Annotated in this window: 60 protein-coding genes and 1 tRNA gene (2 of these 61 only partly in view); 30 read left to right on the top strand and 31 right to left on the bottom strand. The window is 41.8% G+C overall.

The features are described 5' to 3' along the window. Nucleotides 1-487: the 3' portion of a LacI family DNA-binding transcriptional regulator gene (locus PR799_RS13605; protein WP_154604492.1), read on the top strand. Its footprint begins 518 nt before the window's first position; only the last 487 of its 1,005 coding nucleotides appear in the window; the start codon falls outside the window, past its left edge; it ends in the stop codon at nt 485-487. A 58-nt stretch (nt 488-545) separates the two neighbouring features. Here PR799_RS13605 and PR799_RS13610 read toward each other — a convergent pair whose 3' ends face one another. The 4 genes from PR799_RS13610 to PR799_RS13625 form a co-directional block, all read right to left on the bottom strand. Continuing rightward, on the bottom strand, nt 546-1,517 hold the full coding sequence (locus tag PR799_RS13610; protein ID WP_036954045.1) for an ABC transporter permease: 972 nt from the start codon (nt 1,515-1,517) through the stop codon (nt 546-548). Nucleotides 1,518-1,527: 10 nt separating this feature from the next. Then, complete coding sequence (locus tag PR799_RS13615) at nt 1,528-3,012, bottom strand: sugar ABC transporter ATP-binding protein (protein ID WP_272522428.1); 1,485 nt, start codon at nt 3,010-3,012, stop codon at nt 1,528-1,530. A 175-nt stretch (nt 3,013-3,187) separates the two neighbouring features. Beyond that, entirely contained in the window at nt 3,188-4,048 is an 861-nt protein-coding gene (locus PR799_RS13620) for an ABC transporter substrate-binding protein (RefSeq protein ID WP_414153954.1), read from the bottom strand. Nucleotides 4,049-4,233: 185 nt separating this feature from the next. Next, nucleotides 4,234-5,307: an erythritol/L-threitol dehydrogenase gene (locus PR799_RS13625; RefSeq protein ID WP_006657336.1), complete on the bottom strand. Its 1,074-nt coding sequence runs from the start codon at nt 5,305-5,307 to the stop codon at nt 4,234-4,236. Between the two features lie 554 nt (nt 5,308-5,861). Here PR799_RS13625 and PR799_RS13630 point away from each other — a divergent pair. The 10 genes from PR799_RS13630 to PR799_RS13675 all read left to right on the top strand — a co-directional run bounded on the left by PR799_RS13630 (nt 5,862) and on the right by PR799_RS13675 (nt 14,866). After that, entirely contained in the window at nt 5,862-6,422 is a 561-nt protein-coding gene (locus PR799_RS13630) for a LemA family protein (protein WP_154628253.1), read from the top strand. A 21-nt stretch (nt 6,423-6,443) separates the two neighbouring features. Continuing rightward, complete coding sequence (locus tag PR799_RS13635; RefSeq protein WP_230088657.1) at nt 6,444-7,487, top strand: hypothetical protein; 1,044 nt, start codon at nt 6,444-6,446, stop codon at nt 7,485-7,487. 1 nt (nt 7,488) lies between these two features. After that, nucleotides 7,489-8,031 carry a LemA family protein gene (locus tag PR799_RS13640; RefSeq protein ID WP_154628252.1) on the top strand — a complete coding sequence of 181 codons (543 nt, stop codon included), beginning with the start codon at nt 7,489-7,491 and terminating at the stop codon, nt 8,029-8,031. After that, nucleotides 8,028-8,420: a hypothetical protein gene (locus PR799_RS13645; RefSeq protein WP_272522430.1), complete on the top strand. Its 393-nt coding sequence runs from the start codon at nt 8,028-8,030 to the stop codon at nt 8,418-8,420. The genes PR799_RS13640 and PR799_RS13645 overlap by 4 nt, the downstream gene beginning before the upstream one ends. 825 nt (nt 8,421-9,245) lie before the next feature. After that, complete coding sequence (locus PR799_RS13650; protein ID WP_154628250.1) at nt 9,246-9,872, top strand: fimbrial protein; 627 nt, start codon at nt 9,246-9,248, stop codon at nt 9,870-9,872. Nucleotides 9,873-9,930: 58 nt separating this feature from the next. Further along, a complete protein-coding gene (locus PR799_RS13655) occupies nt 9,931-10,590 on the top strand; it encodes a fimbrial protein (protein ID WP_154628249.1) in 660 nt (219 codons plus the stop codon). 35 nt (nt 10,591-10,625) lie between these two features. Beyond that, nucleotides 10,626-11,276: a hypothetical protein gene (locus tag PR799_RS13660; protein ID WP_272522432.1), complete on the top strand. Its 651-nt coding sequence runs from the start codon at nt 10,626-10,628 to the stop codon at nt 11,274-11,276. Between the two features lie 40 nt (nt 11,277-11,316). Continuing rightward, nucleotides 11,317-13,731 (top strand): fimbria/pilus outer membrane usher protein, encoded by a 2,415-nt coding sequence (locus PR799_RS13665; RefSeq protein ID WP_272522434.1) that lies wholly within the window; start codon nt 11,317-11,319, stop codon nt 13,729-13,731. A 35-nt stretch (nt 13,732-13,766) separates the two neighbouring features. Further along, complete coding sequence (locus PR799_RS13670; RefSeq protein WP_154628246.1) at nt 13,767-14,453, top strand: fimbria/pilus chaperone family protein; 687 nt, start codon at nt 13,767-13,769, stop codon at nt 14,451-14,453. A gap of 71 nt (nt 14,454-14,524) precedes the next feature. After that, nucleotides 14,525-14,866 carry a helix-turn-helix domain-containing protein gene (locus PR799_RS13675; protein WP_108479464.1) on the top strand — a complete coding sequence of 114 codons (342 nt, stop codon included), beginning with the start codon at nt 14,525-14,527 and terminating at the stop codon, nt 14,864-14,866. Nucleotides 14,867-14,991: 125 nt separating this feature from the next. On the opposite strand, the gene PR799_RS13680 is transcribed toward PR799_RS13675, so the two are convergent. From PR799_RS13680 to PR799_RS13710, 7 genes are all read right to left on the bottom strand, one after another. After that, nucleotides 14,992-15,807, bottom strand: coding sequence for a hypothetical protein (locus PR799_RS13680; protein ID WP_272522437.1), 816 nt, complete (start codon nt 15,805-15,807; stop codon nt 14,992-14,994). Nucleotides 15,808-15,837: 30 nt separating this feature from the next. Beyond that, a complete protein-coding gene (locus tag PR799_RS13685; protein WP_154628243.1) occupies nt 15,838-16,359 on the bottom strand; it encodes a fimbrial protein in 522 nt (173 codons plus the stop codon). 54 nt (nt 16,360-16,413) lie between these two features. Further along, nucleotides 16,414-19,041, bottom strand: coding sequence for a fimbria/pilus outer membrane usher protein (locus PR799_RS13690; RefSeq protein ID WP_272522438.1), 2,628 nt, complete (start codon nt 19,039-19,041; stop codon nt 16,414-16,416). A gap of 40 nt (nt 19,042-19,081) precedes the next feature. Beyond that, nucleotides 19,082-19,792 carry a fimbria/pilus periplasmic chaperone gene (locus PR799_RS13695; RefSeq protein WP_154628241.1) on the bottom strand — a complete coding sequence of 237 codons (711 nt, stop codon included), beginning with the start codon at nt 19,790-19,792 and terminating at the stop codon, nt 19,082-19,084. A 59-nt stretch (nt 19,793-19,851) separates the two neighbouring features. Beyond that, nucleotides 19,852-20,430 (bottom strand): fimbrial protein, encoded by a 579-nt coding sequence (locus PR799_RS13700; protein ID WP_272522439.1) that lies wholly within the window; start codon nt 20,428-20,430, stop codon nt 19,852-19,854. Nucleotides 20,431-20,522: 92 nt separating this feature from the next. Continuing rightward, a complete protein-coding gene (locus PR799_RS13705) occupies nt 20,523-20,822 on the bottom strand; it encodes a helix-turn-helix domain-containing protein (protein ID WP_272522441.1) in 300 nt (99 codons plus the stop codon). A gap of 521 nt (nt 20,823-21,343) precedes the next feature. Continuing rightward, nucleotides 21,344-21,943 carry an FMN-dependent NADH-azoreductase gene (locus tag PR799_RS13710; protein ID WP_154628238.1) on the bottom strand — a complete coding sequence of 200 codons (600 nt, stop codon included), beginning with the start codon at nt 21,941-21,943 and terminating at the stop codon, nt 21,344-21,346. 103 nt (nt 21,944-22,046) lie between these two features. Here PR799_RS13710 and PR799_RS13715 point away from each other — a divergent pair, with 103 nt between their 5' ends. From PR799_RS13715 to PR799_RS13745, 7 genes are all read left to right on the top strand, one after another. Then, the gene (locus PR799_RS13715) at nt 22,047-22,958 is read left to right on the top strand and encodes a LysR family transcriptional regulator (RefSeq protein WP_272522443.1); all 912 of its coding nucleotides are present in this window, start codon (nt 22,047-22,049) and stop codon (nt 22,956-22,958) included. 192 nt (nt 22,959-23,150) lie between these two features. After that, complete coding sequence (locus PR799_RS13720; protein WP_272522444.1) at nt 23,151-23,843, top strand: carbohydrate-binding family 9-like protein; 693 nt, start codon at nt 23,151-23,153, stop codon at nt 23,841-23,843. A 187-nt stretch (nt 23,844-24,030) separates the two neighbouring features. Then, nucleotides 24,031-24,951 (top strand): N-acetylmuramic acid 6-phosphate etherase, encoded by a 921-nt coding sequence (gene murQ, locus PR799_RS13725; RefSeq protein WP_154628235.1) that lies wholly within the window; start codon nt 24,031-24,033, stop codon nt 24,949-24,951. Nucleotides 24,952-25,004: 53 nt separating this feature from the next. Then, nucleotides 25,005-26,369: a PTS transporter subunit EIIC gene (locus PR799_RS13730; protein WP_272522445.1), complete on the top strand. Its 1,365-nt coding sequence runs from the start codon at nt 25,005-25,007 to the stop codon at nt 26,367-26,369. 15 nt (nt 26,370-26,384) lie between these two features. Continuing rightward, a complete protein-coding gene (locus tag PR799_RS13735) occupies nt 26,385-27,227 on the top strand; it encodes a MurR/RpiR family transcriptional regulator (RefSeq protein WP_154604514.1) in 843 nt (280 codons plus the stop codon). Between the two features lie 6 nt (nt 27,228-27,233). Then, the gene (locus PR799_RS13740) at nt 27,234-28,016 is read left to right on the top strand and encodes a sulfite exporter TauE/SafE family protein (protein ID WP_154628234.1); all 783 of its coding nucleotides are present in this window, start codon (nt 27,234-27,236) and stop codon (nt 28,014-28,016) included. Between the two features lie 453 nt (nt 28,017-28,469). Next, nucleotides 28,470-29,051, top strand: a complete 582-nt coding sequence (locus tag PR799_RS13745) for a hypothetical protein (RefSeq protein WP_272522446.1) — start codon at nt 28,470-28,472, stop codon at nt 29,049-29,051. Nucleotides 29,052-29,083: 32 nt separating this feature from the next. Here PR799_RS13745 and PR799_RS13750 read toward each other — a convergent pair whose 3' ends face one another. The 5 genes from PR799_RS13750 to fixA form a co-directional block, all read right to left on the bottom strand. Further along, nucleotides 29,084-30,406 carry an MFS transporter gene (locus PR799_RS13750; protein ID WP_272522447.1) on the bottom strand — a complete coding sequence of 441 codons (1,323 nt, stop codon included), beginning with the start codon at nt 30,404-30,406 and terminating at the stop codon, nt 29,084-29,086. Between the two features lie 96 nt (nt 30,407-30,502). Further along, complete coding sequence (gene fixX, locus PR799_RS13755; protein WP_036954107.1) at nt 30,503-30,790, bottom strand: ferredoxin-like protein FixX; 288 nt, start codon at nt 30,788-30,790, stop codon at nt 30,503-30,505. After that, on the bottom strand, nt 30,787-32,073 hold the full coding sequence (gene fixC, locus PR799_RS13760) for an FAD-dependent oxidoreductase FixC (RefSeq protein WP_272522448.1): 1,287 nt from the start codon (nt 32,071-32,073) through the stop codon (nt 30,787-30,789). Before fixC ends, fixX begins: the two co-directional genes overlap by 4 nt. Before the next feature lie 54 nt (nt 32,074-32,127). Continuing rightward, nucleotides 32,128-33,069, bottom strand: coding sequence for an FAD-binding protein (locus PR799_RS13765; protein WP_272522449.1), 942 nt, complete (start codon nt 33,067-33,069; stop codon nt 32,128-32,130). A gap of 11 nt (nt 33,070-33,080) precedes the next feature. Continuing rightward, nucleotides 33,081-33,854, bottom strand: coding sequence for a putative electron transfer flavoprotein FixA (gene fixA / locus PR799_RS13770; protein ID WP_272522450.1), 774 nt, complete (start codon nt 33,852-33,854; stop codon nt 33,081-33,083). A 527-nt stretch (nt 33,855-34,381) separates the two neighbouring features. Between fixA and caiT the strand changes: the two genes are divergently transcribed. From caiT to caiE, 6 genes are all read left to right on the top strand, one after another. After that, nucleotides 34,382-35,899, top strand: a complete 1,518-nt coding sequence (gene caiT / locus PR799_RS13775; RefSeq protein ID WP_036954118.1) for an L-carnitine/gamma-butyrobetaine antiporter — start codon at nt 34,382-34,384, stop codon at nt 35,897-35,899. A gap of 65 nt (nt 35,900-35,964) precedes the next feature. Then, the gene (gene caiA / locus PR799_RS13780) at nt 35,965-37,107 is read left to right on the top strand and encodes a crotonobetainyl-CoA dehydrogenase (protein ID WP_036954121.1); all 1,143 of its coding nucleotides are present in this window, start codon (nt 35,965-35,967) and stop codon (nt 37,105-37,107) included. A gap of 66 nt (nt 37,108-37,173) precedes the next feature. Beyond that, entirely contained in the window at nt 37,174-38,394 is a 1,221-nt protein-coding gene (caiB, locus tag PR799_RS13785) for an L-carnitine CoA-transferase (protein WP_272522451.1), read from the top strand. A gap of 72 nt (nt 38,395-38,466) precedes the next feature. Further along, complete coding sequence (gene caiC, locus PR799_RS13790; protein WP_272522452.1) at nt 38,467-40,026, top strand: crotonobetaine/carnitine-CoA ligase; 1,560 nt, start codon at nt 38,467-38,469, stop codon at nt 40,024-40,026. 27 nt (nt 40,027-40,053) lie between these two features. Then, nucleotides 40,054-40,839, top strand: coding sequence for a crotonobetainyl-CoA hydratase (caiD, locus tag PR799_RS13795; RefSeq protein WP_272522453.1), 786 nt, complete (start codon nt 40,054-40,056; stop codon nt 40,837-40,839). Nucleotides 40,840-40,872: 33 nt separating this feature from the next. Further along, nucleotides 40,873-41,466: a carnitine operon protein CaiE gene (caiE, locus tag PR799_RS13800; protein ID WP_272522454.1), complete on the top strand. Its 594-nt coding sequence runs from the start codon at nt 40,873-40,875 to the stop codon at nt 41,464-41,466. A gap of 96 nt (nt 41,467-41,562) precedes the next feature. Here caiE and caiF read toward each other — a convergent pair whose 3' ends face one another. The 5 genes from caiF to mutY all read right to left on the bottom strand — a co-directional run bounded on the left by caiF (nt 41,563) and on the right by mutY (nt 45,126). Continuing rightward, a complete protein-coding gene (gene caiF, locus PR799_RS13805; protein WP_272522455.1) occupies nt 41,563-41,955 on the bottom strand; it encodes a carnitine metabolism transcriptional regulator CaiF in 393 nt (130 codons plus the stop codon). A gap of 374 nt (nt 41,956-42,329) precedes the next feature. Next, nucleotides 42,330-42,405: transfer RNA gene (locus PR799_RS13810), tRNA-Phe, on the bottom strand. Between the two features lie 190 nt (nt 42,406-42,595). After that, nucleotides 42,596-43,669, bottom strand: coding sequence for a membrane-bound lytic murein transglycosylase MltC (mltC, locus tag PR799_RS13815; protein ID WP_154604525.1), 1,074 nt, complete (start codon nt 43,667-43,669; stop codon nt 42,596-42,598). 123 nt (nt 43,670-43,792) lie between these two features. Further along, complete coding sequence (locus tag PR799_RS13820; protein WP_006657365.1) at nt 43,793-44,062, bottom strand: oxidative damage protection protein; 270 nt, start codon at nt 44,060-44,062, stop codon at nt 43,793-43,795. Beyond that, nucleotides 44,059-45,126, bottom strand: a complete 1,068-nt coding sequence (gene mutY, locus PR799_RS13825) for an A/G-specific adenine glycosylase (protein WP_272522456.1) — start codon at nt 45,124-45,126, stop codon at nt 44,059-44,061. The genes PR799_RS13820 and mutY overlap by 4 nt, the downstream gene beginning before the upstream one ends. Nucleotides 45,127-45,363: 237 nt before the next feature. Between mutY and trmB the strand changes: the two genes are divergently transcribed. From trmB to PR799_RS13850, 5 genes are all read left to right on the top strand, one after another. After that, a complete protein-coding gene (gene trmB, locus PR799_RS13830) occupies nt 45,364-46,080 on the top strand; it encodes a tRNA (guanosine(46)-N7)-methyltransferase TrmB (RefSeq protein WP_154604527.1) in 717 nt (238 codons plus the stop codon). A gap of 2 nt (nt 46,081-46,082) precedes the next feature. Continuing rightward, the gene (locus tag PR799_RS13835; RefSeq protein WP_036954142.1) at nt 46,083-46,412 is read left to right on the top strand and encodes a YggL family protein; all 330 of its coding nucleotides are present in this window, start codon (nt 46,083-46,085) and stop codon (nt 46,410-46,412) included. 36 nt (nt 46,413-46,448) lie between these two features. Continuing rightward, nucleotides 46,449-47,417: a glutaminase B gene (glsB, locus tag PR799_RS13840; protein WP_410431244.1), complete on the top strand. Its 969-nt coding sequence runs from the start codon at nt 46,449-46,451 to the stop codon at nt 47,415-47,417. 42 nt (nt 47,418-47,459) lie between these two features. Continuing rightward, the gene (locus PR799_RS13845) at nt 47,460-48,191 is read left to right on the top strand and encodes a DUF2884 domain-containing protein (RefSeq protein WP_272522457.1); all 732 of its coding nucleotides are present in this window, start codon (nt 47,460-47,462) and stop codon (nt 48,189-48,191) included. Between the two features lie 237 nt (nt 48,192-48,428). After that, complete coding sequence (locus PR799_RS13850) at nt 48,429-49,379, top strand: siderophore ABC transporter substrate-binding protein (protein ID WP_272522458.1); 951 nt, start codon at nt 48,429-48,431, stop codon at nt 49,377-49,379. 95 nt (nt 49,380-49,474) lie between these two features. On the opposite strand, the gene hemW is transcribed toward PR799_RS13850, so the two are convergent. The 9 genes from hemW to rsmE form a co-directional block, all read right to left on the bottom strand. After that, nucleotides 49,475-50,614 carry a radical SAM family heme chaperone HemW gene (gene hemW / locus PR799_RS13855; RefSeq protein WP_272522459.1) on the bottom strand — a complete coding sequence of 380 codons (1,140 nt, stop codon included), beginning with the start codon at nt 50,612-50,614 and terminating at the stop codon, nt 49,475-49,477. Beyond that, a complete protein-coding gene (locus tag PR799_RS13860; protein ID WP_272522460.1) occupies nt 50,607-51,200 on the bottom strand; it encodes an XTP/dITP diphosphatase in 594 nt (197 codons plus the stop codon). The genes hemW and PR799_RS13860 overlap by 8 nt, the downstream gene beginning before the upstream one ends. Before the next feature lie 15 nt (nt 51,201-51,215). Next, a complete protein-coding gene (locus tag PR799_RS13865) occupies nt 51,216-51,800 on the bottom strand; it encodes a YggT family protein (protein WP_272522461.1) in 585 nt (194 codons plus the stop codon). Between the two features lie 21 nt (nt 51,801-51,821). Further along, nucleotides 51,822-52,643 carry a pyrroline-5-carboxylate reductase gene (gene proC, locus PR799_RS13870; protein ID WP_272522462.1) on the bottom strand — a complete coding sequence of 274 codons (822 nt, stop codon included), beginning with the start codon at nt 52,641-52,643 and terminating at the stop codon, nt 51,822-51,824. A 16-nt stretch (nt 52,644-52,659) separates the two neighbouring features. Then, nucleotides 52,660-53,352, bottom strand: coding sequence for a YggS family pyridoxal phosphate-dependent enzyme (locus PR799_RS13875; RefSeq protein WP_272522463.1), 693 nt, complete (start codon nt 53,350-53,352; stop codon nt 52,660-52,662). A 128-nt stretch (nt 53,353-53,480) separates the two neighbouring features. Continuing rightward, nucleotides 53,481-53,900 (bottom strand): Holliday junction resolvase RuvX, encoded by a 420-nt coding sequence (gene ruvX / locus PR799_RS13880; protein ID WP_154628224.1) that lies wholly within the window; start codon nt 53,898-53,900, stop codon nt 53,481-53,483. Beyond that, on the bottom strand, nt 53,900-54,463 hold the full coding sequence (locus tag PR799_RS13885) for a YqgE/AlgH family protein (RefSeq protein WP_108479443.1): 564 nt from the start codon (nt 54,461-54,463) through the stop codon (nt 53,900-53,902). The genes ruvX and PR799_RS13885 overlap by 1 nt, the downstream gene beginning before the upstream one ends. Nucleotides 54,464-54,653: 190 nt before the next feature. Beyond that, a complete protein-coding gene (gene gshB, locus PR799_RS13890; RefSeq protein ID WP_272522465.1) occupies nt 54,654-55,601 on the bottom strand; it encodes a glutathione synthase in 948 nt (315 codons plus the stop codon). Nucleotides 55,602-55,610: 9 nt separating this feature from the next. Beyond that, complete coding sequence (gene rsmE / locus PR799_RS13895) at nt 55,611-56,342, bottom strand: 16S rRNA (uracil(1498)-N(3))-methyltransferase (RefSeq protein ID WP_154604537.1); 732 nt, start codon at nt 56,340-56,342, stop codon at nt 55,611-55,613. 258 nt (nt 56,343-56,600) lie between these two features. Between rsmE and PR799_RS13900 the strand changes: the two genes are divergently transcribed. Further along, on the top strand, nt 56,601-57,278 hold the full coding sequence (locus tag PR799_RS13900; protein ID WP_272522467.1) for a prepilin peptidase: 678 nt from the start codon (nt 56,601-56,603) through the stop codon (nt 57,276-57,278). On the opposite strand, the gene PR799_RS13905 is transcribed toward PR799_RS13900, so the two are convergent. After that, nucleotides 57,271-57,415, bottom strand: partial view of a DsbA family protein gene (locus PR799_RS13905; RefSeq protein ID WP_272522468.1) — the end only. The gene runs 500 nt beyond the window's last position; 145 of the gene's 645 nt are visible here — the last part of the coding sequence; its start codon lies off the right edge, out of view — the gene reads right to left on this strand; the stop codon is at nt 57,271-57,273. The genes PR799_RS13900 and PR799_RS13905 overlap by 8 nt on opposite strands.

Genomic DNA, 57,415 nt, shown 5'->3' on the forward strand with positions numbered 1-57,415 from the left:
CGGGGCATTAACTGGTAAATATCTCAATCAGCAACGCAGCGAAAATACCTTAATTGTCTCAGGGCCTGAGCATTCTGAAATTAGTCTTTCACGCTTAGCAGGTATTTATGATCAATTTACCAACCGTAAAAATATTCATGTCCTGTACAGCAGTTATATTTTTAGTAAGAAAGATGAAGAGTATTTAAGAGAAAAAATAAAAGAGCTCTATACACCCAATATGTACATCGTGGGATTAAACGGAATTATTACCGCGGGGATGTACAAAATTATTTCTGAACTCGGATTATCTTGCCGTTATTTCTCGGTGGACTTACCACCTTATGCTGATACTTATCATTTATCGATTTCAGGCGTTCACCATGACTCAGTTTATTTAGGTAAACGAACAGCGGAATTATTGTTTGCAGAGATAGAAGGTGGCTCTACTAAAGAAACGGGCTCCAAGCAAATTTTCGTCAATGGAAAACTCGTGACGTACGATTAAAAAAATAAGGATTTCATTATGAAATCCTTATTTATTATTTATCATAACAGCGTGAAAATTAACGCTTCATTGAGCTAATTAAGGTTGCACCCCAGATAATTAAGCCTTTTACAATATATTGAACGTACGGCGAAATACCCAATAGGTTCAAGCCATTGTTCAGCACACCTAAAATCATTGCGCCGATCAATGTACCGATGATCATTCCGCGACCACCTGCGATAGATGCACCACCTAAAACCACCGCTGCAATGGCATCAAGTTCAAAACCTACACCAGCATTAGGCTGACCACTCATCACGCGAGAGGTAAAAATCAGTCCGGCAAATGCGGCAGTGAAACCACTGATGACGTACACCAACATTTTGTAGCGCTCAACGCGGATACCACTTAAACGCGCTGCCTCTTCGTTACCGCCAATCGCATAAATATAGCGACCGAATGGAATATGATTAAGTACCACATAAAAAATCAGATACAGACCCAGCATTAACAGGATAGGTACTTGAATTCCCATCAATTCTTCACGTCCCCAAAAAGCAAACTCTTGAGGTAAGCCAGAAATAGGGTAACCACCGGTGTAAATTAGCGCTAAGCCCTTCGCGATGATCATGGCGCCTAAGGTCACGATAATGGGCGGCATTTTACCGTAAGCAGTTAAAATCCCATTAATAAATCCAAATGCGATACCGGATAACAGACCCAGAGCAATGGCGATCGAAGGGTCCATACCATAATATTTCATTAATCCAGCCATCAATGTACCGGATAGTGCCATCACCGCCCCAACGGAAAGGTCAATTCCTCCTGTTAAGATGGCAAATGTCATCCCGATAGCAATGATTGCGTTAATCGAAACTTGGCGGGCAATAGTAGATAAGTTATTTACCGTTAAAAAATGCTCATTAAAAATGGACATGCAAGCAAATAAAATAATTAACCCAACGAGAGGTAAAAATGCCGGTATCTTGGTTAATTTGGCAAAATTAAATTTATTCTTCGCCAGTGGAATTGTACTTTGGTTAGACATAGTCATGATCCTATATAATATTGCCGGCCGCATGTAACATAATTTGGGTTGAGTTGATCTCGTCCCCACTTAATTCAGCAGCAACTTCACCATCTCGAAATACCAAAACCCGATCGCTCACGCCAATAACTTCAGGTAGCTCGGAGGAGATCATAATAATTGAGATCCCTTTTTCGGTAAGTGAACGCATTAATTGATAGATTTCTGATTTTGCTCCGACGTCGATACCCCGTGTTGGTTCATCGAAAATAAGAATTTTGGCTTGTTTATTTAGCCAACGTGCAATCACCACTTTTTGTTGGTTTCCACCGCTAAGTGTTGAAACCGCTGTATCTGCTTCTGGTGTTTTAACTTTGACTTGGGAAATTAAATCAAGAGATAACAAATGTTCTTTCTTATTTTGAATTAAGAACAGTTTTTGAGCGTGATTATTTAGCCAAATATTCTCTTTAACTGAGAATGGCAAAACCAAACCTTGAGTTTTACGGCTTTCAGGTAAAAGTCCAATGCCTAGCTGGAGCGCTTGTGCCGCAGACTTCACTTTGACATCTTTCCCCTCTAGAACCACTTTCTTCTTGTAGGCTTTATCCGCGCCTATCATGGCGAGAATATTTTCAGTACGACCTGAGCCGACTAAGCCTGCAAGGCCGAGGATCTCACCTTTTTTCAATTGAATGCGGTTGGTTGGGCCAGAAGCAAACCGTTGAATTTGAGCATCGAGAATGACCTCTTGCCCATCAAAATGACGTTTTGGCGGGTAAATATTTTCGACTTCACGACCCACCATCATTTCGATGATCACATCAAGGTCTGTATCATCTACCTTGCGGGAGCCAATATATTGACCATCTCGCAATACGCTAATGGTGTCGCAAATTTCATAAATCTCTTCCAAGTGGTGAGAGATAAAGAACATGCCGACGCCTTTTGCTTTTAGGTCACGCATCACATCAAATAGGTGATTGGCTTCTTTGGGTGTTAATGTTGCCGTTGGCTCATCTAATACCAATATTTTGGCATCCAGAGAAAGCGCTTTGGCAATTTCCACAAATTGTTGTTCAGCAATACTTAAATGGCTAATGGGTTCATCAATATCAATATTAACGCCCAAATCAGATAGGATTATCTGCGCTTTTTCACGCATCAGCTTTCTATCTAATAAGCCAAATTTATTTTTAATTTCCCGGTTTAAAAAGATATTTTCAAAAGCATTTAAATAAGGGATTAACGAAAACTCTTGGAAAATAATACCGACGCCTGCTTTAATGGCATCACGATAATTATGGAAGGTGTGTTCTTCGCCTTCGATAAGTATTTTCCCGCTATCTGGTTTATGAATTCCACACAGCACTTTCATTAGCGTTGATTTACCCGCACCATTTTCACCCAGCAGTGCGTGTACCTCTCCTTTTTCTAAAGAGAGATTAATATTATCTAGCGCCTTAACCCCAGGGAAAGTTTTACTGACATCTTTTAATGCTAACAATTGCATCATGTTGCTTCCCTTAATTTCTTTACCGCTTAAAAATGGGTAACAAAGCGAGTTGGAAAGTGAAATGCTTTCCAATAAACAGAGTGTCATTCATTTTTATTAAGAGTATTGCGCCAGGGATATAATCCACAGACGCAATACCGAGTTCGACTTACTTATTTATTTTATTAATTGCTGATTACCAATGGAAATCTTTAGCATTGGTTTTGTCGATTAACTTAACATCCAGAGGAACTTCTTTAGGTACGTTCGCTCCCCAGTGTTTTGCTAAGCCCATGGCTAAACCAATACGTACTTGGTCACGTGGGAATTGTGCAGAGGTAGCGATAAACGGTGAATTACCTTTGGCAATTTCAGCGACGGCTTCAGGAGAACCATCAACACTCACCAGTTTCACATCACGGCCCGCAGATTCGATGGCCGCTAATGCACCTAAAGAACCCACATCGTTCACACTGAAGATACCATTCAAGCCAGGGTTAGCTTGCAGCATGTTTTCAGTGACGTTCATCGCAGTATCACGCTCTTGTTTACCGTTTAATTTGGTCACAATTTTGATATTTGGATACTCTTTCATAGCAGCTTCAAAACCACGAACACGCTCAAGGATTGGCACGACAGGGATACCATCAAGGATAGCAACTTCACCTTTACCACCTAATGATTCACCTAAACGTTTACCCGCCATTAGGCCCGCTTCGTAGTTTTTAGAACCCACGAATGAATCGATTGGACCGTTAGCTTGTGCATCGATAGCAATTACCACGACACCGGCTTTTTTCGCCGCTAATACCGCCGTTTCTGCACCTACGCTATCCGCTGGGTTAATCAGCAGGATATCGATTTTCTTCTGCAGCATATCTTCGATGTCGCTCGTTTGTTTTGAGACATCGTGAGCCGCATCAGCGATATAAAGCTGAGCGCCCATTTCACCTGTTGCGCTTTCTAAAGCCTCTTTCATGGTCACGAAATATTCGTTATTCAGTTCTTGAAACGACATTCCGACAGAAACAGGTTTTGCTGTCGCATTAAAAGCCATGCCCAGTGTTAAAACGCTTGCTGCAACAGCTAACTTTTTAAATTTACTCAACATAAGATGTTCTCCTAAAGAGTCTTTAGTGTTATAGGGTACTGCTAATATTTATGATTATTAATGACTTACTTTAATTATGCTGATACTGCATTTCACAATACTGAATTTCACTATATTGCACTACAACAGCATTATGGCTTGATAACGACTTTGATAGAGTCTGCTGATTTCGCCATAACAAACGCCTCTTCCCAATCATCGATTGAGTAGAAGTGGGTAACGATATCGTCAGCACATACCAGCCCTCGGCTGAACAGGTCGATAGCAACCTCATAGCTGTACGGACCTAAGTGTGCGCCTCGGATATCTAACTCTTTGCGGTCACCGATAATGGACCAGTCAACCGTCGTTTCTTTACCGAAAACGCTGAACTCGACGAAGCGACCCAGTTTACGGATCATTTCTAACCCTTGAGTCACACCGATAGGCGCGCCAGTGGCTTCGATATACACATCGCAACCATAACCTTCGGTCATCTCCTTAACCAGTTTGATAGCATCTTCTTTCAGTGGGTTGATAACAACATCCGCACCAAATTTCTTCGCTAATTCAAGGCGTTCATCGATAGCATCGATAACGACTAATTTTTTCGGCGTTTTCAGTTTTGCAACTTGGATCATGCACAGACCTAATGGACCCGCACCGGCGATGACAACCACGTCATTTAAATCAATATCACCACGGCGAACGGTATGGATAGCACAAGCCATTGGCTCGATTAATGCCGCGTCTTTATCCGATAATTCATCTGGAATTTTATGAATAATTGCACGCTCAGAGAAACGCATATATTCAGCCATTCCGCCATCTGCGACTTCTTTTTGAAAGCCATAAATGTCATGGGTTTCACACATCCAATATTTGCCTGACTTGCAGAAACGGCATTCCCAGCAAGGGACAATTTGTTCCGCTAAGATACGGTCGCCAATTTTCAATTTATATTTTTCAGCGGACCCTTCGCCCAGTTCCGCAACGCGACCGTAAAATTCGTGACCGGGTACGACAGGGGCTTTGATCCATGGGTTTTCACCCCAGAACATTTGAGCGCCATCATTGGCTTTACAGTCACCTGCACAGATACCGCATCCATCAACTTTGATGACCACTTCACGGAACCCTGGTGTTGGTCTTTTAATTGCTTCAAAGCGGTAATCATGGGGGCCATGACATACAACAGCTTTCATTTTTTCAGGTAGGGTACTCATATTCTAATAACCTCATTCTGGATGTTGGCTATAATGTTGACGTCAACATTAAACGTCGCTTTTGTAACTAAACCGTTCTCTTTGTAAAGCTTGACGGCTAAAAATAATAATAGTGTGAGAAAAGTGATGCTCTATTGTTATAAATAAATTGTTTAGTTTTTAATATGACGACGTCGTCATTTTTGAGAGATGCTAAATAAAAAAGTGATAATTGTGATTCAAATCCTATTTTTTATTTAAGAACTCTTTTGTTTATGAGGTTTGTTTGCCAGATAAAATGCAAACTATAGTGGATGCGATGATTTTCGAAAGAGTATAATTAGTTTCGTTATTTTCAGAAGTGAAGAATCTTTGAAAAAACATTTCAGCTAACACTTTAAGGTGAAATTTGAATTAGTTTGCGTCATTAATGTGATCGCGATCGATTTGCTGTAGCGTATAAATCTCTATTAATCTTTTTCTTTGCTATTTTTCCGATTGAATAAAATGTGTTATATCGATAACTTAAATTAAATATCTCTGCATTAATGATTTTTTAATTAAAAGGCATAAAAATGGCAACGACAATGATTGTTCTTCTGGTTTTACTGCTTATTTTAGCGGGATGGGGAATTTCTATTTATAACCGCTTGGTGAGTACTCGGAATCAAGTTAGCAATCAATTTGCCAATATTGATGTGATTTTAAAACAGCGTGCGGACCAGATTCCCCAATTAGTCACCATAGTTGAAAAAGCCATGGATCATGAAAAAGCGCTATTTACCTCATTGAGTGATGCTCGCCAAAATTATTTCAGCGCTAAAAATGTGAATGAAAAAATTGCGGCATCGAATGAAATGGATAAGGCATTAAAAAGCCTCGTGGCGGTTGCTGAAAACTACCCAACGCTAATATCGGGTGAACAGTTTACCCAATTACAAATCGCACTAAGTGAAGTGGAAGATAAAATCGCTCAGCGCCGCGAAGGCTTTAATGACGCAACAACGGAATACAATACGGCGATCCAAATGTTCCCAGACAGTATTTTTGCCAGTATTTTTGGTTTTACTGCGTTGCCTTTATTGGAAATCTCTGAGGCGGAGAAAAAATATGATGGTGTTCAATTCAAATCATAATTACCGTTAAAGGTATCATCTGTGAATATCTACTACTTTCTAGGTGCTGCATTAGGCGGCATTCTTTTTTATTTAGACAGAAAATATTCCAAAAAGCGTAAATTTAATTGGGGCATTATTCCTTTTACTGCGGTGCTATTTGGGGCGTGGGAAACTATTTCGCCGAGACCTGGTGAATATGAACGCTACTTTTTCTACGCCGTGGCTGTAGGGATGGCTTTTGCAGCTAGCCGTCTTGTCGTTGGAATAACGGAAAGTGCCTATGACCGCTATCAACGTTTACAAAAAGAAGGCTCCTCAAAATTTACCGCATTATTAAAAACCCTTGTTAGCACTGCATTAGCTGGGTGTTTAACGATGGGATTTTTCATCGATATTCGCCTCTTTTTTGTGGCTTTCGTCTTATTGTTTGTTTTGAGTATTATTCAAAATACCCCCGAAAAACGCTTTCTAAAGTTTCAAAAGAACCTCGCGACGTCAAAAATTCGCTCAATTGCGATGGGGCTTGTGGAAGTGGAAGGGAAAATAACGTCAGGAAAGGAAGTTAAAAGTAAGTTGGGTAATCGCAGTTGTTATGGCGCTTTCTATTATGAATACTCCATCTCTACGGATAAAGAGGGTAAAAAAAGTTATACCCTCAGAGACAGCAGCGCTCAGCTACATAATTTCACCATAACGGATGATACAGGCTCAGTGAATGTGATTTGTGACCCAGATTATTTTGTTCATACGGGATTATCCCCCCATATGGATTATGAAAGTGGCAATCGTCGTTATAAAGAGTATTTACTTGAAAGTGGGAAGAGTTATTTATTGATTGGTTCGGCGGACAGTGAGAATGGCAAAGTGGTGATTACCCGCAAAGCGCCACACATGTTATTAGGCGTTTCGCCATCAGATTATGTGACTCGCTGGAATAAATCCGCGCCAATGCGTCGGAATATTGGGGTGACTGCAATGGTTGCAGCTATTCTGATTGCGTTGATATTAATGACGCCAGTGAGTTATCAAGATGGATATTTAACGCTTCATTTTAACCAAATTTCGTTATCTGACAGTGAATGATATGAATCAGATTATCTTTTGGATCTTTATCGCCGTGATAGGCACCATTTTGGTTCGCTATATTGTGGGGATCTACAACAATATTATTTTCTTGAAAAATAACTGCGAAAAAGCGTTTGCCAATATTGATGTGCTTCTAAAGAAACAAGCAGATTTGATGCCTCAATTAACGGTTGTTGCAGAAGGGGCAATGAACCATGAAAAGCGTTTAATTAGCGAATTACTGCAAAGCCGTCAGCACTATTTATCCACGGAACAGCTCGATGTTAAAGTGGATTCCGCAAACCAATTTCGCTCACATTTAAAGCCGATTTTTTTACTGGCAGAAAAATACCCTAAGCTGATTAGCCAGCAGGCGTTATTAGCATTACAAACATCAGCGAAAGGGCTTGAAGACCAAATTGCGGATCGCCGAGAATTTTTTAATCAAACGGTCACGTTATACAACACCAATATTCGTCTTTTCCCGAATCTCATTTTTACGCTCTTATTTCGTTTTAAAGATATTCCCTTGCTGTATGTTCAACAGGAGTCTGCATCATGATCACCATTCCTTTTTCATGGTTTGGTTTCACCGATTGGTTGGTGAATAAAGGGGAGCCGGGGTTGATCGTGATGTTTGCCACATTTGGCATGATCCCCACCTGTATTGTTTTCACGTTGGTGATGAGAGTGGTTGGGATGAAGAAATTCATCGCTCCTGTGGTATTGGGCATGATGAGCTCGATGTTTATCAGCATGATGGTGCTTATTCCACTGTTATTAATCTTCCGTTTCGATAATATTCCAAAAGCGATGTTAGTTTGGATGGTGGTTATGGGAAGCTGTATTGTCTTTTTCCTAACGAATATGGATTACATTGAGATGTGGTCATCAAGCCGAGAAGAAAAAAAGAAAAATAGTATGACGGCGAGAAAGAAACGAAAAAAATAAAAGGCGGTTTTTTACTGTTGTTTACATTATATTTGACTGTTTTATAGCGTAAGTCAAAAAATAAATTATTAAGCTGTAAAATAATGGCTCTATAATCCACCAAATAAAAATGGGTGATTAGGATAAAATACAATAGGTAAGTTGTGGTTATCATATTAAGATAATCGTAATATGATATTTAAAAAGGATGGCTAGATAAAGTCACTATTATTACTCCTCATCAGTGTAACAACTTGGTTATGATTTTGGTGTAACTTCACAGTTTTGTATGGTTTCGTTAGTTTACTGTGTATAAGTGTGAATGGTTCATTTAGCTGCCTGTCAGTATCTTATTGATTTATAGATAAATAAAGTTAATCTTGTCTTTTTTCGTCAATTATTGATCTTTTATTTTTACTCTGCATATGTGTTAAATTGTAATTCTTCGCTGTTCGGAACAAATAAAAAGTATATTTGATATAAAACACTGTATTTGTATTCTTTTTATGATGATTTTAGGTTTAAATATATTCAATAGATAATCTTAAAACGAGTAATTGAGTTTACTTGTTTGTTTTCTATGATGAAACATACTGAAATACTTTGTAATAAGGCAAAATTAAATAACTTGCTTTATTTAGCCTAATTCAAATCTTAAAAATATATGCTTATAATGGCTCCATCGAGTTAATAAGGCTGATGAGGTTTATTAGCTTTAAATCGATTTTGAAAATAAATAAAACCAAATAAATATCTAAAATATTCTTGTTTGAATTTTAATTTAAAATTCCAATAGGAGGGGTTTTATTCGTTTAAATATTATTTTTATTTTATAGGATTTATTTCATGTTTAAGAGAACCGTAATTGCATTATCTTTAATTTCTGTTTCAAGCGCGACATTAGCAGCGGCACCCGTGGCTAATTTAAAAGTATCAGGTTCAATTACACCACCAACTTGTACTATTAAAGGTCAGAATGAAGTTGACTTAGAATATGTATTTGATGTGTCACCTGGCATGTTCCCTGTTTCTGGTAATTTAGGACTTGATGCAAAAACAAATAGCATTGAAGTGATTTGTGATGCAGCAACTTATTTAACTTTCTCCTCTACTGATAACCGTGCGAGTTCTGTATTAACCGCGAGTGCATATAACTTTGGTTTAGGTCTATTTGATACCGATAAAAAAGTTGGTTTCTATACAATCAATATGAAGAATGCAACAGTTAAAGCAGATTCTTCAAGTGCTGCTCAAACTGTCGGTATTTCGAATGGAGCAACATATGCCACAACAATGTTTATTGATAAAACGAAAAAAATGGCGTGGGCAACAGCAGCAAGCACATTAAAAGCAGGGCAAATTTTTACAGCAGACTTTGATGTAAAACCAACGCTGAGTTCTGAATTGAAAACAAGCTCGGGTGATGCACAATTAGATGGTCATGCAACATTAGCCTTTGCTTTCTCTCTCTAATTTTTTTGATTGAAATGAATAGATATAAATTTATATCTATTCATTATGGAACGGAACTATGATTAAAAAAATAACACCATTAATATTATCGACAGTATTAATATCTCCAGCTGTATTTGCTAATACAACTGCAAATATAAAAGTATCAGGCAAAGTTGCAATGCCAACCTGTTTAATTAATGGAAATGAACAGTCAGATGTTATTTTTGAGTTAGCAACAACATCGCCGAGATATTTGAATCAGACATCCTATACGGTATTACAGTCACCAGTTAAAAAGAATGTCACTGTGACTTGTGATGCAGAGACATATTTAACCTATCGTGCAACGGATACGTATCAAAGTACACCATGGCCTACAGCATCTGGCGATAGTTACTTTTTCATGGTGAATTCGGATAGTCCAGATAAATCCGTCGGTGCAGTGATGTTTGCTGTTTCTGATGTCACGATTGATTCTAAAACTGCTTTTATTGCAAGTGATGGTGTCGCTGCAAATAACTCTGTCATGACTAAAAAAATACTTAATGGTTTTGGTACAAAGAGCTCAACAATATTCGCCAATAAATTAACCGCAGGAAAAGTATTCTCTGCAGATTTTGTAACAACTAGCGTTTATATTAGCTCAATCAACCAATTAACGACAGCGGGTATCGATTTGACGTCTAATGTTGATTATCAAGCAGAAGCTGTGCTGGCGTTTAACTTTGGTATTTAATTAAATTCTAATGAGATGTATTTCTTGGGGAATATATGCGTTTATTTGTCACTCCAGTAACTAAAGCTACATTGTTGTTTGCATATTGTAGTCTGTTTTTTAGTGAAGCAGTTTATTCGCATACTTTTCAAAATAGAAATATTATTGAACAGGTTGAGTCACCCCCTACGTGTGAAATCGTTATCCCTGATGGCGGGCAATATCAATTTAATCAATTGCATGCTCGCCAGTTTAATGCGGTTAAAGCAACGGAAATACCGGAGATCACCAAAACATGGCAAGTGTTGTGTAATACGCCAACGCAATTGCTTGTTCAATTCTCGGATAACCGAAGTGATTCATCACAGTTGGGAAATGAAGATTATTTTGGACTAGGGAAAGTGAATAACCAAGGACGATTAGGGAATTACCAGCTGATACTTAACCAACCTAAAGTAGATGGTCAATCGGTTGGAATCGGTGCAGTGGAAGGTGCAGGGCCATTTCAGCGCATTCAAGGAGCAATATTTAAAGGGAAAAAATATGCATGGTTTACAAATGAAAACGTATTATCCAGTGGCAAAAACTTCACCGTTAATATAGCCGTTAAGCCTATCTTAAATAGCCTTAAAGAGACCAATGGTCCTATTATTGAGGCTGTGGAATTAGATGGTAGTGCAGATATTATATTTTCATTTGGAATATAGTTTTAATTCTTAGTAATTTATATTGGAAATAAAAATAACAATGAATAAGAAAAATAAATTTTCTTATTGCCAGCTATTTTTAATTTTTGTCGTACTGCATGTAAATAATTCCGATGCATCTGAATCAATAAAGAGTAATACAGGATCGTCAATTAATTTTGATATCGACTCTTTAAAATCACTAGGGTATGGGGCAGAGGTCGCTGAATTCTTTATGAAGGGTAATCAATTTTTACCCGGAAATCATGATGTCACCATAAAATTAAATGGCAGTAATGAATATACTGCGAATATTGAAATCAATGAAAACGGTGAGCTTTGCCTGACTGACGGGTTAATGAGTAAGTTGAGGCTAAAAAAAGTTAACTTAACTGACGGATGTAATACATTCGAACAAATTTACCCTGAAGCAAAAATTGCATTACATCCTAGCTCCTACCAAATAGATATGGTGGTTGCCGAAGAGAATTTAGATCCAAAGCTACAAGGTAATGAGTTAACGTACGGTGGGTTTGGTGTTGTCAGTAACTATCAATTATATGGTATGCATATTAACGGTAATTACAGCCAGCGTTTCTACCAAGGAGAGTTTGAAACAGGCATTAACTGGCAAAATTGGGTTCTACGAAATAACAGTAGCCTCTCTGCTGGAGATTCAAAATCACAATATCAATTTAATGAAACCGTACTGTCAAAAAGCATCGAACCTTTGCAGTCGTTATTAGATATTGGGCAACTTAATACGCAAGGCGCATTTTTTGGGGGAACACCGCTGGATGGTGTGCAAATTTACTCAGATAGCTCTTTGCAAGGTTCGAATATTTTAGTTGTTCCGGTGACTGGCTTTGCAAGTACACCGTCAACGGTTGAAGTTCAGCAAAATGGACGGCTGCTATATCGAACGATGGTGCCAGCGGGGCCTTTTGAGTTAAATCGTATTAATAATGTGGTGATTGGTTCGCCTCTGGACGTCACTGTTTTCCAAGATAATGGTGAAAAACAGCAGTTTCAGGTGGTGACAGCCAACCAGCAAACTGCGGTTTCACCCATGAGTTATCAATTTTCAGTGGGGCGTTATCGTAGCCAAAGTGATCTGCGAACAGATAAACCCATTATTGGCAGTGCAGAAATAAGCCAGCAATATGGCATGTCAAATTATGGCGCAGGCGTACTTTATTCAAGTCAATTTCAAGCGGTGAGTGGACGACTTAACTCTTATTTTGATTTTTCAACGCCGATTTCTACGGGGATTGGTGTTCAAAGTGCGAGAAATAATGAAAAGCGCGGGGAGCAGATCGATTTCAATAGCAATATTGCATTTGAAAAAATGACATTCGGCGCATCTGTTTTATATCGTACGAATAAGTTTCCAACCTTGGATAGTTCATTATTAAAAAAGCAACCCGCTCAGGATGAGCAAGAAAATACGAATAGATGGTTTAGTGGAGAATTACAAACTACCTCTTCGTTATTTGCAAGTTGGGGTGATGTTACATGGGGGCGCTTTAGCGCTAACGTAAACCATAATCATTTTTATGGCGATAAATCTGATACTGTTTTTTATTCAGCAGGCTATAGCCGAAAAATTGCAGATATTTCGGTGAATGTGAGTTACCAAACGGGTGATGACCGAGATAGCCGAATTTTTATTAATGCATCGATGCCGTTAGGTAAGAAAAAAAGTGTCAGTATGCAGAGCCAATATTACCAAGATAAAACCATGGTAATGGCAAATTACAATCAGCAAGTCAGCGATAATTTAAGGTATTCCGTTGGTGCTGGTCGTAATGATGGCACGAGTGTAGTGAATGGCAGTATTAATAATGCCAATGCGTATAGCAATATTTCGCTGAGCGGTTCGATGTCCCAGAATAATACGCACTCAGTCACGGTCTCTGCATCAGGCGGTATGGCGTATTCCGATGGGTTATTTGCAACGTCATCGGTGCCTATAGGTGACACCTTTGGCATTGTGTATGTGCCGGATGCCCCGGGGGTTAGAGTCAACACGATGGGCAGTGGCACTACGATAACGAATCATTTTGGTACGGCAGCGATTTCATCGTTACCAAAGAACCAAAAGTCTACGGTGCACTTAAATACAGAGAAGCTGCCCCTGAATGTGCGTTTGGATACGACGTCGTTTGACGTTGCGGCGGCGAGAGGGACTGTCATGACGAAGCGCATTCAGGCAACCACAATGCGCCAATTATTGTTGAGCATCAAAATGGCCAATGGTGATGACGTTCCTTTTGGCGCCAGTGTGCTTAATAAAAAAGGTGATTATATGGGCGTCATCATGGGGGAAGGTAATTTATTACTCAGTAATGAGCAAATTGGTGATGACATTATTTTACGCTCACCTAACTCTGATGATTGCATTATTAAATATAACGTACCGGAATTTTTTTCCGCTGAATCACTTTATGAAGAGGCAGATGCTATCTGCCAATAATCTTACTATTATTTGAATACAAGTTTGAGGTTTCAATGAAAAAGTTAATTTATATCGCATTTTTAAGTTTAATGGGCTTAATGAGTGTATCTGCAAAAGCGAGTTTCCAATTAGAAACGATGACTGTTATTTTAGATGCAGGTGAAGAGCGCAAAGTATTTAGTGTAAAAAACACATCGAAAGAACCTATCTTATTATCAACAAAAGTCTCTGATTTAGAAGGTTCTCAGCCTATGGCTAAAGATATTATGGTATCTCCGCCAATTGTTAGAATTGAACCAAATGAAAGCCAGCAAATTAATTTTGTTTTAAAGAAAGGGTTAGATTTAAAACAAGAACAGATTTTGCGTGTTTCTTTTCAAGGGGTCGGTGCCGTTAAGCAAAACTCTGCAAAAATGCCTATTCGCCAAGATGTGGCTATGCTGATTACGCCAGCAAATGGGGTATTAAGCCAAACACCTTGGAAAAATATCACCGTTAATCAAAAAAATAATCAACTAACGTTGACGAATACAGGGGATCAAGTTATTCGCTTATCACCTTCAGTCACGACATTACCGAGCAATGACGCTTATACCATTGATCAATTTTATTTAAGACCGAATGAAAGCAAAACTATTAATGTGAAAAACACAGTGCAGGAGTTAGTGATTTCCCCATTAAGTCGTTACGGTTTTAAAACTCAAAATAATGACACCATCAAGGTCACTCATAATGGATAACTTTATCTATCAGTAGGATCGAGAATTAAATCTTTAATTTAATCGTTCCGGTACAGGGAGATATATAAAATATGAAGAGCGTAGATGAAGATAGTAAACCCGAAAATCATGTTTACTCCGTAATAATCGGCAAAGAGCTGAAACGAATTCGTAAAAAGAAAGGTTTCTCGGGCTCTAAGGTAGCTAGTCAGTTAGGTATTTCACAACAGCACTATTCGCGATATGAATGTGGTAAATGCCGCATTTCTGTTGATACATTATTAAGTATTCTTTTTATTTTAGATTTTGATTTTGGGGACTTTTTTAGTGAGTTAAGGTTCCTGCTGAATAATGATTATCATGGTGAAATTCCGAACGTGAAGCTAAGTGATACACACAAGGATATTGAAAGCTATTTTGATAAAACAAGTTAGGATATCAATTTGATATTATTAATATCTTTTCTTTATTTGTTCTTTTCTGCATTCATTTTGATTGTAAATCCGCCATTAGGCGGATTTTTTTATTAATGAGTGACTAATGAAATACGAAATCAAGTTTACTGAATGGTCGTAATATATTCTGCATTCCAAATATATTCTCCTGCTTGACTTGGGCACTTTCCTTTTAAGTGAGTTTCAATCTGTTTCTCTTTTTGCTCTGCTGGCATTTGAATGACTTGGGGCTGAGTATTAAGAATACTTTGGTTATCAAGAACAATATCAAAGCCATCAGGTAAATCATGAGATTTTACGGTTAACTCCATTCTTTTACTTTGTCCCATATATCCCACAAAGCCTACCGTTAATGGAATAACCGCTTCTAGATTGTCATTGGGTGAACAAGTTTTTAAATCAACAACTGCAGGTGCACTGATATGTGGATATGCCATACTTGATGCATGTAAATTTACAATCGTATAGGTGAGAGTTGTTGGTCTAAACAGTATCTGGCCCCCGCTGTAATCATTTGTCACTATGCTACAGTATAAAATCCAGGTTTCATCATTAAACCCTGACAGGCTCGTGACATATGTAAGTCCATTAATTGAATTATCTCCCCCAAAATAATCGAGTACTGTACCACTTCCATTGAGTCTAATTTTTCCATCATTAAAGGTCTCTGCATAGACCCCTAATCCATGACTATAGAAAACGGTTTTCATTTCCTCTAAGCTTGGCCAGCATGCAGATCGTAATGGACCTGATGTACCGTCGGGATTGCTGTAATCTACTGCAAATCTAAATAATGTACTTCTATTTGCGGACGTAATTTCTTCAATATATACATCTTTAATTTCTTTTAGAATAAATGTTGTTTCCGCATAAACAGACAGCGGAAACAATGAAACAATGAAAATAAATAACTGGCGCAATGTTGTTGACCTTACTGGTTAATCTGCAATTTACATCGGTTCGATAGTGACCGTAATCTGTCCATTAACGTCACCAACAGGGGTACTTGAAGTAGAGGCTACCTGCGGAACGACAGTGATTTCAGTCTTATCCCCATCTTTGGTGCTGTCTCTTTCCAACGTTGCTGTTGTCGACGATAAATCAAGATGGTTTTCATCGAATTTTAAGCAGTAGCGCATAAAGTCAGCATCCGTTTTAATACAGGAACCATCCGCTTCATTTGCTTTGAAGGTGTATTTATATTTGTCGGTTCCTGAGCAAGTAGCGGTCAACGTGAATTTTTTAGAATAAGCGTCTAAGTCATCTCCGGTTAATTTATTATTAAATGCAGAACTCGGAATTTTATCTAAAGAAACCGTCTCGGGTGCATCAAGTGTGCAGCCTGCCAAAACAGTCGCTTTTATTTTAACTAACGCACTTGCACTTTCCGCGCTGGCTAAGTTGATATTTGCGCCACCAACACAGGTGACGACCAAAATTAATTTCACGAGTTTATTGATAATTAAATTCATATTAAGCCTGTTATTTAAATAAATGATTAAAATAGTTTTGTTATTGACCAATGGTTATTGGCAATTAACATCAAATCGAATTAATGATTGCAGATCTGCATTTTCAGGTAACGAGTATGTGGCTTGGCACTGGTTTTCATCGTCATGTCCCCATTTAGCGGTTAATTCGCCAGAGGATTCGAGCCCAGATAAATAAACCTGCCCATCATCATTCACAATTGCTGTTTGGTGGCCAATCGAAACCAAGGTGCCGAAAGGCAAGCTTTTGCCATTTTTTACGATGTGAACGAGTGCGCGAGCACCTTGGCGAGTCACAAAGTTTGCTTTGACGATAGCGCCACGAGTAGGCACCGTCGTAAGAACGCTGTTTTCAATTTCTGTTTGTTCATCTAATTCGCTGCTATCTAGTGCAATGCGATTTAAACGATATGGCGTTGCGTAAGGCTTGATGGTGTAACCGAACCAATCTGTTTTCACACCACTGGTATGTTCGACGGGAATATCGCTTGCCCCCGGTGCGGAAATTAAAATATTAGTCTCGCCAAGGGGTTGGCTAAAAATGATACCGTCAGAGTGCAGGGTTACTGCACCAGAAATACCCGTTGAAACTTTATGGTAATCCTGACCGTAGCTATAACCGATTTGAGTATTTCCATAGCCGCCTTGGTAGGCTAAGTTGATATTCCCATCATTCCCATTACTCGATGAATAGCCTTGAGCAACGTTCCAATTCAGGTTTTGCTGAGACAGTAAACTTCCGCTTAAACTGGTCTGCTGAACTAACTCTCCTTGGTTATCGTGGTTAACACTATAAGAGGCATACATTGACGGTGCTCCTTGAGGTAACCACTTCTGTAACGGGATGGATACCGTTAAGAAAACATTCCTATCCGTTGTTTTTACGTCGTATTGATCAACATTTTTATTTAATCCATACGAGAGCGTGTAATTAATATCGCCAATCTGGCTACTTAGCCCCGACTGTATGGAAACCGAACTGCCATTTCGCTCCCAAAAACTCTGGCGGACACCCGTTAAATAAATGGAACCAATCCCCGTTATCTTTTGTGAGATATTGGTCTGTATTCTTTCACGCTTATTGTCGTAAAGATTAAAATAGTCGGTATTGTTGGTTTTCAGTTGCCCATTGGTATCAAGGGTTTCATTTTGTGATAGCCAACCAGACATCCGGTTTAACGAGGTTTCTTGTAGGGTATAGTAGCCTCGGGTTGAGTAGCGATACCCTGTGAGTTGGAGATTCGTGCCGGTTTCAGGGAAAGCTCGTGCGTATAGAAATCGTAGTGACTGTCCTTGATAGCGGCTCCCATCGGTTAATTGGCTATTAGCATGGGTAATATCTGCTGAAAATGCCCCCCATGTCCCTAAGTTAAAGCCGGTACCGACCGCTCCTGCCAGATAATTTTTGGCATATTGAACGCCGCCATAGAGCGTGGTTAATGAAGATGCTCCCCAGATAAGCGTTGTTTCTCCAAATTGAGTCGTATCATAGTGGCTGTTATCTGAGCGAAACTCACCGGCTGTCAGGCTATAACTCATTCGACCTTCTCGTAATAACACGGGAACAGAGGAATAGGGCACGATAAATGATTGAATATCGCCATTAGCTTCAAGAATACTGACTTGCAAGTCACCACTCGAACTCATGGCGTTTAAGTCGGTAATAGCAAACTCACCAGGTGCGACATTAGCTTGGTAAATTAAATAATCATTTTGGCGAATTTCAATGGTCGCATTACTGTTTGCTACACCACGGATAATCGGCGAAAACCCTTGTTGACTTGACGGATACATACTTTCGTCCGTTCGCAATTGTGCGCCACGAAACGTCAGTGAATCGAAAACGGTGTTATTGGTTGAACTGTCCCCTAATACTAAGCGGCTTCGCCAAGGGATGATCCCTCGCTCGATATAGCTGTTGAGATGTTGCCAGTTATTTTCTTGATTATGTTTGCTTTTATAGCTGGTCCATGTGCGGTTATCACGGTATCTCCAGCTCCCTAAATTGACGCCATTTCTTAGATTCAAGTAGATGTTTTTACTAAAATCGTGCTGATATTGGTTATCTGTGACACCTAATGTATAGCTGGTAAATAATGCATTAATTCCTTCATCCCATTGGTTAGTTGGAATTTCATCTTTGGCTAAATTATTTAACGCTATCTGCGGAATACTGATATTTAATTTCATTTTCGGAAAATCAAATTCAGTGCTCGCATTAGGGATCAATTGCGCTAAAGGAATACATTGATGGTTGTCCGATTGCAGCAATGGAAGGCTATCAATATTGACTCCCAGCTCAGCCAGTTCATGCGACGTTAGCAGTGGAATTAACCCTGTTTGGTCCACGACGAATTTGGGTAATTGCTCATCTTGCTGTTGGCAATCTTGTGCTTTGATAAAGGTAATATTTCTTCTGTACTTGAGATTGCCATTCAATGAAACATCTACATCATAGGTTCCTGGTAATTGTGAACCTTGGCTTGCGAAAGTACTTAAATCAGCAATATGCTCTGAATCGATAGAGATCAAAGAAGGTGGAAAATAGTAATTTTCTCCCTCTTGGGCATGAATGCTTGGTATGACAAAAAGGCAGATAAATAAGTATGAGGGTCTCAAATGGTTATTGATGATTTTTTTGTATTTTTTTAGTGAAACGAACATAGAAAACCTTATTCCCATTTGAAATAAAATAGATTAATTCTTAATTGAAAATGGCGGGTTTTGGCGAAGTGATCCCACCAAAGTCATTAATTGAACTAAACATCAGTTTACTGGTGTCAAATCCTGCTGGTGCATTAACCTCAATATGACTAAATGGCGCGATCATCGTTGATGGTAATTCATTATTTCCTGAACGAAGGTCAGTTAAGGTCATGTAATACGGTGATGGATTTGATATTTTAATTTTCTGCTTATCAATCTTGCCAAATCGGATAAGGTTTTCAGCTTCCTTTGGTGTGATTTTTAATCCTTTTGGTCTAACAAAAAGTTTAACTCGAGTTACAGCAGCAAGGATTAATGCATTCTTATCAGCTAATTCATTTCGATCAATGGATGGAATGGCTTTTACATTAAAATAAAATAGTGATTCTTTATCTTTCGCTAATTGCTCGCCTGCATACACTAATCGAATGGTGTTTTCATTTCTTGGTGCGCTAGTAAATAATGGTGGCGTAGAAATAAAATCGCTTATTTTATTTCCTTTGGCATCCTCAATCCAAGTTTGAACTAGAAAAGCTGATTTATCTGAGGTATTTCGAATACCCGTAGTAATTTGCTTACTTTCTTGTGGATAAATAATTCGGGTGCTATCAAGTGTAATTCCACCCGCCAAACAAAGTGAAGAAAAACCAAAATAGAATAGCGAAACCAGCCATTGATAATAATGACTTGCTTTAGGTAACGAAAACATAAAAACTCCGGATATAAATAATGCGCACCCGCTATGACACGGGTGCTAAGACAGAAATATTACTGATAAGTAATAGTGAAATCGGCAGATGCGTTAGCAGAACCCGCAGTCACTTTATCCGCTAATGCGATGTACTGTGCTTGGAAGCGTAATGTGCTATCACCTTCATTCATCTTAATAATGTCAGTTGCTTTCAGTCCATCAACGTTGACTAATTTACTGTTTTGTAAAATTTGGATACCTACGCCAGTTGCAGTTGTTTGTCCACTTTGTGAGGCTACTGGAGCAAGGATTTTCTCTTCGTCAGGAACGGTAATACCCGCGAACGTCAGAGAGACATTTTTGAATGTTTCAGTTGCACATCCAGTTAATTTAATATCAAAACCAACAGGTGATGACACAGAGTCTTTACCATTAAAACCATCTTGGCGGTATTGACCTAAATTAACTGTTTGTGAAGCATCATCATTGTCAATAACGCAAGGGGTATTCACAATAGTACCCGCAAAATTAACAACGCCACCACCGACAGTAACAGGAGCTAATTCTTCTGGAGCACCAGGACCTTCTTCTGCAAATACATTTGCAGATAAAGCTAGAGAAATAGGCAATGCGATAGCGATTAACTTAAGTTTCATTATATTACTTTCCATTAGATAAGGTTTTAAAAGGATTTATTTCTTGTTTGGTGCTTGCATTAAAAATAAAGCATGCACTCCGAAAAATACATTTATGTATTTTTGAGATTGCCTACATGAATTACACCATCAGTTTCTAGCTCATCAATTAGTAAATTGAAAAGTCTATTTTGTTCTGGCTTTATTACCTTGCTACTGAATTCATCGAAGGGGATATTTAATGCATTTAAAAGTCTTAAAATATTCTCAATACTTAATGTTGATATTCCTCTTTCATATCTTGATATTTGTTGCTGACTGACTGATATTAAGGATGCTAATTCTTTTTCAGATAACCCTTTGCTTATCCGTGCATTTCTAATAAATCTTCCTGTTTTTTCATTTAGTTTCATTATATTGATAATTAGTTAATTACCTAGATTGGTTAAATATGATTTGTATGATTGGATGATTTCAAAACGAGGCGAATTGTAGATAGGTTAAATAATGATGTAAATACTCAAAATATGATGAAATATAATGTTACATTCAAATGAAATAAAAAACTTAGAATATCTGCCAGAAAATTACTCTTTTTATGAGTTAAATCTTAAGTTAAATAAAAGAATTTTTTGATAATGACGTAGATCAATAAATAAAATCTATTTATTAATCCTTAAATGAAACAAAATGATACAATATATAATATTTGCTTTCATTTCGCGCTTTCGATTACTCAATATGAGAGTTATTATGGTTTGCTGTATTGCTGTGCAGTCTATTTTTATAAAGAAATAAGCTATTCAAATATTAATTAATACAATGCATTAGCTGACAATTAACAGTTGTAAGTAAGTATTGTTCGTTAATTAAATGAAAACAAAATCCCCACGAATTAAATAATGTAGCGTGGGGATTTATTTAATTATGAAACTTAATTATGAATGAGAAGCATTAATTGTTGTTTAGCTTTGGCGAGTCCTGCCTCATAACCTTCGGGTTTCATATCTAAACCTTCTGCGTAGATAAACTGAACATCGTTAATACCCATTAACCCTAATACAGAGTTTAAATAAGGCGTAATCGCATCGGTCTCTTGCCCGTAATGAATACCGCCTCGAGCACTAAACACCAGCGCTTTGACATTTTCCACTAACCCCAGTGGGTAGGTTGCGGTATAGCGAAAAGTTTCTCTAGCACGAACGACTAAATCAAACCAATTTTTCAATTCAGTTGGCACATTGAGATTGTACATTGGCGCACCAAGGAGAAGTAAGTCACTCTCTTTAAGCTCTGCAATCAGTTGATCAGAAAGCTCTGCTGTATTTTTTAAATCAGGGTTGCTAATTTCCGCGCCTCTTAATGCTGCGAAACGGGCTTGATTGAGAACGGGTAATGGGTTTTCTGCCACATCACGCTCGATAACACAGTCTTGATAGCCTTGGGCTTTACGTTCATCCAGATATTGTTGAATTAAGGTATTGGTTTGCGATTGTGCACCGTTAATACTGGATTTGATAACTAAAATTTTCATGGAATTGTTCCTTATCAACTTAGGATGTGGCCAGTATATCTGGCTTGATAAGTTGACAATGAGTGATATTCTTTCCTTATATTGTTTCCAATTGAGCACCAATATGAACAAGTTAGATTTGAACTGTTTACCTATTTTTATTGCTGTGGTTGAAAGCGGAAATTTTACCGCAGCATCTGAGCGGCTACATGTAACACGTTCAGCAGTGAGCAAAAGTATTTCACGTTTAGAAAATAGCCTAGGCGTTGCACTGTTTCAGCGTACTACCCGTCAACAAGCATTAACGGATGATGGAATGGTGCTTTATGAATATGCGAGCCATGCGTTGAATTCTCTGCAAGAAGCGTCAAACTTCTTGGAAAGTGGTAAACGTAATGTCGAAGGGAAAGTCTGCATTACCGCGCCTCGGCTATTGGGAAACTTATATGTTATCCCGCTACTGATTGAGTTAATGAATCTTTACCCTAAATTGGAGATTGAGACGTTATTGAATGACCGGAATGTGGATTTACAGCAAGAAGGGGTTCATGTTGCAGTGCGGGTGGGGCAGCTGACTGATTCAAACCAGTTAATTGCACGCGAAATTGGCCACCATAAAATGATTTTTTGTGCCTCACCCGATTATTTAACGGCAAATGGTACACCGACAGTACTTTCAGAATTAGAAAAGCATCAACTTATCGCTTACACACAAGGCGGTCACATTTTACCTTGGCAAGTGCATGATCAAGCTCAGCAAGAGCACCGTTATTTACCCACCAGTAAATTGGTTATGGACGATATGCAAACAATTATGTTGGCGACTATTCAAGGGGCGGGAATTGCGTATTTACCGCAGTGGTTGGTGCAAGAAAAAATAGACTCAGGGCAGCTTGTTGAGGTTTTATCTTACTATCAAAGTGCTCGTTACCCAATTTCTGTCGTGTGGGTCGCAACGTCCTTTTTACCGCTAAAAATAAGAGTAGTTATCGATGCGATGCGTGAAAAGTTAGCCTTAAGTCTAAGGTCAGAATAGCGAAATTATAAACAGTGAGCCTCTTCACAATGTGAGGGTTTTTATTGAACATGCCTTGCTCTTGGTGAAATTTTAATTCTATATTTGTTATATGTTATGAAATTTTATTTCTTAAATAATCATAACGATTCCTTTATAAAAAACACCATGATGTTATTCGCACATTATAAAACCGATAAAGTGAGGCAAGGCATGAAATTAACGACCCTATTTGCAGCAACAACCTTGTTAGTGACCGCCAGCGTGGCGGCAAAAGAGTACCCCATTCATCATACTGTGCAGATTAATTCCCTTGAAGATGCTCAAAAAGCAGCGGTTTGGGAGCAGGCTGAAGTGCTCACTGACTTTATCTATCCGTGGGAAAATGAGACACCACCAAAAACCGATTTCCGTGCATTATGGAGCGACAATGCGCTCTATTTTCGCTTTATTGCGGATGATAAAGACATTCAGCTAGGCAAAGACGCTGATAAAGATCAGGCGGTATTGGACTCAGATCGCGTTGAATTATTCTTTGCAACCAGCCCTGAATTAAAACCGTATTACACGGCTGAAATGGATCCATCAGGTCGTACATTTGATGCGAAAGCCAATTTTTACCGTGAAGTCGATCCAAGCTGGAATTGGCAAACACTGAAAACGGTTGGACAAATTACCCCTGAAGGTTATGTGTTAACGGGGAAAATCGATATGGATGAATTCACTAAACTGAATCTTTGGCAAGATAATGACAAGAAAACCTTGATGTGTGCCATTCTACGCGGCGAGTTTAGTGCCGGTGAACCTAAGCAAGTGCGTAAGTGGATCAGTTGGATCAAGCCAAATTCAGTAAAACCAGACTTCCATATCCCTTCCGCTTTCGGAAGCTGTAAGCTCGTCAAATAATCCTCATCCGGTGGCAGCCTTAAACGGTTTATAACGTTGCCACCGATTCTTTCACTCTTTTTCATGTTGTTGTTGTGAGGCCAGTCACGTAAATCATCACAAGTGAATAACTTGTTATGATTAGAATTGAAATTAAAATTCATAAATAGTATTTTTTAATGAAATATAGTTTCAGTTGAGGTGTGCCATGTCAGTAACCGAAAATACGCTTAGCGATTGTTTGAACAATGAACTTAACCAGGACACATTACAGTTTTCTCGTTTAGATACCTTATCCATGTTAACGGTAATTAATCAGGCAGATAGCACGGTAGCAACGGCATTGCAGTCTGTGCTGCCGGAACTCGCCAATGTGGTGGATGTGATTAGCGATCGTTTAAAACAAGGCGGGCGGATTTTTTATGTGGGTGCTGGCACCAGTGGGCGACTGGCAGTATTAGACAGTGCAGAGTGCCCACCAACATTTGGTACATCGCCAGAAATGGTGCAATCGATTATTGCGGGCGGTCATTCAGCTATGTTGAAAGCCGTTGAAAATATTGAAGATTCAACGGAAGCATCGGTGAAAGAACTACAGGAACGTAGCGCAACGGAAAAAGATGTGATTATCGGCATTGCGGCAAGCGGGCGAACACCATTTACCTTAGCGGCGATTGAATATGGTAATCAAATCGGGGCATTAACCGTAGGGATCACCACCCGTGGGCACGGTTTACTGAGTGATTTAGCCCAGTATGCCATTGCGCCGGATGTTGGGGCGGAAGTGCTTTCTGGCTCCACGCGCATGAAAAGCGGGACTGCACAGAAAATGATTTTAGGCATGCTAAGCACCTGTGTCATGGGGCGTTTAGGACGAATTCATACCAATTTAATGGTCGATGTGATGGCGAGTAATATTAAATTACTGCGTCGTGCTGAACGTATTGTAGGGGAAGTGTGCGGGATTGATATCGACACTGCAGCAGCATTATTGAAGCAAGTGGATTACCACCCGCGTCGCGCCATTTTAATGTATGAATTGAATATTACTGCACAACAAGCGACAGAGATTGTTCAGCGCAACCCGAATACCAGCTTGGATTCGATGCTAAACAGTCACAGTGAATAGCGTAAAACATAACATAAACAGAGTCATAACTCAGTCGACACCGGGGAAATCCTATGGCTAATAAGATAGAACATCTGGAAGTGCTCGCCAGAGAAATAGAAAAATATGCGGGCGGGTTTGAAAACGTGGGTACCTTAACCCACTGTATGACGCGTATTCGTCTGGTTTTAAAAGATAATAGCAAGTTTGATGCAGATGCACTCAAGCAAGTGGAAGGTGTGAAAGGCGTTGTTTTTAATGGTGAACAACAGCAAGTGATTGTGGGCATGGGGACGGCAGCGAAAGTCTTCTCTGTGATGAATAAAAGAATGCAAAACAGCGGTGTAGCGAATGATGAAAGTGCGCCATCAGCGCCAGAGAAAAAATCTTTCTCTATCCGCCGTATGCTCAATACATTAGCCGCGATTTTCGTCCCGACCATTCCAGCGTTAATTGGTTGTGGTCTGATTATGGGGCTGATTAATATTGTGCGTTTAGTGGCGCCGGGAGTGGTTGAGCAGTTCCCGGAGCTGTTTAAATTATTAAAGCTGATCGGTAGCGCCGTGTTTACTTATTTATCTATCATGATTGGGGTAAATACCGCGAAAGAGTTAGGCGCATCAACATCAATAGGTGCGGTGATGGCAGGGCTTTTAGCTATGCCAGGCTTAGCCGATATCACCTTATTTGGTGAGAAACTCCAACCAAATAGCGGCGGAATTTTCGCGGTGCTGATGGTGGTGGTGTTCTCTTCTAAATTTGAAGTGTGGTTTAGAGGTATCATCAAAGAGAGTTTGGATCTGATTGTGACGCCATTTGTGACGATTTTAGTCTCAGCAATGGTGGCGTTAGTCGTCTTCCAACCTGCGGGTCATTATCTGAACCAAGTGCTGGCGCAAGGGGTTTCTGTGGCGCTGCTGAGTAGTGGCGGCGGGGCAGTAGCAACGGGCGGCATCTTAGGTGGCAGCTTCCTGTTCTTATTACTGACTGGTCTGCACCAAGGTTTGATCCCCATTCACGCGGAAATCCTACAAACTTTTGGTTTGAACTATTTATTCCCGATTTTAGCCATGGGCGGAATGGGACAAGTCGGTTCATGTTTCTGGGTGTTCCTGAAAACCAAGAATCAGCGTTTAAAGAAAACCTTAGTGGGGGCATTACCCGTCGGTATCTTCGGTGTGGGTGAGCCATTACTGTTCGGGGTTTCCTTACCGCTGGGTAAACCGTTTATTGCAGGCTGTATCGGTGGAGCCGCGGGCGGTGCGCTGATGGCGTTCTTCCATGTGGGTATTATCATTCCATTTGGTACTGCGGGTTTATCCTTAATTCCGCTGGTGGGTGATGGGCAAATTCTGGATTTTCTGATTGCGGTAGCAGGCGCATGGATTGTCGGTTTCATTGCCAGTATGATAATAGGCTTCAACGATCCAGAAAAATAATAAGAAGGTATAGCCATGTCAGCACTGACAGTAAAATTGGAAAGCTTATTGACGAGAGGCAAAGGCACAGAGCAGCGTATTGCGAAGTTTTTGCTGGAATATCGCGATAGCCTTGTGGCAATGAATGCCGCTGAATTGGCTCGTGAGGCTGGCGTGAGCAGTGCATCCGTCATTCGTTTTGCAAGGCAAATGGGCTACCGTGGCTATCCTGAATTTAAAGTCGATTATCTATCCGACGAGAAGCAACACAAAGCGGAAAGTTTGTATGGCAATCTGAGCCGTAACGATGATACAGCTCAGATTATCGCGAAATCTGGGCAGTTATTTATTAGCGCCATTGAAAAATCCTTAGAACTGCTAGAGCCCGCCGCGGTTGATGCCGTCGCGCAAAAATTGGTTGAAGCCAAGCGCATTGTGCTATTTGGTATTGGCTCGTCTGCGATTGTAGCGAATGATATTTTCCATAAGCTTATTCGCGTTAATAAATCGGCGTTATTTAGCCCTGACTTGCATGTGCAACTGAGCTATTCGGCAAATTTAGGTGAAGGCGATCTCGCCATCGCCGTGACAGCAAGGGGCAATACGCCAGAAATTAACCGAATGCTGAAGTCGGCACATGAAAATGGCTGTACGACGATTGCTTTAACGCGCTTTGGGCAAGATGATGCGGCGCGTCTCGCGGATTTAACGCTGCCATATTACTATGATGAACAACACTCTCAGCTGGGAGTGATCACGCCTCAAGTGTTGCAGATGGTCATATTCGATACGCTATTTTTCAAATATTTAACCCTTGCCAATGAAGATGCAGACATCGCATTGCAAAAAGGTCGACAAGCCGTTACTCAGGCAGGATAAACCACCATGATTGTCACAGAGTTAGCCATCGGCGCACTGATTGGCTTGATTATAAGCACAACCGGTGTGGGCGGCGGTGTGATTGTTTTACCCATACTGACTTACTTTTTTGGGCTTAATGCCTTAGCCGCAGTGGCAACAGCTAACTTTCTCTCTATGCTGATGAAGGTCTCTTCGTCATACATGCATTTTCGCTTAGGCAATATTCCCTTAAAAGGAGCGTTGATTGTCTTGGCGATTATGTTGCCAAGTACGTTTTTATCCAGCCTGTTTGTGACGTGGTTAGGCAGCATCCCAGCTTATGAAAAACAGGTGGAGTGGGGTATTAATGTGTTGGTCTCCGCTGCCATTATTTTTTCGTTGTATTTATTTATTCAACGGATGTTTTTTGCTAATCCGCGTAAAAAAATCTCTGTGAAAGAAAACCAATTAAAAGCGATGGCAATCCCAGCGGTATTGGCGGGGATAGTATTAGGTGCAACAGGGGTTGGCGGCGGAGTTGTGGTTCTGCCAATGTTATTGCGTTATATGGATTTAAATATCAAGCAAGCCATTGGCACATCGATTGTGGTAACTACCGTATTATCGGGCTCTTCGGCGCTGGCTTATGCGCAAGATGGCCACACGGATTTAAAATTGGCATTAATTTTGTGTGCGGGGGCGCTGTTAGTGATGCCGCTGGCAAAATATTTACTGGTGAAATTGTCTGAACGGACTTTCCAATATATTACGTTACTGCTGATTTTATGCAGTGCGGTGATGATGACATGGAAAGTGATTATGCCGTAAAGATGAAGTAATTCTTTTTCTTGTTTGCCTACTTTTTCAATCAGTCTGAAATTGATAGTTTAAATATAGCTATATTTAAACTATCAATGTTATTTTCTATTTAATTCCCATCTAAAAATGAAATTCAAATTTTGAAAATAATAAACATAATTGAATTTTTGACTTTTAATTTGAAAAAATATTATCATTAATGAAATATTGAACTATAATAAATTTCATTCATTGAAAGTGAATCTATTTTTGATTTTCATTGTTTAATTTTAAAATATGGCGTTATCTTTTTTGTATATGTAATAATTGATATTGTTTTTTGCTTTAAACAATTAATATTGAAGTGGATGCTCTTATAAAGATACGATTTTTAATTAATTTTAAATTGCGATTTATATTTTGGAAAACACGTTATTTGTTTTTCAAGAGTATTGAAAAGCATCAATCCCAAATGATTATATTATGAAATATCAGTTAACTCATGCGTATAGCCGATCAGCACAATTTTATGGTGTTGAAACAAATTTAAGCCTAGAGCAATTTCAACAAGCTTGCGCTTATATTCAGTTAATTAGAGATAAGTTGCCGAGTTTTTCATCTTCAGATGATTGTCTGGTTGAGTGTGAAATTCTTTTTCTTCTGCAGATGTTTTATGGCGTTATGCCATTATATGAAAATAGTGAATTAGATGCGATTGTTGATGTTCATCATAACTGGGAATGTTATGTAATTGGTGGAAACTTGGCGTTAATAAACCAATATGCGATATGTAATGCAAGTATTATTATGCTGGAATTTCTTCGCTATAAATTACAGACAAAACTCAATATTGATTCTAATGAAAAAGCAAAAGTTGATTTAGCTCGGCTTGATGCCTTATTAAGTGGCCATTTTCTAAAAAAAGAGTGGGAACTGAGAGATGTTTATGGAAATGATCTTACGGGTATTCAATTTTTAAGAAGCGATAAAGTTGAATTAATATCTAAAGAGTCTGAAATAGAACCAAAGACACGGGGATATTCAATCCCCGTGAATTCGTGGTGATGAGCCGAAAGATTTTTAAAACTGGTATTAGGCTATTTTCTTTTCACTATGCTCATCTTGGAGGTTTGCGCTAAGGTTAACCCTTTGGTTTCTGGCGCAAATAGGATAGAAACCACTAATCCTACTAACGAAACGCCGGCTCCCATGAGTACCACATGGCTAATGCCATATTCGTGAATAAAGACCGGTAGTGCCCACGTTGAAAAAATGGTTCCGATGCGGCTTATAGACATAATTACGCCAACAGCGGAAGCGCGAATATCGGTCGGGAAAAGTTCGTTTGGATACAGCCACTGTAATATCCCAGGGCCACCGGAAAAGAAAGCGTAGATACCGAACATAATGATCACCAAGCAGATCCCTAGGTTGGAGAATAAACCGAGGATCGCCAGTGCGCAGGTCATAATCGCAAAGCTGCCTATCAGTAATGGCCTTCTGCCCATTCGATTGAGCCAATACATTGCAGGTAAACAGCCGAGCATAAAGAATAGGCTAATGACGACATTGCCTAGCGTGGCATTTTTCCCTTGATCCCAACCAAGTTCCCCGACAATTTGTGGGCCAAATGTGTAAATGGCAAACATCGGGATCACTTGGCAAGTCCAAATTGTCGCGGTGAATAAGACAAAGGAGAAGTGTCGTTTGGTAAAAATATCGATAAAGCGGGTTTTCTTTTGTTCTTCTGCTTCAAATACCACAGGTTGACCAAATAATTTGGTCATCATCTTTTGGCACTCTTGATGTCGGCCTTTGCGGATCAGCCAAAGTGGCGATTCAGGTAAATCAAAGCGACCGATTAAAATCACGATGCAGGGGATTACGGCACTACCGAGCATCCAGCGCCAGCCACCTTCAACATCATATAAAGCATAACCCACAAGGTTGGCGCAAGTGGCACCGACGTACCACATAGCCGCAATAAATCCGACAGCAAAAGCGCGCTGTTTAGTATTGGAGAATTCGGTGATCATCGATGTGGCTATCGGGTAGTCAGCTCCGATAACAATGCCAATTAAAAAGCGCATTAATAGAAGCTGCAAAGGTGTTGAAACAAACATCGTGGCGACAGAGATTGCTCCAATAGCCACAATATCAATCAGAAACATTTTACGGCGACCGATTTGGTCGCAGATATAGCCAAATAAAGAGGTACCGATAAACAGCCCAGCCAACGTGGCTGCGCCGAGTAAACCAATCCACTCATTACTTAAATTAAGTACTGGAGTGAGCTGCTCTAAGGCAACGCCAATGAGGACTAATACGTAACCATCAAGAAAAGGCCCACCGCTGCCCCACAACATAATGCGGCGGTGGACTGAGGAAAACTGGATGTTATCAAAGCTTTTAGGTTGCATAGTCGTTACCTGCATTAGCGCAATAAAATAAAAAAAGCTCTCGAAGCAATATAACTTTATGGGATAATTTCGCTTCGAGAGTAAGCGCTAGCTATATCAGCCGTATCGAAACTCAATACCGAAGGTACCGCGTGGATATTCCCATTTTTCCAGTGCGCTACCGAGACCAAGAATGCGGCATGTCCCACATTCAAGACAGCCGGCATAATCAAAACGTACCGAGCCATCATCTTGTTTTTTATACAAACCTGCTGGGCAGGCTTTGGTTAATGTTTCGAGTACCGCCATATCAGGTTGCTCTTTAATAACAATATGGGGGATCTCTTCGTCGACATTAAATTTGTTAATACCGAGTTTGACATCAACGTTTACGGGAGCACTCATATCGCTCTCACTCCTTTAATTCCGTCTTTAATTAGGTTCATAAAGCCGACTTTTTTCGCATGTTGCAGCATGGTTTTGCGCAGAGGCACTGGGGCTTCATCTGAAATGGTGAACAGTTTTTTGGCAATACCGAGTGCCATCTCCGGGTATGCGGTGAACATGCGCGGGTTATCTAAGAATTCTGGCATTCTTTGGTAGGCTTTCATATCGCGCAACGGACCTTGTTCCAGCAAGGTGAGGTATTCGCTTAGGCCTTGCTTGCTAAAGTCTTCTTTTTTCATTGCGCTGAGTACGGCTTGAGCTGCGGCTTCACCTGAGGCGATGGCTAAATCCATACCGCGGATGGTAAAGCCTAAGTTCATGCACATACCTGCGGCATCCCCAGCAACAAGAACACCATCACGAACCAGTTCAGATTGCATTTTTAAACCCGCTTCAGGCACCACATGGGCGGCGTATTCAATCATTTTTCCGCCTTCAATTAATGGTGCGACAGCCGGGTGCTGTTTAAAGTCTTCCAGCATTTGTGGAACGGATTTTTTGGCGTCTTTGATGTGGTGTAGACCACACACGAGCCCTAACGAAATCGTATCTTCGTTGGTGTAAAGGAAACCTCCACCCATCAATCCATCGGTTGGCGCGCCCGCAAATAGCCACGCAACACCCTCATTACCTTGTAGGTTGAAGCGGTTTTGTAAAACGTCTTTTGGCAGCTCAATCAGTTCTTTGACGCCGACAGCGACATGCTCGGCACTGACGCGTTTTGTCATGCCCAATTGTTCTGCTAGAAGGGAATTTACGCCGTCGGCGAGGATCACCACTTTGGCTTCGAGTACATCACCGTCAGCTTCGACGCCAACGACTTTGCCATCACGTTCAACCAGCTTATCAACGCGGATCCCAGTGATGCATTGCGCGCCTGCATTTTCAGCTTGTTCAGCTAACCATGGATCCAGTTTTCCACGCAGGATGGACCATGAGGTTTCTTCAGGTTTTTGTGGGTCACCATTTTGGTAATCCACCGTCATTGCACCGGTTTCGGTCATAAAAGAGAGTTTTTCGTGGGTGATCATGCGCTCAATAGGCGCTTCTTTGGTAAACCCAGGAATGATCCGCTCTAAACTGTGAGCATACATGCGCCCACCTGTTACGTTTTTGCCGCCCGCATAGTTTCCTCTTTCAATTAGGAGAACTTGAGCACCTTCACGGGCAAGTACCAGTGCAGCAACTGAGCCAGCTAGACCAGCCCCTACTATGATTGCATCAAAAATATCATCGGACATAGTGTCTCCAAACTTAATGCAGTAGTGAGGGCATTCCCCCACTACTTAGGATGTTTATTTGGCCAGTTGCTGAGTCAGTGCTGGAAGAATTTTAAAGAGATCCCCAACAATCCCGTAGTCTGCAAATTGGAAAATAGGGGCATTTTTATCTTTGTTGATAGCAACAATCGTTTGAGCACCATTGGCGCCAACCATGTGTTGGATCTGCCCTGAAATACCGACAGCAAGGTACAGTTCAGGTTTGATCATCAGGTTGGAAATACCCACATAGCGTTCATGCTCCATCCATTTTTCGTTTTCAGCCACAGGGCGTGAACACGCAATTTCAGCACCAATGGAATCTGCTAATGCTTTGGCAATGGCAATGTTTTCTTGGCTACCGATGCCTCGACCCACACTGACCACAAGGCGTGCTTTGTCTAACTCAACAGAGTTACCTGCTTTTTGCTGAACCGCGGTACGTACGACAGATTGTTTTGGTTCAGCCCATTGTGCAGCTTGGGCTGTTCCACTAAGTGATGCATTACTTGATGCGGCATCAAAAGTCCCAGTCGCCACCGTGGCGATGGAAAATGAGCTGCTTAATGTTTCACTGCCGAACGCTAAGCCGCCATAGACCATGTGTTTGATAACGGGTTTGTTATTTTCGATGACGACAGTGGCAGCATCATTCGAGACTGCGGCTTGTAGTCTTGCGCCTAAACGTGCCGCCAGTAGTTTTCCACGGCGTGTATTTGGCAGTAACAGCAGTCCAGTATCACCATGTTGCTTAATCACATTGACGACGGTATCTGCATAATCTTCGATAATGCGGTCATCAGGCTTGCCGGATAATTGAATAACTTGGTTAGCACCGAGTTGAAAAGCTTGCGTGGTTTGCGCGTCATCCAATGCGATAACGTTGACATGTTCACCAAGAGTCAGTGCGCCGCCGATCAGTTCAGGTAAGCGAGAAGTCATGTCACTCAGTACCCAAACGGTTGATAATTTGCTCATAACTCCCCCTATTATTTAATGATTTTTCTTAAGTGTTCAGCGAACTGTGCAACTTGATCATCACCATCACCTTCAATAATGATGCGTTGACGAACTTTTTGTTTTGGCGCTGCAATCGACTGAGTCGATAAAGCCGCCACATCACCAAGACCGATATCAGCAGCCGTCCATGCTTGAACAGGCTTTTTCGCTGCACCTAAAATGGCTTTCATCGATGGAATAACAGGGACGTTAATGTCTGAAGTCACTGCAATAACCGCAGGTAGTGGAATGGATAACGTTTCGATTTCGTCTTCGAGCTCACGCTCAACAACAATGGTATCTGACGCAATAGAGAGGATTTTTTTGACCCCATTAATGGCAGGAACTTGCAGCTCTTCTCCCATTAAAATACTGACTTGCTGGGCGTTGAGGTCAGCGGAGCCATCACCGCACAGAATCAAATCAAAGCCGACTTTTTTGGCTGCGGCACTAAGAGCAATAGCACTTTGATGTGGCAGGGCATATTCGAATTGGTCTTCAACCACTACGACTAATTCATCGGGACCACGGGATAAAACGTCTTTACGACCTTTCATGTTAGTCAGTGCTTTGCCACCAATACTTAACGCAATAACTTTACTTTCTGGTTGCTGCGCTTTTATTTGATTCGCAGCTTCAATGGCATTTAAATCATATTGACTAATTTTAGTGTCAGCGCGAGAAAAATCTAAAGAACCATCTGAGCTATTAACAACAATATCTTGTTCATCAGGAACAGATTTGTAGCATGTAATAATATTCATTACATCTCCTAGAATAAAATAAGTGGAACAGTTTTGGTTTAATATTTATATGAGTATCACGAACTGGATATTTAAAAATAAAACCTACATCACCAATATTGAACGCCTTAAATTAAAGCGGGTTTAAATATTCATACTGTTACATTACTCACCAATACTGTAAAAATCATCAAGTTAGCAAGCTAATGTTCAATATTGCTACCCTAATCACCAATACTGAATGAGTTTAATAACATTAACCTAACATTATATTTTACTGCTTTGTTTTTATTGGATTATTATTTTATTTTTAACGTGAAAATTAATAACAAATATTTATCACGAATAATATTGTGACCTTAATAACAGAATTGTTATTGGTGAGCCGACATGATTCAAATAGTAAATAAATTAATTAATCTTTAATTGGCTATTGATAATAAGTAATTGGGCATATTTAAGAGGCATTTATTTAGAAGTCATTAAATGAATGTTAAATATTTATTGTTTTAAAACTTATGTATTAAATAATAAATTGGAATAGACCTATGAGCAAAGAAAATAAAAAGGTTGGAATAGAACCGAAGGTTTTTTTCCCACCATTAATTATTGTCGGGTTACTGTGCTGGCTAACAGTACGTGATCTTGATGCATCAAACGAAGTGATTAACCAAGTCTTTAGCTATGTCACCAATGTCTGGGGATGGGCATTTGAATGGTATATGGTCATTATGTTTGGTGGTTGGTTTTGGTTAATTTTCGGACCTTATGCGAAGAAACGTTTAGGGGATGAAAAGCCAGAATTTAGCCGAGCTGGCTGGATTTTTATGATGTTCGCATCTTGTACTTCAGCCGCGGTGTTGTTTTGGGGATCGATTGAAATTTATTACTATATTTCATCGCCGCCGTTTGATTTCGCACCCTATTCTAATGAAGCCAAAAGTATCGGGTTAGCTTACAGCTTGTTCCATTGGGGCCCGCTGCCGTGGGCAACTTACAGTTTCCTCTCTGTTGCTTTCGCTTACTTTTTCTTTGTTCGTAAAATGGATGTAATCCGCCCAAGTAGTACGCTGGCTCCGCTGGTGGGTGAGAAGCGTGCCAATGGCTGGTTTGGTACCATTATTGACAACTTCTATTTGGTTGCATTGATCTTAGCGATGGGTACCAGCTTGGGTCTGGCAACGCCGCTGGTGACTGAATGTATTCAATATCTGTTTGGTATTCCACATACCTTGCAGCTCGATGCGATCATTATCTTCTGCTGGATCATCCTCAATGCGGTGTGTGTCGCATTTGGTCTGCAAAAGGGGGTGAAAGCCGCCAGTGATGTACGCAGCTATTTAAGTTTCTTAATGCTTGGATGGGTGCTTATCGTCAGTGGCGCGAGCTTTATCGCTAACTATTTTACAGACTCCGTCGGCGTATTATTAATGTATATGCCACGCATGCTGTTCTATACCGATGCCGTTGGCAAAGGTGGATTCCCTCAAGGTTGGACGGTGTTCTATTGGGCTTGGTGGGTTATCTACGCGATTCAAATGTGTATTTTCCTCGCACGCATTTCCAAAGGACGTACTGTTCGTGAATTATGTTTAGGTATGGTTGCAGGCTTAACCGCAGGTACCACCTTAATTTGGACCATTCTCGGCAGTAACACGCTCCAACTGATTGATAAAAACGTCATTAACATTCCTAAGTTGATTGAAGAGTTCGGTGTTGCACGAGCCATCATTGAAACTTGGGCCGCTTTACCTTTGAGCACTGTAACAATTTGGGGCTTCTTCATCCTCTGCTTTATTGCCACTGTCACACTGATTAACGCCTGTTCATACACTCTCGCGATGTCGACTTGTCGCGCAGTGAAAGATGGAGAGGAGCCACCGTTATTAGTGCGTATTGGTTGGTCTGTTCTTGTCGGCGTGATTGGCATTGTCTTACTGGCATTAGGCGGACTGAAACCAATTCAAACAGCGATTATTGCCGGAGGATGCCCACTTTTTTTCGTGAACATCATGGTAACGCTCTCCTTTATTAAAGATGCAAGAGTGCATTGGAAAAACGATTAATTTTACTCAGAAGCAATTTTACTCAAAAACAATATTTCAGAAACAACATTGAAGAGGTTATTGATATGGATTTTAGATTGAATGATGAGCAGGAACTGTTTGTCGCAGGGATCCGTGAACTGATGGCAAGTGAGAACTGGGAAAGCTATTTCGCCGAGTGTGACCGCGAAAGCAAATACCCAGAGCGTTTTGTAAAAGCCTTAGCGGATATGGAAATCGATAACCTGCTGATCCCCGAAGAGCACGGTGGCTTAAATGCGGGGTTTATTACGGTTGCTGCGGTATGGATGGAATTAGGTCGCCTTGGTGCTCCTACTTATGTTCTATACCAATTACCGGGTGGTTTTAATACGGTTCTGCGTGAAGGTACTCAAGAGCAAATCGACAAAATCATGGCGTTCCGTGGTACGGGTAAACAGATGTGGAACTCCGCTATTACTGAACCGGGCGCAGGTTCTGACGTTGGTAGCTTACAAACGACATATACTCGCCGTAATGGAAAAGTGTACTTAAACGGTAGCAAATGCTTTATCACCAGTAGTGCGTACACCCCATACATCGTGGTGATGAGCCGCGATGCAGATTCACCGGATAAACCTGTTTTCACTGAGTGGTTCTTAGACATGAGCAAGCCGGGTATCAAGGTGAACAAACTTGAAAAACTGGGGCTGCGCATGGATAGCTGCTGTGAAATTACGTTCGACAACGTGGAACTTGATGAAAAAGACATGTTTGGTCGTGAAGGCAATGGCTTTAACCGTGTGAAAGAAGAGTTTGATCATGAGCGCTTCTTAGTGGCATTGACCAACTACGGTACAGCAATGTGTGCGTTTGAAGATGCGGCACGCTATGCCAACCAACGTGTTCAATTTGGTGAAGCCATCGGTCGTTATCAATTAATTCAAGAAAAATTTGCACATATGGCGATCAAGCTCAATTCGATGCGCAACATGTTATATGAAACTGCATGGAAGAGTGACAACGGTTTAATCACCTCTGGTGATGCGGCAATGTGTAAATACTTCTGTGCAAACGCAGCATTTGCAGTTGTAGATTCAGCAATGCAAGTCCTCGGTGGTGTGGGTATTGCGGGTGAACACCGTATCGCACGATTCTGGCGCGACCTGCGTGTGGATCGTGTATCGGGCGGTTCAGATGAAATGCAAATACTGACATTAGGTCGTAGCGTACTGAAACAGTACCGCTAATCGAGGTTTGTCGTTGATCTCCTGAGATTTTCAGGAGATCACTTTAGTTTCACAGGAGATGAGAAAATGGCAGAGCATTTACCAATGCCCGAGTTTGGCCCGCTATCTGGGGTTAGGGTGGTATTTTCAGGGATTGAAATTGCAGGCCCATTTGCCGGACAAATGTTCGCAGAATGGGGCGCGGAGGTTATTTGGATCGAAAACGTCGCATGGGCTGATACCATTCGTGTTCAACCTAATTACCCGCAACTATCTCGCCGCAATCTACGGGCGCTATCGCTGAACATCTTTAAAGATGAAGGTCGAGAAGCGTTCCTTAAACTGATGGAAACGACGGATATTTTTATCGAAGCCAGTAAAGGCCCAGCCTTTGCACGCAGAGGGATCACCGATGAATTATTGTGGGAGCATAACCCGAAATTGGTGATCGCCCACTTATCAGGCTTCGGACAATACGGCGACCCGCAATACACCAACCTTGCGGCGTATAACACCATTGCGCAAGCATTTAGCGGTTATTTAATTCAAAACGGTGATAAAGACCAGCCAATGCCGGCATTCCCGTATACCGCAGACTATTTTTCTGGCATGACCGCCACCACCTCCGCTTTAGCGGCACTGTATAAAGTTCAAAAAACAGGTAAAGGCGAAAGTATTGATATTGCCATGTACGAAGTGATGTTGCGTATGGGGCAGTATTTCATGATGGACTACTTTAACGGCGGCGAAATTTGCCCACGCATGACGAAAGGGAAAGACCCATATTATGCCGGTTGCGGCCTTTATAGCTGCAAAGACGGTTATATCGTAATGGAGATTGTGGGTATTACTCAGATCCAAGAAATCTTCAAAGATATTGGCCTTGCTCACTTATTGGGGACACCAGAAATTCCTGAAGGTACGCAACTTATTCACCGTGTTGAGTGCCCGTATGGCCCACTTGTTGAAGAAAAATTAGATGAGTGGCTAGGTGCGCGTGACATTGATGTCGTTCTAGCGCGTTTGGCGGAGCTGAATATTGCCAGCGCCAAGGTACTTACCATTCCGGAATTAGAAACCAATCCACAATATATTGCCCGTGAATCCATCACCAGTTGGCAAACCATGGACGGGCGTACCTGTCGTGGTCCAAACGTGATGCCAAAATTCAAAAATAATCCGGGGAAAATCTGGCGTGGTATGCCATCTCACGGCATGGACACGTCGGATATTCTGCAAAATATTGGTTATAACGAAAATGATATTAGGGGGCTGGTCGAGAAAGGGCTGGCTAAAATTGTTGAGTAATTCAATGACTATTCAGTTCAATCATTCCTGTTGGGCTGAATAGACATTAGGGAAATGATGGGATAACAATTAATGGATGTAATCGGTAAACAAAATTTGCGTCAAATGTGGGATGATTTTGCGAAAACTCACGGTAATAAAAAGGCGCTTATCTTTGAATCCTGTGATGGCGATGTGCGTGAATTCAGCTATTTAGAAATGAATCAGCAGATTAACCGTACTGCCAACCTCTTTTTAAGCTATGGCATTAAAAAAGGGGATAAAGTTGCGTTACATTTAGATAATTGCCCAGAGTTTTTCTTTTGCTGGTTTGGTCTTGCCAAAATTGGGGCGGTCATGGTGCCGGTCAATGCGCGATTCAAGTATGAAGAGAGCGCGTGGATCATCCAAAACTGCCAACCTCGGCTGGTTGTCACTCGTCCCCATTTTGTCGATATTTACCAAACCCTTGTCGATGACAAAGCAACAGAGCTTGAACATATTTTCTTAATTTCAGACACCCAATTACCAACGCAGCAAGGTATGACTGACTTTGCCGTTGAACTAGCACAACAATCGATTGTGCTGGCGGAGCAGGTTGAACTCAGTGTGGATGATACCGCCGAAATTCTATTTACCTCAGGAACGACATCTAAACCCAAAGGGGTCATTATCACTCACTATAATCTGCGTTTTGCAGGTTATTACTCCTCTTGGCAATGTGCTTTACGCTCTGATGATGTCTATTTAACGGTGATGCCCGCTTTTCATATCGATTGCCAATGCACGGCGGCTATGGCGGCATTCTCCGCTGGGGCAACCTTTGTTCTCCTTGAAAAATACAGTGCTCGGCGTTTCTGGCAACAGATTGTGAAGCATCGCGCGACAGTGGTGGAGCTGATCCCAATGATGATCCGCACCTTAATGAGTCAACCGGTTGCCGACAATGAGCAAGCGCACTGTTTGCGAGAAGTGATGTTCTATCTCAATTTAAGCGATAAAGAAAAGCAGCAGTTTATGGAACGCTTTGCCGTGACGCGGTTTCTCACTTCGTATGGCATGACCGAAACTATTGTTGGGCTGATTGGTGATAGGCCTGGGGATGAACGACGCTGGCCGTCCATTGGACGCCCTGGATTTGGTTATCAAGCTCAAATTCGAGATAAACATAATCAACCGTTGAAAACAGGGGAAATCGGCGAGCTATGTGTAAAAGGTGAGCGGGGTAAAACCTTATTTAAAGCCTATTACAACAATCCTGAAGCTACAGAAAAAACCTTTGATAGTGAAGGGTGGATGCACACTGGCGATTTTGCTTATCAAGATGACGATGGATTTTTCTACTTTGTTGACCGTAGTAGCAACATGGTCAAACGCGGCGGTGAAAACGTCTCTTGCAGCGAAATTGAGAACATCATTGCGTCCCATCCGGCGGTTGCGGATGTTGCGGTTATCGGTGTGATGGATGCCATCCGTGATGAGGCTATCAAAGCGTTTATCGTGCTGGAGGAGGGGGCTACGATAACTCAAGAAGAGTTTTTCGCTTTCTGTGAAACGAAAATGGCGAAGTTCAAAGTGCCCTCATTGGTAGAAGTCCGTCAGGGTTTACCTCGTAATTGCTCTGGTAAGGTGCTGAAAAAACATCTGAAATAATCGAATAACAACCTAAAGGTTTAAACTATGAGCGAATCATTAAAAGTTACCCGTCATGGTGCCGTGCTAGAAATTGTACTCGATAGACCTAAAGCCAACGCCATTGATGCAAAAACCAGTTTTAAAATGGGGGAAGTTTTCCTTAATTTCCGTGATGACCCAACGCTGCGAGTGGCTATTATTACGGGTGCTGGAGAACGCTTCTTCTCTGCGGGATGGGATTTAAAATCTGCGGCGGAAGGGGAAGCGCCTGATGCTGATTTTGGCCCAGGCGGTTTTGCGGGATTAACCGAGATTTTCAACTTAAATAAACCCGTGATCGCGGCAGTAAACGGTTATGCGTTTGGCGGTGGCTTTGAGCTAGCGCTGGCGGCAGATATGATTATCTGTTCTGAAAATGCCAGTTTCGCGCTACCTGAAGCGCAATTAGGTATTGTGCCCGATAGCGGTGGTGTTCTGCGCTTACCAAAAATTCTGCCTGCGCCTATCGTCAATGAAATGGTGATGACAGGGCGCCGAATGGATGCTCAAGAGGCACTGCGCTGGGGGATTGCGAATGAAGTCGTGCCTATCGAAAATTTAATGGATAAAGCGCGAGAGCTGGCTGAAAAAATCACACAAAGCGCACCGCTAGCCGTCGCCGCACTGAAAGAAGTTTTCCGTGCAACCGGAGAATTAACGGTGGAAGAGGGTTATAAATTGATGCGCAGTGGCGTGTTAGAAAACTACCCTGCTGTATTGCACTCCGAAGATGCAACGGAAGGCCCCTTAGCATTCTCAGAGAAGCGTGAGCCAAACTGGAAAGGACGCTAATCCTACGAGTGATTGGATGACTGTGAGGTGACTATGAGTTTTTACAGCTTTGAAGGCGTGACGCCCGTGGTGCATCCAACGGCTTACGTTCATCCTTCCGCCGTGGTGATTGGTGATGTCATTATTGGTGCCGATGTGTTTGTGGGGCCAAATGCTTCATTACGGGGGGATTACGGGCGCCTAATCATCGAAAAAGGGGCGAATATTCAAGACGGTTGCATCATGCATGGTTACAGCGACGTTGAAACTATTGTGCGTGAATCTGGGCATATTGGTCATGGCTCAATTTTACATGGCTGTATTATTGGGCGTGATGCGCTGGTCGGCATGAATAGCGTAGTGATGGATGGCGCCGTCATCGGTGATGAGAGCATTATTGGCGCGATGAGTTTTGTTAAGGCGGGTTTCCAAGGTGAGCCAAGACAAATGTTAATTGGCGCACCTGCACGTTTTTTTCGTCATGTGAGTGATGAAGAGCTTCATTGGAAACAGTTAAATACTAAAGAGTATCAAGATTTAGCGGGACGTTATCTTCAAAGTTTAGAAGAAGCCATACCGTTAACGGAGATAGAGCCAAATCGCCCTCGGTTGCAGGGAACCACGGATGTGAAACCGAAAGGTCAATGATGACGATGTGCAAAAACTATCAATGACACTTTGTCAGTAACCTCAACGCAGGCTTAAAGCCTGCGTTTTTTTGTTATGGCGTCGATGAAAATAATATTAACGACGCTGGGCTTTAGATAGCATCCATTGCCATTTTTGCTCACGATTAAGTTCTGTTGGTGGGACGAGATTGGTTTTCAACGGCGACTCAATCGTCATTTTCTCGGAAGTGTAATTTTTTAGGCGAGAATAAAGCTGACTGTCAATTTTAGTCACTTTAATCAATCGTTGGCATTGGCAGCCTCGTCCCGATAATTTATTGGGGATCATTTTGACTTCACACTGTATTTCTGCCACATCCGAAAGAATATAAGAGACAATATTCACCGCATTGGTATGCGGAATTTCAAAGTTATTCGAGATTTCTCTGGCGGTGATCCAGCGACCCTGTTTCATTACCCAGTTTGCAATGGATAAATACATCGGGCTTTTCACTGATTCTTTACACATAAGCGCTCCTTCAGCTCATTGCTTAAAAGTGATTAAGGCAATAAGAAACTATACGCCAATCTTGTTGTTATGATGTCTTGTATATTTATTAGACTATAAATAGCCATGATTAATGATTAAAAGTTGGTTAAAAACGTTGAGATAAGATTAACTCTAGGTTGTTTTTTTGTTGTTTACCAATGGGTTACAAAACAACTTTTATCATATAGTTATTTATACGCTATAAAATCAACGCAAATGTGAGCTAAATCAAATAAGATCTGAATTTATGAAATTTAGATTAAGTTAAGGCGGTTGCTGAGTAGATTCTGGTTGAATAAGTTTGGAAAGGCTAAAAAGCAAAAACCCGCCACTAGGGCGGGTTCTTTAAATAGTGGTGCCCGGACTCGGAATCGAACCAAGGACACGGGGATTTTCAATCCCCTGCTCTACCGACTGAGCTATCCGGGCAACGGAGCGTATTAAACCTGATTTAAGAGGGTGAGTCAAGGCGGTTTCTAAAAACTTTTGATTGAATGCGTTTTTTTTCAGCGTTTCAATTAATTTTTAAGCAAATCAATGCAAAAACTCACAAAAAGTGAAAAAAATGCCAGCAACCGTGATGGTTTACTGGCATTTTTATCGCTATTTTAAGGATTTATTAGCGTAGATATTTTTTCTGCGCCTTATTCACTTTAATAAGATAATTACGAGATTCCGCCGCAGGGTGTTTGGTGGAAAGCGTTTCGTAAACTTCTCCCGGCTCTAGGTTATTAATACGCTGAGCCGCTTGTTTTTTATCATTGTGGAAGACGCGTAGCACGCTGCCTGCACCGCCGTTATAAGCCGTAATAACCGCATAGCGACGTGAAGTTGGGTTACTGATATCCCCCAAATAACTATTTTGTAAGATAGCTAAGTAAGCCGTACCTGTATCAATGTTTTGCTCTGGGTCAAACAGGTAACTGCGGCTTGGTACTCCTGATTTACCTTGAGAGCGGAAGACATCTTTACCGGCTGTGTTTGGCATAATTTGCATCAAACCTAGCGCATCAGAACGGCTAACCGCGTATGGGTTGAAGCTCGATTCAATCTGCATAATAGCCAGAATTAATGATTCATCCACACCGTATTTCGCGGAGGATTTCTTAATAAATGGCATATATTTATGGGCGCGTTTATCTAAGTGGTTTGGTACTAATTGCATGGTCACCGACCAAACAATATTCATACCAGATTGTCTGCGCTGCATTTTATTGCTGATCAGATAATCTGCAAATTTAGTGGCTCGCCACTCCCAGCGGATCGGTTCACCCGTATTATCCATCACCTGACCAAACAGGAATGGCTCTTTACTGTAGGGAATGTCGTTAATATCAGAATAGAGGTCGATGGAATTCGGGTCATCGCCCATCAATAATGTGGTGACAATGGCTTTTTTCAGGTGTTCTGACGGCTCTACAGCGGAGATGGTCTCAACCGTGATTGTCCCTGCATCAAAGTTAATGTGGCTACGAGTACGATACTCATCGGTATATTTCACATAGTCTTTAGGTCCTGCAATCAGGACTTCTTTGATCCCCCAAATATTTTCGATGTTATGAGCAAATTGCCCCATCAAAATATCAAAGCCATTGGTATCTTTGACGTAGTCGGGATTAAAGTCGGATTTCTGATTACTGGAGCAAGAAACAATCAGGGGAATCAACAATGTGAGAGCAAATAATTTTTTCATACGATCCACAATAATAATGCAAGCTAGCTGCTATTTCGGTCATTTACTCTAAAACATTCAAGTTGCAGGAGGTTAGCAAACCGAGCCGTGCAACTTGAGGTTCGATAGGTAGAGACCTAAAAACTATTTTTCTGGGGTATAGCCATCAATTTGAATATCGTGACCTTCAAATAAGAATTTCACCATTTCTTGTTCCAGCATTTTGCGATCGTCTGGGTTCATGGTGTTTAATTTCTTTTCATTGATCAGCATAGTCTGTTTTGTCATCCATTGACTCCATGCTTCTTTCGAAATCTCATTAAAAATACGCTTTCCTAATTCACCTGGGTAAAGCTGGAAATCTTGCCCATCGGCGTCACGTTGTAAGAAAGTGCAAAAAATGGTTCTACTCATTTATTTTTTCCTCGAATATCAGGTAGTAAGGCAAGTTGTTTTAGCAAACTTTCAACCGGAGCTGCAAGCCCAACGGTTGCGCCTAGGTGTAAGTTATACCAGAGTCCGTTGCCTTCATCCATGGCAGAATTAAATGCCTGAATATTAACTTTTACAGGGATAATATCTAAATGAAAATGGCTAAACGTGTGGCGAAAAGCAATTAATTGTTCTGGCGTGTCATATTGCAGGCCAGAATCAGCTAGCCACTGAACCAGTTGCTCATGGCTTTCAAACTGTGGGAAGGCGAATAAACCGCCCCAAATGCCGGAAGGTGGGCGCTGTTCTAACCAGACATTATCTTGATATTGAAGGATCAAAAACCATGCGCTTTTTTCCGGAATTTTCTGCTTAGGTTTTTTCCCCGGATATTCCTGCCAAGAATGGTTAGCGTAAGCAACACAGCCGGTATTGAGTGGGCATAGTTCGCATTTTGGTTTACTGCGAGTACACACCATTGCACCAAGATCCATCATGGCTTGGTTAAAATATTCGACTTCTACTTTGGGGGTGACGTTGGTGCTGATTTCCCACAGGCGATTTTCTACCTCTTTCTTACCCGGCCAACCCGCGACAGCATAGCAGCGAGCAAGCACGCGTTTTACGTTACCGTCCAAAATTGGGTAATGTTGTTTTTGGGAAAGGGAAAGAATGGCGCCTGCCGTTGAACGTCCCACTCCAGGAAGCGCATTAACTTCCTCAAATGTGGTAGGAAATTGACCATTATATTGGGTGGCAATCACTTGCGCTGCTTTGTGCAGATTGCGCGCTCGTGCGTAATAACCGAGCCCTGTCCATAAATGCAGAACTTCATCAAGGGGCGCATTCGCCAGTGCGGTCACATCCGCAAAGCGTTGGGTGAACTTTTCAAAATAGGGAATGACTGTGCTGACTTGGGTCTGCTGCAACATGACTTCAGAGAGCCAAACATGGTAGGAGGATTTTTCCTGCTGCCATGGCAAGGTTTTACGACCGTATTTGTGATACCACTTGAGCACTGCACTTGAGAATTGTTGAGCTTCCATTATTTATAATATTTTTATCGCGATTTCAGTCATGGAGAGGATTGCAACATAGACGGTGATAGCTGTAAACCGCTTCTTGTGTAAAGTTATCCAATTATCAACTGCAAGATCCTTGAAGTTTTGCTAAACTCCCTTTCCCACCATACTTAGATATTAATTAATTAGGTATGTTTGGGTTTTTTTATACTCTTGTTGGCACATTATCTAACTGGACAACGAATTTTTTAGAACTTTATTATGATCAATAACGTTATCTCCCCCGAATATAATGAAGAAGGGCGGGTTATGCGCCGTGTCCGTAGTTTTGTCCGCCGTCAAGGGCGTCTGACAAAACGTCAGGAAGAGGCATTAGAAAGCGAATGGGCAGAAATGGGGATCGATTTTGTTAACGAACCCTTTGATTTCGCAAAACTATTTAATAATTCAAATCCAGTCACTCTGGAAATTGGATTTGGAATGGGCACCTCACTAGTGACGATGGCAGCACAAAACCCAGATCAAAACTTTCTGGGTATTGAAGTGCATGCACCAGGCGTTGGGGCTTGTTTGGCATCCGCAAAAGAAGAGAACATCACCAACCTACGCGTGATGTGCCACGATGCCATTGAAGTTTTAGACTTCATGATCCCGAACGGCAGCTTAGCAATGGTTCAGTTATTCTTCCCTGATCCTTGGCATAAAGCGAAACACAATAAACGTCGTATTGTGCAGGTACCTTTTGCTGAAAAAATTCGCAGTAAATTAATTGATGGTGGTGTTTTCCACATGGCGACAGACTGGGAACCTTATGCAGAACATATGCTTGAGGTAATGACCAGCGTGGCTGGGTATGAAAACGTATCCACGTCAGGGGACTACGTTCCTCGTCCAGAATCAAGACCAGAAACAAAGTTTGAAAAGCGCGGCCAGCGGTTAGGGCACGGTGTATGGGATTTAATGTTTAAGAGGGTTTAATCATGGCTAAACAACAACGTAGTCGCCGTTTACGTAAAAAAATGCGTTTGGACGAGTTCCAAGAATTAGGTTTCATTGTTAAGTGGAACTTTAAAGAAGGCACGCCAATCGAAGAAGTGGACAGCGTCGTTGACCAACTGATTGCTGAAGCTATCGAACCAAACGGTCTGGCATTTGAAGCTAGCGGCTACATGAACTGGGAAGGGATTGTTTGCCTGCAGAAAATTGGTAAATGTACCGAAGAACACCGTCAAATCGTTGAAAATTGGCTAAAATCAAAAGGGATGAACGACGTTGTTGTTTCTGAACTGTTTGATGTTTGGTGGGAATAATAGCTAGTTTGATTATTAATAAAGGCATCCAATTGGATGCCTTTATTTTCTAGAGTAATCCATTCTGGAGCAAAACACTTGAGCACCCAGTTTTCTGACCAATTACTGCATGATATTTTGGAGCAAGTCCGCCCCCTGATAGGTCAAGGGAAGGTGGCTGACTACATACCGGCGCTTGGCGGCATTCCTTCACATCATTTGGGGATAGCGGTTCATACCGCAGAGGGCGATATTTTCACTGCTGGAGATGCGAGAAAACGTTTCTCAGTTCAATCCATTTCTAAGGTTCTCAGCTTAACCTTGGCAATGACGCGCTACGAAGAGCAAGAAATTTGGAGCCGTGTTGGTAAAGAGCCTTCAGGGCTGCCGTTCAATTCATTGATTCAGATAGAGATGGAAAAGGGCATTCCCCGTAATCCCTTTATCAATGCCGGCGCGATTGTGATTGCCGACATGCTGCAATCTCGTTTAAGCGCACCAAAACAGCGGATGCTGGAGTTTGTCCGAAAACTCGCTTGCGAACCTGACATTAGCTATGACATCAATGTCGCTCGTTCAGAAATGGAGCATGCGAGCCGCAATGCAGCTATCGCGTATTTAATGAAATCTTTTGGCAATTTTGATAATGATGTTTTAACGGTTTTAGAAACTTATTTTCATTATTGTTCTCTAAGTATGAATTGTGTCGAACTGGCTAGGTGTTTTACCTATTTAATGAATCAAGGTGAGTCACCTTGTTCGATAGACCCAATTATCACGCCGCTACAATCTCGACAAATCAATGCGTTGATGATGACTTGTGGTATGTACGATGGTTCTGGTGAATTTGCATTTCGTATTGGAATGCCCGGTAAATCAGGTGTCGGTGGCGGTATTGTGTGTGTGGTTCCTAACCAATTTACGGTAGCCGTGTGGTCACCGGAATTAGATTCAGCCGGAAACTCTTTGGTGGGTTGTGCTGCCTTAGAGCTTTTATCGAAACGAATTGGACGTTCTGTTTTCTAATTACCTCTCAACCAATCTAGAGGTAATCGACGAGGAGATTTTATGTTACGCCGTACTTTAATTGCGTTTTCATTACTGGCCTGTGCCACCAGCCAAGCGGCGGATTATAACTGCTCGGTAACCCCTAAAGACGACATTTTTATGACGCCTGAACATGTTCAAGTCGTCGGTCGCAGTGGCGATTTAAAAATCACCCCAAGCGGTGATGTGACGCTGAATGGTCAAAAGGTTGCACTGACCGCTGAGCAACAGCAGAAAGCATTGCGTTATCAATCAGATATACGTCAGGATTTACCGTGGATCAAGAAAGAATCTGAAGAGAAATTAGCGGCATCACGTAAATCTCTCGATAAAGTGGTGGTTAAGGTGATTGGTAGCGATAGTAATATTCGTAACCGCCTGACTAAACTTGAAAAAGATTTAAACGGTCAAATTAACCAAATCATTGAAACTCGTTCAAACGGCTACGTTTTCCACCACGAAGGTATCAAGAAAGTGGAAACGTCAGGGCGTGAATTAGTCAATGAAAGTTTAGGTGGGATTTTACAAGACAGTATCAATGAGATGGGGCGCAAACAGTTACTTGCTGGCGGTGATACCAACAAAATGCTGCAAGGTATGCTAGGTAGCCTCGGTGGGTTACAGCAAGAAATTGATAGCGAATGGAAAAACCAAGAAAATAGCTTCCAGCAGTTTGGTCAGCAAGTCTGTACTAAAGTCACCTCATTGGAGCAGCAACGCATTAGCTTACTGAATTCAATTAACGGTAAATAATTCAGGTAGTTTGGTCAGTTATCAACGTTATTATCGGTAATGAAGGGCAGTAATAGGGAAACCGATTACTGCCTTTTGCATTAAAAGCCTCATCAAACCATACCGCCATAACATACAAACCATGACGGCATTAACATAAACAAAAACAATACTAAGAATCATTATCATTTAATTGACTTATGAGTAACTCTCCTTAGAATGCAGGTTTGGCTTAACGACTAAATGGGTGTTATTCATATGAAAAAGTTTATTCCAGCGGTACTAGTTTCCATCCTGTCATTCTCCGCACCTTACGCACTGAGTGCTGAATCTGCTGCATTTACGCCAAACGCAATCACTGCACAAGGTGCTGAAAAAGTCACGGTTAAACACCTTTCCGGCGAAACGGAAGTGGTGAAAAAACCTCAGAAAGTGGTTCTGTTTGACTTCGGTATTTATGACTCAATGCAAAAACTGGGGTTAGGGGACAAGGTTGTCGCTCTGCCGATGGGTAATGCACCTGATTATGTGAAAGCTGGCATCCCTGCGACAGTCAAAAATGCAGGCGGCATGAAAGAACCAAACTTAGCTGAAATCGCCGCGTTGAAACCCGATTTAATCGTGATTACAGGTCGCCAAGGTAAATCTTACGACGCATTATCAAAAATTGCTCCGACGCTGAATTTAGGCTCCGACAGCAAAAATTATGTTGAGTCAGTAAAAGCCAACATTCGTTTAATTGGCGATTTATACGGTGACCAGAAAGCGGTAGACGAGCAACTGGCTCAGTTGGATAAAACCATTGCAGAAGCTCAGAAAAAAGCGGCTGCATCCAATAAAAAAGTGCTGGTTTTATTGCACAATGACGGCAAATTAATCCCAAATAACCAAGCGGTTGTTTACGATGTGGTAAAAGCACAACGTGCTGAATTACCTGTTCAAGCGGATGCTGATAAATCCAAACGTCGTGTGGTGGATACAAAAACTATCGCACAAGCGAACCCTGACGTGATTTTGATTGTCGATCGTAGTGAAGCGATTGGCGCAGGGAAATTAGAAAAAACGGTATTTGAAGACCAAAATATCCAAGAAACCAAAGCCTATAAAGATGGCAAAATCACCTATTTGCAATCTGACTTGTGGTATCTCTCCGGTGGCGGTTTAGTCAGTCTCACCGAGCAAATCGATGCAGTCACCAAAGCACTGTAATCGGTAGATTGTTATTTTCGTTTATTACCCTTGTTTATTACGTTTAGTAAAAGAAAAAGCCAGCGAAAGCTGGCTTTTTTATGGGAAAATATAAATCACTCTTCCCCTAAAAATAGCTCCAGTAGGGAGTTTAAGAATAACTTTCCATGTTCGGTTATTTGCCATTCATCAGCGGTTTCTGAGATATAACCTTTGGCTAAGGCTTCATCGATAGCGGGGCGAACCACAGATTCTGCCAGACCGGTATATTCAGTAAATTCACGGCGAGGCATCGCTTCAAGTAACCGGAAACGGTTCATAAAATATTCGAATGGGCGGTCTTCGTTCTCGACATTATATTGATTATCAAGATAACGACCTTCCATATAACCTCGCGGATGCTTGGTTTTGACGGTACGTAAAATCTGCCCATCGGTTGAGGTGATTTTACCGTGAGCTCCACAGCCAATACCGAGGTAATCTCCAAAACGCCAATAATTGAGATTATGTTCGCACTGATAACCCGCTTTGGCATAGGCGGAGGTTTCATATTGCTGATAGCCTGCCGCGGTCAGTAATTTATGCCCTTCGGTGTAGATATCCCATAGGGTATCGTCATCCGGCAAACGCGGCGGGCGAGAGCCAAACTGCGTGTTCGGCTCAATGGTGAGCTGATACCAAGAAAGATGCGGTGGAGAGAGTTCGATAGCTTGGCGTAAATCCGACAGCCCTTCATCGCGAGTTTGTGACGGTAAGCCGTGCATTAAATCCAAATTAAAACTGCGTAGATTTAAGTTGGTGGCGAGCAGAGCGGCACGTTTAGCTTCACTAGGGCCATGAATACGCCCCAACATGATCAGTTTGTCGTCTCCGAAGCTTTGTACACCGATGGAGATACGGTTGATACCTGCTGCTTGGTAGCCTGCAAAACGGTCAGCTTCCACTGTGCCGGGGTTGGCTTCCATAGTCACTTCAGCATCGGGGGCTAAATTCACGCGCTCACGAACGCCATCCATCAACATTTGTATGGATTCAGCGGTTAATAAGCTCGGTGTACCGCCACCAATAAAGATAGTTTTAACGGGGCGGTCGCCAATCAGTTCGGCGTCTTTATCCAGATCGCTAAGCAAATGCTCAACATACTCAGTTTGGGGAATTTCCCCCTTAAGAGTATGCGAGTTGAAATCACAATACGGGCACTTTTGTACACACCAAGGAATATGGATATACAAGCTTAATGGAGGAAGCTTAAGCATTTTTTAGGGCATCCAACATCATCGCAAGGGCTTTACCGCGGTGTGATACCGCTTGTTTTTCGGCTTTAGTCAGTTCTGCAGAAGTGCAGCCTAATTCTGGCACGTAGAAAATTGGGTCATAGCCAAAACCACCTTGCCCTTTTGCTTCACGGGTTAATACTCCGTGCCAGCGACCATGAAACACTAATGGCGTCGGATCTTCGGCATGACGCAGGTAAACCAGCACACAGTTAAATTGCGCTTGGCGCTGGTCATCAGGCACATCTTTCATGGCATTGAGAAGCTTATCGAGATTTTGTTGGTCGGTAGCATCTTCACCCGCATAACGTGCAGAGTAAATTCCCGGCGCGCCACCTAATGCATCCACAGAAATACCGGAATCATCGGCGATGGCGGGTAAACCTGTTTGTGCCGCGGCATGGCGGGCTTTTAAAATTGCGTTCTCGATAAAGGTTAATCCGGTCTCTTCTGCGGACTCAACCCCAAGGCTGGTTTGAGCGACGATATCCATACCGAACTCGCGAAGTAAATCCGCTAATTCATTAACTTTGCCCGGGTTACCTGTGGCTAATACAACTTTTTGCATTGTTTCTATCTTCCCTTACATAATGCCGACAGAGAACAGCATGGCGGTTAACGCAGGGTCAATCATTAAAGAGATATCGACGCGTAAGTAGTTCAGGGCGATCAAAATAAACATCACAATCATCGCAGAGAAGTCTAACCCGCCCATGGCTGGAATAATGCGGCGAATCGGTGCCATTAACGGTTCAGTTAATTGGAACAGTAAATAATCGACAGGGTTACGACCTTGACTGACCCAGCTTAAAATGGCGCGAATTAAGATCATCCAGAAAATCAATTTACCGATATAAGTCAGTAAGAGAATTAATCCCATTGGCAGTAAGGTCAGACCGATGGCTGGCAGCATATTGGTCGCCCACATACCAAAGATAATGTCAGCAATTGCTAGTATAAACGCCACCAGCAGAGTCGCGGTATCAATAGAGCCAACAGATGGAATTAGGCGACGTAAAGGCCCCACGATAGGTTGAGTGGCTTTAACCACAAACTGTGAGAATGGGTTATAGAAATCGGCGCGAACGCACTGCATCCATACTCTGAGCAGAAGCACAAAGATGTACAGTTGGATCAGGGTGGTAACAACAAAAACGATAGTCTGCATGGCTTATCCCAAAAAAATAAATTAAAAAAGTTTTTCCATTTCTTCCGCACGGTCAATCGCGCTTTGCATAGCATTGGCGACAGTTTGCGGTAGATGACCTTGGTAAAATTGCTCTAAAGCCATTGCGGTGGTACCGCCTTTAGAGGTGACTTGCTCACGCAAGGTTGAAAATGGGGTGTCCCCTTGTGATTTCGCTAACGCCACGGAGCCCTCAATGGCATTAAGAACCAATTCTCGGGCTTGTTTTTCATCATAGCCAAGCTGCTCGGCTTTTTGCTGCATGGATTCCATAAACAGGAAAAAGTAAGCGGGGGAGCTACCGGTTAACGCAATGATATTGTTGATTTCGCTCTCTTTGGCGCACCAGGTTGTTGAACCGACGCTTTCCATCAATTGCTGAGTAAATTGTTTATCATCTTCAGAGACATTGGACTGTGCAAACAATCCACTAACACCTTTACCAACCAGTGACGGCGTGTTTGGCATAATGCGCACTAAACGCAGTGAATGGGCAAAATAGTCATTATAACGAGCCGCAGGAATACCGGCAGCGATGGTTAATATCATCTTATTTTCTAAGTTTGTGAGTTGTTGAAGAGGCTCACAAACGTCTTTCATCATTTGCGGTTTGACGGCAAGCACAATCACGTCCGCTTGTTGGGCGGCGGTGAGATTATCATTGGTGCTAATGATGCCGTAATCTTGCGCCATTTTGTCACGGCGTATAGGGGTTGGTGAACAGACGGTGATCATCGATGCAGGATAGCCATGAGCCACAAGACCCGCAATAATGGCATTCGCCATATTTCCCGCGCCAATAAAGGCAATTTTGCGATGTTGCATGTTGTTCTCCTAAAGATTAATTATGGTACTGACGGGCACCAAAAATGGCGGTACCGATGCGAACAAGTGTTGATCCGCAGTGGATAGCAGCGCGCATATCGTCGGTCATCCCCATGGATAAAGTGTCCACAGTCGGGTAGTTAGCTTTCAATTGCTCGAATGCCTGTTCCATTTGGCGAAACGCTGCACATTGGCGCTCATAATCGGTTTCTGGGGCTGGAATGGTCATTAACCCACGCAACACTAAATTGGGGAATTGGGCGACTTGAGCAGCAAGTTCATTTACTTCCTCGAGGGGGATCCCCGATTTGCTGTTTTCATCACTAATATTAATTTGGATCAGCACATTTAGCGGCGCTTTATCTTGAGGGCGCTGCTCATTTAAACGTTGAGCGATTTTGACGCGATCTAAAGTATGGAACCAATCAAAATGTTCTGCCACTAAGCGGCTTTTATTGGACTGTAGTGGACCAATAAAGTGCCAAACTAGGTCGGTTCTTTCTGCAAAGTGCTGGATTTTCTCAACGCCTTCTTGCACATAGTTTTCACCAAATTGGCGTTGACCTGCCTCGATAGCTTCCATAATGGCTTCACAAGGTTTGGTTTTACTCACAGCTAACAGGGTAATATCTTGAGGGGAGCGGTGACACTCGGTTGCAGCAAGATGAATACGCTCAGTGACATCAGATAGGTTTTTTTGAATGGTCATGTTATTCAATACCGTTTTTCAGTTGCTTTCGGTGAATAGTGAGAATTAGCCCTAGTGTAAAACATATTAAGGGCGAACGGCACCTTTGCAGCAACTGAATGGGGAAAATAAACGTAAAGATGCGCCTTTTAGAAATTTTGTTCAAACCAACTTTCTAAAATCACCACCGCAGAGGCAGAATCCACTTTGCCTTTACTCAGTGCGCGATAGCCACCTTGCTCAAACAGCCCCGATTTCGCCTCTACGGTAGACAGCCTTTCATCATGTAGTTGAACCTGCACACCAAAGCGTCCGTGAATGCGATTGGCAAAATTACGTGCTTGGCTAGTGACGAGCTGCTCAGTGCCATCCATATTTAAAGGAAGCCCGACGATCACGAGCTGCGGCTGCCACTCTTTGAGCAATTTTTCAATTTGTGACCAGTCGGGTCGGCCATCGCTGGCTTTTAATGAGGCTAACGCACGCGCGGTACCAGTGATCTCTTGACCGACAGCGACGCCAATACTTTTCGTCCCAAAATCAAACGCTAATAGAGTTCTTGCTGACATTAAGCGTGCCCCGCTTGCATGGAGATATTATGGATGTCGATGCCTAAAAGGTTGCCTGCGGCTTTCCAGCGTTCGTTTAACGGCGTATCAAAAATCAGTTTAGGATCGGCTTTAACGGTCAACCAGCTATTTTCCATGATTTCATTTTCTAACTGCCCGGGTTCCCAGCTTGAATAACCGAGCGTGACTAAAGAATTCATGGGATGCTGCTCACTGCCTAATGTCTCTAAAATATCTTTAGAGGTTGTTACCATGACATGGTCATTGAGGCGCAAACTTGCTGCATAACCCGCAACAGGGGTATGGATAATAAACCCGTGCTCTTCAGAAACAGGGCCACCCGCAATCACCATTTTTTCAAGATTGCGCGTATTGGTATTGTCAGACACGTCAATTTCGAGCTTTTTCAGCATGGTCGCGACAGAAAAATCCTCAATAGGCTTGTTGATCACGAGGCCCATCGCACCATTTTCATTATGTTCGCAGATATACACCACGGAATGGTCGAAATAGGGATCCGTCAGTGAAGGCATGGCAATTAAAAAATGATTCTGTAAGTTCATAAATGGCAAGCTCAGGGGTTATGTTCCTATTCGTTGAGATAACATTATGGATTAAAACAAAAGCTATGGCTTAAAACAAAAACTATGGCTTAAAACAAAAACTATGGGCTAAAAAAATAACGCCAAAGGCAACCTCGAAAGGCTGCCTTTTTGAGACGTATCTGTTAACAGATACTATTTTTCATAAAGACTATTTTTTCAGGCGGCGCTCAATCGCATCCATCAACATACCGGTGATGGAGATATCAAATGCAGCTTCAATTTCACGGGCGCAGGTTGGGCTTGTGACGTTAATTTCAGTCAAGCGATCACCGATAATATCCAGACCCACGAAAATCAGACCTTTTTCTTTTAAGGTCGGTGCGACAGCGCGAGCAATCGCCCAGTCACTTTCTGTTAATGGGCGGGCTTCACCACGGCCACCCGCTGCGAGGTTTCCACGGGTTTCCCCTTGTGCAGGAATACGCGCAAGGCAATATGGCACAGGTTCACCGTCCACCACCAGCACACGTTTGTCACCCTCTTTAATGGCAGGTAAGAAGTTTTGCGCCATGCAATAACGGGAATTGTGCTCGGTTAATGTTTCAATAATAACGCCAACGTTCGGGTCTTCTTTTTTCACACGGAAAATAGAGGCGCCGCCCATACCGTCCAACGGTTTAAAAATCACGTCGCCGTGTTTTTTATGGAATTCACGCAGTTTTTCAGAGCTACGAGTGACTAAGGTATCTGGAGTTAACTCAGGGAACCATGCCGTAAACAGCTTTTCGTTACAGTCACGTAGGCTTTGTGGCTTGTTGACAATCAAGCAGCCCGCTTGTTCTGCGCGCTCAAGAATGTAAGTCGCGTAGATATATTCAGTATCAAATGGCGGATCTTTACGCATTAAAATGGCGTCAAGGTCGCTCAGGGCGATATCTTGTTCTGAGTGAAACTCATACCATTTGGTTGGGTTCTCTTCGACCGTCACAATCTTTGTGGTCGCACGGGCTTCACCTTGGTGCAGGTACAGGTCGTTCATTTCCATATAATGGATTTCATAACCGCGGCGTGCAGCTTCCAGCATCATTGCAAAACTGGTGTCTTTTTTGATTTTAATGGATGAAATAGGATCCATTACTATGCCAAGCTTGATCATTTTATCTCCTTAACCCAAGTCACCTAAACGCACTTGTAATGCCGTTATAGCGGTTAGCGCGGTCGTTTCTGTTCGTAATACTCGTGGCCCTAACAGGATATCAGTAAATTGATAATTGGCTGTCATGGCAATTTCATCAGCGGATAAGCCGCCTTCTGGGCCTATCAGCAATCTTACGTGCTTTAAATCAGCGGGGAGCGTGTTGATGCTCTCACTTGCCCGAGGGTGTAAATTAATTTTAAACGCGCCGTCATTTTCTGCACACCACGCTTCAAGAGATTGGACGGGGCGGATTTCAGGGATGCGGTTGCGACCACTTTGCTCACAGGCGGCAATGGCAATCTTTTGCCACTGTTGTAATTTTTTCTCTAAACGTTCGCCATCCAGGCGTACGCCACAACGTTCTGAAAGTAGTGGCGTGATAGTGTTGACGCCAAGTTCCACAGATTTTTGAATAGTAAATTCCATTTTTTCACCGCGGGACATTACTTGCCCAAGGTGGATATCTAAGGGGGATTCACGGTCATCCAATGTGCAGTCTTGGATAGTCACAAACACATTTTTTTTCGTTGCTTCGGTAATTTCAGCGCGGAATGTGTGATTGCTTCCATCAAACAATTCTAGCTGCTGTCCGGCTGTCATGCGAAGAACTCGACCCACATGGTTAGCTGCATCATCACAAAGCGAAATGGTGGTATTAATTTGAAGTGGCTCTGGGTGATAAATGCGTGGAACGCGCATGATTTTTCCTTAGTCCAATAATTAAGATAACTGATGCAGGATATGGGGGCAGAATCTCGAAAAACAAGAGGACGGACTGAGTTTATAACTAAAAAGAGGGATTTTTTAGCTCGTCTGTGCCTTGCATTTCACACTCTCATATCGACGCTAAATTTGTCGATAAAACCGACTCAAAACGACGAAATTATAGTGTTGGTTTCTGCGCCCAGCACCGTATAGTAAGCCTTGTCTTTACCGCTCATGGAAAAGGAGAACACCATGATTGATGCCGTAAATGGATTTTTAATACCTATATCGTTAGTCACACTATTGTCCCTCTTGTCATCGTGGCTGACAACTCTGTTACTGAGGGAAATTCCTGCCCGCTATTTTGATTTACCGAGTATTACCATTAACGTGAATCGGGTATGGATAGGTTATTGGGTATTGGGAGCGATGATTGCGCTCCTTGGTTATCCACTTTTCGTTATCTCTGTATTATTTCTGTTTTTTAATTTGGTTATTCCGTTAGGGGTAATAGACCTAAAAACGGGCTATTTACCGAATGTTCTCAATTATCCCTTACTCGTTTTGGGTCTGTTATTTCAATGGATAATGCCAGCGGGAAATCTGTTATCCGCTATTTATGCACTGATCTTTAGTTATGTTGGGCTAGTGGTTATCACGACGTTAGTGGAAAAAATTCGTCGGCGACCACAGTTGGGGAGAGGGGATTTTAAGTTAATTGCTGCGTGCGCGACGTGGCTCGGTGTATTCAATCTTCCCTATTTTCTGGGGCTTGCAGCGAGCTTAGGTTTACTGCATTTTCTGTGGTGTGCATGGCAAGGCAAATACAAAAGGCGAGGCAAACAGAAATTAGAGCAGAGCATTCCGTTTGGTCCCGCCATTATTTGTAGTGCCAGTTTTTGGCTGATGTTTAGCTGGTATCCTAATTAGCGGCTTTCACCAGCGAGTCTAAAAATTGTTGCCATTTTGCGGGTTCGCCAAGGTAGTTTTGCAGTGGTACGCGCAGCCATTTGCCTTGCTGTTCGATTAACAGCGTTGGAAAGCCAGACGCACCGGATTGGCCGAGC

Source organism: Providencia sp. PROV202, assembly GCF_028479565.1.
Taxonomy (GTDB): domain Bacteria; phylum Pseudomonadota; class Gammaproteobacteria; order Enterobacterales; family Enterobacteriaceae; genus Providencia; species Providencia zhijiangensis.

What these genes read in the sequence shown, in the direction of transcription:
- rsmE (WP_154604537.1), bottom strand. Translation starts at nt 56,342, where the DNA reads ATGCGCGTTCCACGCATTTATCACCCAGAGCCACTTCAAATTAATACC.
- caiB (WP_272522451.1), top strand. Translation starts at nt 37,174, where the DNA reads ATGGCAGAGCATTTACCAATGCCCGAGTTTGGCCCGCTATCTGGGGTT.
- PR799_RS13845 (WP_272522457.1), top strand. Translation starts at nt 47,460, where the DNA reads ATGTTACGCCGTACTTTAATTGCGTTTTCATTACTGGCCTGTGCCACC.
- PR799_RS13730 (WP_272522445.1), top strand. Translation starts at nt 25,005, where the DNA reads ATGGCTAATAAGATAGAACATCTGGAAGTGCTCGCCAGAGAAATAGAA.
- PR799_RS13610 (WP_036954045.1), bottom strand. Translation starts at nt 1,517, where the DNA reads ATGTCTAACCAAAGTACAATTCCACTGGCGAAGAATAAATTTAATTTT.
- PR799_RS13740 (WP_154628234.1), top strand. Translation starts at nt 27,234, where the DNA reads ATGATTGTCACAGAGTTAGCCATCGGCGCACTGATTGGCTTGATTATA.
- PR799_RS13625 (WP_006657336.1), bottom strand. Translation starts at nt 5,307, where the DNA reads ATGAGTACCCTACCTGAAAAAATGAAAGCTGTTGTATGTCATGGCCCC.
- PR799_RS13735 (WP_154604514.1), top strand. Translation starts at nt 26,385, where the DNA reads ATGTCAGCACTGACAGTAAAATTGGAAAGCTTATTGACGAGAGGCAAA.
- mutY (WP_272522456.1), bottom strand. Translation starts at nt 45,126, where the DNA reads ATGGAAGCTCAACAATTCTCAAGTGCAGTGCTCAAGTGGTATCACAAA.
- murQ (WP_154628235.1), top strand. Translation starts at nt 24,031, where the DNA reads ATGTCAGTAACCGAAAATACGCTTAGCGATTGTTTGAACAATGAACTT.
- PR799_RS13710 (WP_154628238.1), bottom strand. Translation starts at nt 21,943, where the DNA reads ATGAAAATTTTAGTTATCAAATCCAGTATTAACGGTGCACAATCGCAA.
- PR799_RS13630 (WP_154628253.1), top strand. Translation starts at nt 5,862, where the DNA reads ATGGCAACGACAATGATTGTTCTTCTGGTTTTACTGCTTATTTTAGCG.
- fixX (WP_036954107.1), bottom strand. Translation starts at nt 30,790, where the DNA reads ATGAGTGCTCCCGTAAACGTTGATGTCAAACTCGGTATTAACAAATTT.
- caiC (WP_272522452.1), top strand. Translation starts at nt 38,467, where the DNA reads ATGGATGTAATCGGTAAACAAAATTTGCGTCAAATGTGGGATGATTTT.
- fixA (WP_272522450.1), bottom strand. Translation starts at nt 33,854, where the DNA reads ATGAATATTATTACATGCTACAAATCTGTTCCTGATGAACAAGATATT.
- PR799_RS13860 (WP_272522460.1), bottom strand. Translation starts at nt 51,200, where the DNA reads ATGCAAAAAGTTGTATTAGCCACAGGTAACCCGGGCAAAGTTAATGAA.
- PR799_RS13700 (WP_272522439.1), bottom strand. Translation starts at nt 20,430, where the DNA reads ATGAAACTTAAGTTAATCGCTATCGCATTGCCTATTTCTCTAGCTTTA.
- caiE (WP_272522454.1), top strand. Translation starts at nt 40,873, where the DNA reads ATGAGTTTTTACAGCTTTGAAGGCGTGACGCCCGTGGTGCATCCAACG.
- trmB (WP_154604527.1), top strand. Translation starts at nt 45,364, where the DNA reads ATGATCAATAACGTTATCTCCCCCGAATATAATGAAGAAGGGCGGGTT.
- PR799_RS13885 (WP_108479443.1), bottom strand. Translation starts at nt 54,463, where the DNA reads ATGAACTTACAGAATCATTTTTTAATTGCCATGCCTTCACTGACGGAT.
- PR799_RS13865 (WP_272522461.1), bottom strand. Translation starts at nt 51,800, where the DNA reads ATGCAGACTATCGTTTTTGTTGTTACCACCCTGATCCAACTGTACATC.
- PR799_RS13620 (WP_414153954.1), bottom strand. Translation starts at nt 4,048, where the DNA reads ATGGCTTTTAATGCGACAGCAAAACCTGTTTCTGTCGGAATGTCGTTT.
- PR799_RS13705 (WP_272522441.1), bottom strand. Translation starts at nt 20,822, where the DNA reads ATGAAACTAAATGAAAAAACAGGAAGATTTATTAGAAATGCACGGATA.
- PR799_RS13690 (WP_272522438.1), bottom strand. Translation starts at nt 19,041, where the DNA reads ATGTTCGTTTCACTAAAAAAATACAAAAAAATCATCAATAACCATTTG.
- PR799_RS13765 (WP_272522449.1), bottom strand. Translation starts at nt 33,069, where the DNA reads ATGAGCAAATTATCAACCGTTTGGGTACTGAGTGACATGACTTCTCGC.
- hemW (WP_272522459.1), bottom strand. Translation starts at nt 50,614, where the DNA reads ATGCTTAAGCTTCCTCCATTAAGCTTGTATATCCATATTCCTTGGTGT.
- PR799_RS13750 (WP_272522447.1), bottom strand. Translation starts at nt 30,406, where the DNA reads ATGCAACCTAAAAGCTTTGATAACATCCAGTTTTCCTCAGTCCACCGC.
- ruvX (WP_154628224.1), bottom strand. Translation starts at nt 53,900, where the DNA reads ATGTCAGCAAGAACTCTATTAGCGTTTGATTTTGGGACGAAAAGTATT.
- caiF (WP_272522455.1), bottom strand. Translation starts at nt 41,955, where the DNA reads ATGTGTAAAGAATCAGTGAAAAGCCCGATGTATTTATCCATTGCAAAC.
- PR799_RS13665 (WP_272522434.1), top strand. Translation starts at nt 11,317, where the DNA reads ATGAATAAGAAAAATAAATTTTCTTATTGCCAGCTATTTTTAATTTTT.
- PR799_RS13720 (WP_272522444.1), top strand. Translation starts at nt 23,151, where the DNA reads ATGAAATTAACGACCCTATTTGCAGCAACAACCTTGTTAGTGACCGCC.
- PR799_RS13715 (WP_272522443.1), top strand. Translation starts at nt 22,047, where the DNA reads ATGAACAAGTTAGATTTGAACTGTTTACCTATTTTTATTGCTGTGGTT.
- mltC (WP_154604525.1), bottom strand. Translation starts at nt 43,669, where the DNA reads ATGAAAAAATTATTTGCTCTCACATTGTTGATTCCCCTGATTGTTTCT.
- PR799_RS13900 (WP_272522467.1), top strand. Translation starts at nt 56,601, where the DNA reads ATGATTGATGCCGTAAATGGATTTTTAATACCTATATCGTTAGTCACA.
- PR799_RS13670 (WP_154628246.1), top strand. Translation starts at nt 13,767, where the DNA reads ATGAAAAAGTTAATTTATATCGCATTTTTAAGTTTAATGGGCTTAATG.
- PR799_RS13820 (WP_006657365.1), bottom strand. Translation starts at nt 44,062, where the DNA reads ATGAGTAGAACCATTTTTTGCACTTTCTTACAACGTGACGCCGATGGG.
- PR799_RS13615 (WP_272522428.1), bottom strand. Translation starts at nt 3,012, where the DNA reads ATGATGCAATTGTTAGCATTAAAAGATGTCAGTAAAACTTTCCCTGGG.
- gshB (WP_272522465.1), bottom strand. Translation starts at nt 55,601, where the DNA reads ATGATCAAGCTTGGCATAGTAATGGATCCTATTTCATCCATTAAAATC.
- PR799_RS13640 (WP_154628252.1), top strand. Translation starts at nt 7,489, where the DNA reads ATGAATCAGATTATCTTTTGGATCTTTATCGCCGTGATAGGCACCATT.
- PR799_RS13675 (WP_108479464.1), top strand. Translation starts at nt 14,525, where the DNA reads ATGAAGAGCGTAGATGAAGATAGTAAACCCGAAAATCATGTTTACTCC.
- caiT (WP_036954118.1), top strand. Translation starts at nt 34,382, where the DNA reads ATGAGCAAAGAAAATAAAAAGGTTGGAATAGAACCGAAGGTTTTTTTC.
- PR799_RS13685 (WP_154628243.1), bottom strand. Translation starts at nt 16,359, where the DNA reads ATGAATTTAATTATCAATAAACTCGTGAAATTAATTTTGGTCGTCACC.
- PR799_RS13745 (WP_272522446.1), top strand. Translation starts at nt 28,470, where the DNA reads ATGAAATATCAGTTAACTCATGCGTATAGCCGATCAGCACAATTTTAT.
- caiD (WP_272522453.1), top strand. Translation starts at nt 40,054, where the DNA reads ATGAGCGAATCATTAAAAGTTACCCGTCATGGTGCCGTGCTAGAAATT.
- caiA (WP_036954121.1), top strand. Translation starts at nt 35,965, where the DNA reads ATGGATTTTAGATTGAATGATGAGCAGGAACTGTTTGTCGCAGGGATC.
- PR799_RS13650 (WP_154628250.1), top strand. Translation starts at nt 9,246, where the DNA reads ATGTTTAAGAGAACCGTAATTGCATTATCTTTAATTTCTGTTTCAAGC.
- PR799_RS13695 (WP_154628241.1), bottom strand. Translation starts at nt 19,792, where the DNA reads ATGTTTTCGTTACCTAAAGCAAGTCATTATTATCAATGGCTGGTTTCG.
- PR799_RS13875 (WP_272522463.1), bottom strand. Translation starts at nt 53,352, where the DNA reads ATGACCATTCAAAAAAACCTATCTGATGTCACTGAGCGTATTCATCTT.
- glsB (WP_410431244.1), top strand. Translation starts at nt 46,449, where the DNA reads ATGCCTTTATTTTCTAGAGTAATCCATTCTGGAGCAAAACACTTGAGC.
- PR799_RS13660 (WP_272522432.1), top strand. Translation starts at nt 10,626, where the DNA reads ATGCGTTTATTTGTCACTCCAGTAACTAAAGCTACATTGTTGTTTGCA.
- PR799_RS13655 (WP_154628249.1), top strand. Translation starts at nt 9,931, where the DNA reads ATGATTAAAAAAATAACACCATTAATATTATCGACAGTATTAATATCT.
- PR799_RS13645 (WP_272522430.1), top strand. Translation starts at nt 8,028, where the DNA reads ATGATCACCATTCCTTTTTCATGGTTTGGTTTCACCGATTGGTTGGTG.
- proC (WP_272522462.1), bottom strand. Translation starts at nt 52,643, where the DNA reads ATGCAACATCGCAAAATTGCCTTTATTGGCGCGGGAAATATGGCGAAT.
- PR799_RS13850 (WP_272522458.1), top strand. Translation starts at nt 48,429, where the DNA reads ATGAAAAAGTTTATTCCAGCGGTACTAGTTTCCATCCTGTCATTCTCC.
- PR799_RS13835 (WP_036954142.1), top strand. Translation starts at nt 46,083, where the DNA reads ATGGCTAAACAACAACGTAGTCGCCGTTTACGTAAAAAAATGCGTTTG.
- fixC (WP_272522448.1), bottom strand. Translation starts at nt 32,073, where the DNA reads ATGTCCGATGATATTTTTGATGCAATCATAGTAGGGGCTGGTCTAGCT.